This window comes from Devosia alba, from assembly GCF_039938915.1.
GTDB lineage: Bacteria > Pseudomonadota > Alphaproteobacteria > Rhizobiales > Devosiaceae > Devosia > Devosia alba.
Genome location: NZ_JBDUUI010000002.1, coordinates 1 through 57472, shown reverse-complemented (window position 1 = coordinate 57472; position 57472 = coordinate 1). Strand labels below are relative to the sequence as shown.

At 63.9% G+C, this 57472-nt stretch carries 51 protein-coding genes, 2 tRNA genes and 1 pseudogene (1 of these 54 cut by a window edge); 23 read left to right on the top strand and 31 right to left on the bottom strand.

Features of this window, described 5'->3' with window-relative positions; genetic code table 11:
• Positions 1–146: the final stretch of a methyl-accepting chemotaxis protein gene (locus ABFY71_RS02750; RefSeq protein ID WP_347944573.1), read on the top strand. The gene continues 1837 nt to the left of window position 1, outside the view; the window shows 146 of its 1983 coding nt (coding positions 1838–1983); its start codon lies beyond the left edge, outside the window; it ends in the stop codon at positions 144–146.
• 48 nt (positions 147–194) lie between these two features.
• On the opposite strand, the gene ABFY71_RS02745 is transcribed toward ABFY71_RS02750, so the two are convergent.
• From ABFY71_RS02745 to ABFY71_RS02670, 16 genes are all read right to left on the bottom strand, one after another.
• The gene (locus ABFY71_RS02745; RefSeq protein WP_347944572.1) at positions 195–881 is read right to left on the bottom strand and encodes an aspartate/glutamate racemase family protein; all 687 of its coding nucleotides are present in this window, start codon (positions 879–881) and stop codon (positions 195–197) included.
• A gap of 3 nt (positions 882–884) precedes the next feature.
• Positions 885–1424: an RNA pyrophosphohydrolase gene (locus tag ABFY71_RS02740; protein ID WP_347944571.1), complete on the bottom strand. Its 540-nt coding sequence runs from the start codon at positions 1422–1424 to the stop codon at positions 885–887.
• Between the two features lie 8 nt (positions 1425–1432).
• Positions 1433–2557: a divergent polysaccharide deacetylase family protein gene (locus ABFY71_RS02735; RefSeq protein WP_347944570.1), complete on the bottom strand. Its 1125-nt coding sequence runs from the start codon at positions 2555–2557 to the stop codon at positions 1433–1435.
• Positions 2558–2635: 78 nt separating this feature from the next.
• On the bottom strand, positions 2636–4006 hold the full coding sequence (locus ABFY71_RS02730) for a S41 family peptidase (RefSeq protein WP_347944569.1): 1371 nt from the start codon (positions 4004–4006) through the stop codon (positions 2636–2638).
• Positions 4007–4013: 7 nt separating this feature from the next.
• Entirely contained in the window at positions 4014–5411 is a 1398-nt protein-coding gene (locus tag ABFY71_RS02725) for a murein hydrolase activator EnvC family protein (protein ID WP_347944567.1), read from the bottom strand.
• Positions 5412–5518: 107 nt separating this feature from the next.
• Positions 5519–6001, bottom strand: a complete 483-nt coding sequence (rlmH, locus tag ABFY71_RS02720; protein ID WP_305578469.1) for a 23S rRNA (pseudouridine(1915)-N(3))-methyltransferase RlmH — start codon at positions 5999–6001, stop codon at positions 5519–5521.
• 9 nt (positions 6002–6010) lie between these two features.
• Positions 6011–6337, bottom strand: a complete 327-nt coding sequence (rsfS, locus tag ABFY71_RS02715) for a ribosome silencing factor (RefSeq protein ID WP_347944950.1) — start codon at positions 6335–6337, stop codon at positions 6011–6013.
• Positions 6338–6580: 243 nt separating this feature from the next.
• Positions 6581–7222, bottom strand: coding sequence for a nicotinate-nucleotide adenylyltransferase (locus ABFY71_RS02710; RefSeq protein WP_347944565.1), 642 nt, complete (start codon positions 7220–7222; stop codon positions 6581–6583).
• Between the two features lie 82 nt (positions 7223–7304).
• Positions 7305–8585: a glutamate-5-semialdehyde dehydrogenase gene (locus ABFY71_RS02705; RefSeq protein WP_347944564.1), complete on the bottom strand. Its 1281-nt coding sequence runs from the start codon at positions 8583–8585 to the stop codon at positions 7305–7307.
• Entirely contained in the window at positions 8572–9720 is a 1149-nt protein-coding gene (gene proB / locus ABFY71_RS02700; protein ID WP_431021498.1) for a glutamate 5-kinase, read from the bottom strand. The genes ABFY71_RS02705 and proB overlap by 14 nt, the downstream gene beginning before the upstream one ends.
• Positions 9717–10760 (bottom strand): GTPase ObgE, encoded by a 1044-nt coding sequence (gene obgE / locus ABFY71_RS02695; protein WP_347944562.1) that lies wholly within the window; start codon positions 10758–10760, stop codon positions 9717–9719. The genes proB and obgE overlap by 4 nt, the downstream gene beginning before the upstream one ends.
• Positions 10757–11293: a GNAT family N-acetyltransferase gene (locus tag ABFY71_RS02690; protein ID WP_305578479.1), complete on the bottom strand. Its 537-nt coding sequence runs from the start codon at positions 11291–11293 to the stop codon at positions 10757–10759. The genes obgE and ABFY71_RS02690 overlap by 4 nt, the downstream gene beginning before the upstream one ends.
• Positions 11290–12336, bottom strand: coding sequence for a GNAT family N-acetyltransferase (locus tag ABFY71_RS02685; RefSeq protein ID WP_347944561.1), 1047 nt, complete (start codon positions 12334–12336; stop codon positions 11290–11292). The genes ABFY71_RS02690 and ABFY71_RS02685 overlap by 4 nt, the downstream gene beginning before the upstream one ends.
• 125 nt (positions 12337–12461) lie before the next feature.
• The gene (gene rpmA / locus ABFY71_RS02680; protein WP_305578483.1) at positions 12462–12728 is read right to left on the bottom strand and encodes a 50S ribosomal protein L27; all 267 of its coding nucleotides are present in this window, start codon (positions 12726–12728) and stop codon (positions 12462–12464) included.
• Between the two features lie 14 nt (positions 12729–12742).
• Entirely contained in the window at positions 12743–13468 is a 726-nt protein-coding gene (locus ABFY71_RS02675; RefSeq protein WP_431021497.1) for a 50S ribosomal protein L21, read from the bottom strand.
• Between the two features lie 222 nt (positions 13469–13690).
• A complete protein-coding gene (locus tag ABFY71_RS02670) occupies positions 13691–14464 on the bottom strand; it encodes an MBL fold metallo-hydrolase (protein WP_347944559.1) in 774 nt (257 codons plus the stop codon).
• Positions 14465–14685: 221 nt separating this feature from the next.
• On the opposite strand from ABFY71_RS02670, the gene ABFY71_RS02665 reads away from it, so the two are divergent.
• The 9 genes from ABFY71_RS02665 (at position 14686) to ABFY71_RS02625 (ending at position 23508) form a co-directional block, all read left to right on the top strand.
• Positions 14686–14775, top strand: a tRNA-Ser gene (locus tag ABFY71_RS02665).
• Positions 14776–14964: 189 nt separating this feature from the next.
• Positions 14965–15978: a LacI family DNA-binding transcriptional regulator gene (locus tag ABFY71_RS02660; protein ID WP_305578493.1), complete on the top strand. Its 1014-nt coding sequence runs from the start codon at positions 14965–14967 to the stop codon at positions 15976–15978.
• 348 nt (positions 15979–16326) lie between these two features.
• Complete coding sequence (locus ABFY71_RS02655; RefSeq protein WP_347944557.1) at positions 16327–17478, top strand: extracellular solute-binding protein; 1152 nt, start codon at positions 16327–16329, stop codon at positions 17476–17478.
• Between the two features lie 98 nt (positions 17479–17576).
• Complete coding sequence (locus tag ABFY71_RS02650; RefSeq protein ID WP_347944949.1) at positions 17577–18362, top strand: ABC transporter permease; 786 nt, start codon at positions 17577–17579, stop codon at positions 18360–18362.
• Positions 18363–18364: 2 nt separating this feature from the next.
• The gene (locus tag ABFY71_RS02645; RefSeq protein ID WP_305578497.1) at positions 18365–19189 is read left to right on the top strand and encodes an ABC transporter permease; all 825 of its coding nucleotides are present in this window, start codon (positions 18365–18367) and stop codon (positions 19187–19189) included.
• A gap of 11 nt (positions 19190–19200) precedes the next feature.
• On the top strand, positions 19201–20235 hold the full coding sequence (locus ABFY71_RS02640; RefSeq protein WP_347944556.1) for an ABC transporter ATP-binding protein: 1035 nt from the start codon (positions 19201–19203) through the stop codon (positions 20233–20235).
• Between the two features lie 2 nt (positions 20236–20237).
• Positions 20238–21074 (top strand): glycerophosphodiester phosphodiesterase, encoded by an 837-nt coding sequence (locus ABFY71_RS02635; protein ID WP_347944555.1) that lies wholly within the window; start codon positions 20238–20240, stop codon positions 21072–21074.
• Positions 21071–21895, top strand: a complete 825-nt coding sequence (locus ABFY71_RS02630; protein ID WP_305578503.1) for an inositol monophosphatase family protein — start codon at positions 21071–21073, stop codon at positions 21893–21895. Before ABFY71_RS02635 ends, ABFY71_RS02630 begins: the two co-directional genes overlap by 4 nt.
• Before the next feature lie 338 nt (positions 21896–22233).
• A complete protein-coding gene (locus tag ABFY71_RS02625) occupies positions 22234–23508 on the top strand; it encodes an O-acetylhomoserine aminocarboxypropyltransferase/cysteine synthase family protein (RefSeq protein ID WP_347944554.1) in 1275 nt (424 codons plus the stop codon).
• A gap of 73 nt (positions 23509–23581) precedes the next feature.
• On the opposite strand, the gene ABFY71_RS02620 is transcribed toward ABFY71_RS02625, so the two are convergent.
• The 5 genes from ABFY71_RS02620 to ABFY71_RS02600 form a co-directional block, all read right to left on the bottom strand.
• Positions 23582–25321, bottom strand: coding sequence for a methyl-accepting chemotaxis protein (locus tag ABFY71_RS02620; protein ID WP_347944553.1), 1740 nt, complete (start codon positions 25319–25321; stop codon positions 23582–23584).
• On the bottom strand, positions 25318–25626 hold the full coding sequence (locus tag ABFY71_RS02615; protein ID WP_347944552.1) for a hypothetical protein: 309 nt from the start codon (positions 25624–25626) through the stop codon (positions 25318–25320). Before ABFY71_RS02615 ends, ABFY71_RS02620 begins: the two co-directional genes overlap by 4 nt.
• Before the next feature lie 157 nt (positions 25627–25783).
• Entirely contained in the window at positions 25784–27913 is a 2130-nt protein-coding gene (gene pbpC / locus ABFY71_RS02610; protein WP_347944551.1) for a penicillin-binding protein 1C, read from the bottom strand.
• Positions 27910–33405, bottom strand: coding sequence for an alpha-2-macroglobulin family protein (locus ABFY71_RS02605; protein WP_347944550.1), 5496 nt, complete (start codon positions 33403–33405; stop codon positions 27910–27912). The genes pbpC and ABFY71_RS02605 overlap by 4 nt, the downstream gene beginning before the upstream one ends.
• 98 nt (positions 33406–33503) lie before the next feature.
• Complete coding sequence (locus ABFY71_RS02600) at positions 33504–33893, bottom strand: YciI family protein (RefSeq protein WP_347944549.1); 390 nt, start codon at positions 33891–33893, stop codon at positions 33504–33506.
• 166 nt (positions 33894–34059) lie between these two features.
• Here ABFY71_RS02600 and ABFY71_RS02595 point away from each other — a divergent pair, with 166 nt between their 5' ends.
• The 5 genes and pseudogenes from ABFY71_RS02595 (at position 34060) to ABFY71_RS02575 (ending at position 39807) form a co-directional block, all read left to right on the top strand.
• Complete coding sequence (locus ABFY71_RS02595) at positions 34060–35121, top strand: aldo/keto reductase (protein WP_347944548.1); 1062 nt, start codon at positions 34060–34062, stop codon at positions 35119–35121.
• Complete coding sequence (locus tag ABFY71_RS02590; protein WP_371136234.1) at positions 35096–35797, top strand: fumarylacetoacetate hydrolase family protein; 702 nt, start codon at positions 35096–35098, stop codon at positions 35795–35797. Before ABFY71_RS02595 ends, ABFY71_RS02590 begins: the two co-directional genes overlap by 26 nt.
• A complete protein-coding gene (locus ABFY71_RS02585) occupies positions 35797–36885 on the top strand; it encodes an ATP-dependent DNA helicase (protein ID WP_347944547.1) in 1089 nt (362 codons plus the stop codon). Before ABFY71_RS02590 ends, ABFY71_RS02585 begins: the two co-directional genes overlap by 1 nt.
• Positions 36886–36983: 98 nt before the next feature.
• A pseudogene (locus ABFY71_RS02580) lies at positions 36984–38738 on the top strand (cation:proton antiporter domain-containing protein); the annotation flags it as partial.
• A gap of 640 nt (positions 38739–39378) precedes the next feature.
• On the top strand, positions 39379–39807 hold the full coding sequence (locus tag ABFY71_RS02575) for an RrF2 family transcriptional regulator (RefSeq protein ID WP_305579122.1): 429 nt from the start codon (positions 39379–39381) through the stop codon (positions 39805–39807).
• Here the strand turns inward: ABFY71_RS02575 and purU are convergent.
• The 5 genes from purU to ABFY71_RS02550 all read right to left on the bottom strand — a co-directional run bounded on the left by purU (position 39804) and on the right by ABFY71_RS02550 (position 45018).
• Positions 39804–40658, bottom strand: a complete 855-nt coding sequence (purU, locus tag ABFY71_RS02570; protein WP_347944546.1) for a formyltetrahydrofolate deformylase — start codon at positions 40656–40658, stop codon at positions 39804–39806. The two genes, ABFY71_RS02575 and purU, sit on opposite strands and share 4 nt — an antisense overlap.
• Positions 40659–40956: 298 nt before the next feature.
• The gene (locus ABFY71_RS02565; RefSeq protein WP_347944545.1) at positions 40957–41766 is read right to left on the bottom strand and encodes an ABC transporter permease subunit; all 810 of its coding nucleotides are present in this window, start codon (positions 41764–41766) and stop codon (positions 40957–40959) included.
• The gene (locus tag ABFY71_RS02560) at positions 41767–42729 is read right to left on the bottom strand and encodes an ABC transporter permease subunit (protein WP_347944544.1); all 963 of its coding nucleotides are present in this window, start codon (positions 42727–42729) and stop codon (positions 41767–41769) included. It abuts the gene before it with no gap.
• Entirely contained in the window at positions 42726–43874 is a 1149-nt protein-coding gene (locus ABFY71_RS02555) for an ABC transporter ATP-binding protein (protein WP_347944543.1), read from the bottom strand. The genes ABFY71_RS02560 and ABFY71_RS02555 overlap by 4 nt, the downstream gene beginning before the upstream one ends.
• Before the next feature lie 52 nt (positions 43875–43926).
• Positions 43927–45018: a polyamine ABC transporter substrate-binding protein gene (locus ABFY71_RS02550; protein WP_347944542.1), complete on the bottom strand. Its 1092-nt coding sequence runs from the start codon at positions 45016–45018 to the stop codon at positions 43927–43929.
• Between the two features lie 429 nt (positions 45019–45447).
• Between ABFY71_RS02550 and ABFY71_RS02545 the strand changes: the two genes are divergently transcribed.
• Both ABFY71_RS02545 and ABFY71_RS02540 read left to right on the top strand, forming a co-directional pair.
• On the top strand, positions 45448–46371 hold the full coding sequence (locus ABFY71_RS02545; RefSeq protein WP_347944541.1) for a pseudouridine-5'-phosphate glycosidase: 924 nt from the start codon (positions 45448–45450) through the stop codon (positions 46369–46371).
• Positions 46368–47252, top strand: a complete 885-nt coding sequence (locus ABFY71_RS02540; RefSeq protein ID WP_347944540.1) for a carbohydrate kinase family protein — start codon at positions 46368–46370, stop codon at positions 47250–47252. Before ABFY71_RS02545 ends, ABFY71_RS02540 begins: the two co-directional genes overlap by 4 nt.
• 191 nt (positions 47253–47443) lie before the next feature.
• Here the strand turns inward: ABFY71_RS02540 and ABFY71_RS02535 are convergent, their stop codons facing one another.
• On the bottom strand, positions 47444–47869 hold the full coding sequence (locus ABFY71_RS02535) for a hypothetical protein (RefSeq protein ID WP_347944539.1): 426 nt from the start codon (positions 47867–47869) through the stop codon (positions 47444–47446).
• 159 nt (positions 47870–48028) lie between these two features.
• On the opposite strand from ABFY71_RS02535, the gene ABFY71_RS02530 reads away from it, so the two are divergent.
• Positions 48029–48104 (top strand) — tRNA-Ala (locus ABFY71_RS02530).
• A 95-nt stretch (positions 48105–48199) separates the two neighbouring features.
• Here ABFY71_RS02530 and ABFY71_RS02525 read toward each other — a convergent pair.
• Positions 48200–48958, bottom strand: a complete 759-nt coding sequence (locus ABFY71_RS02525) for a FadR/GntR family transcriptional regulator (RefSeq protein ID WP_347944538.1) — start codon at positions 48956–48958, stop codon at positions 48200–48202.
• A 167-nt stretch (positions 48959–49125) separates the two neighbouring features.
• On the opposite strand from ABFY71_RS02525, the gene ABFY71_RS02520 reads away from it, so the two are divergent.
• The gene (locus ABFY71_RS02520) at positions 49126–50526 is read left to right on the top strand and encodes a M20/M25/M40 family metallo-hydrolase (RefSeq protein ID WP_347944537.1); all 1401 of its coding nucleotides are present in this window, start codon (positions 49126–49128) and stop codon (positions 50524–50526) included.
• A gap of 148 nt (positions 50527–50674) precedes the next feature.
• On the opposite strand, the gene ABFY71_RS02515 is transcribed toward ABFY71_RS02520, so the two are convergent.
• The 3 genes from ABFY71_RS02515 to ABFY71_RS02505 all read right to left on the bottom strand — a co-directional run bounded on the left by ABFY71_RS02515 (position 50675) and on the right by ABFY71_RS02505 (position 53391).
• Positions 50675–51031: a DUF1304 domain-containing protein gene (locus ABFY71_RS02515; RefSeq protein ID WP_347944948.1), complete on the bottom strand. Its 357-nt coding sequence runs from the start codon at positions 51029–51031 to the stop codon at positions 50675–50677.
• Positions 51032–51139: 108 nt separating this feature from the next.
• Positions 51140–51946, bottom strand: a complete 807-nt coding sequence (locus ABFY71_RS02510; protein ID WP_347944536.1) for a siderophore-interacting protein — start codon at positions 51944–51946, stop codon at positions 51140–51142.
• 128 nt (positions 51947–52074) lie between these two features.
• Positions 52075–53391, bottom strand: a complete 1317-nt coding sequence (locus ABFY71_RS02505; protein ID WP_347944535.1) for an NAD(P)H-dependent oxidoreductase — start codon at positions 53389–53391, stop codon at positions 52075–52077.
• Positions 53392–53632: 241 nt separating this feature from the next.
• Between ABFY71_RS02505 and ABFY71_RS02500 the strand changes: the two genes are divergently transcribed.
• Genes ABFY71_RS02500 through ABFY71_RS02485 form a run of 4 tightly spaced genes read left to right on the top strand, consistent with a single transcriptional unit; the run spans position 53633 to position 57219 of the window.
• Entirely contained in the window at positions 53633–53923 is a 291-nt protein-coding gene (locus ABFY71_RS02500) for an STAS domain-containing protein (protein ID WP_347944534.1), read from the top strand.
• On the top strand, positions 53920–54288 hold the full coding sequence (locus tag ABFY71_RS02495; RefSeq protein WP_305580782.1) for a response regulator: 369 nt from the start codon (positions 53920–53922) through the stop codon (positions 54286–54288). Before ABFY71_RS02500 ends, ABFY71_RS02495 begins: the two co-directional genes overlap by 4 nt.
• Positions 54289–54320: 32 nt before the next feature.
• A complete protein-coding gene (locus tag ABFY71_RS02490) occupies positions 54321–56675 on the top strand; it encodes a chemotaxis protein CheA (RefSeq protein ID WP_347944533.1) in 2355 nt (784 codons plus the stop codon).
• 55 nt (positions 56676–56730) lie between these two features.
• On the top strand, positions 56731–57219 hold the full coding sequence (locus ABFY71_RS02485; RefSeq protein ID WP_193334385.1) for a chemotaxis protein CheW: 489 nt from the start codon (positions 56731–56733) through the stop codon (positions 57217–57219).
• Positions 57220–57472 lie beyond the last annotated feature (253 nt).

Below are 57472 nucleotides of genomic sequence, written 5' to 3'. Positions count from 1 at the left end.
CCGACATGGGACGGCGTGAGCCACCGGTCGCGGCATCAGCACCGCGCAACGGCATCAAGGGGCTGCAGGATCGGGTCAAGCAGGCGGCCAGGGCCTATGTCAGCCAAGGCAATGCTGCCGTCGCCGAGGACTGGAACGAGTTCTAGGGACAGTGCAGTCAACGGCCACAATAACAAATCTGCTCGCGGCGCGGCCTAGGCCAGAGCCGCCGCGACCAGGGCCTTGGCGTGCAGATCGGTGGTGTCATAGACCGGGATCGGGCTGACATCATCATCGATCAGCATGGTGATTTCGGTACATCCCAGGATGACCGCCTGGGCGCCACGGGCGGCCAGCTGTTCGATGGCCCGCACATAGATGCGGCGCGACTCTTCCCGCACAATGCCGCGGCACAGTTCCTCATAGATGATGCCATTGAGATTGGTGCGGTCGATTTCCGGGATCAGCGAGGCGAGACCCCTGCTGGTCAGGCGATCACGGTAGAAGCTCATCTCCATGGTGAAGCGGGTACCCAAGAGGCCCACGGTGTCGAAGCCATCGGCCAGCAGTGCCTCGCTGGTCGGATCGGCGATATGAACGAAGGGTATGTTGAGCGCCTCGATGATCTGATCGGCAACGATATGCATGGTGTTGGTGGCCAGGCCCATCACCTCGGCCCCGGCCGCCTCCAGACTGCGCGCGATGGCGGCGAGCTGCTGGCCGGCCCCATCCCAGTCACCAGCCGCCTGCAGGGCGGCAATCGGCGCGAAATCCACCGAATGCAGCATCAGTGGCGCCGAATGCAGGCCACCGCGTAGGCGTGCGGTTTCCTGATTGAGCACCCGGTAGTAATGCGCCGTGGACTCCCAGCTCATGCCGCCAATCAGGCCGATCGTCTTCATGGTCTAGGTCTGGCTGAAGCGTTGCGGGATGTCGGCAAAAGCGGCAACAACCTGGTCATAGGCATCCTTCTTGAACGGCACGATCAGCGCCGGGGTGCGGCTGAGCTTCTCCCAGCGCCAGGCGTCGAATTCTGCCGAGAACTTGCCCGCGCCGGGGGTGTGGACGTCGATCTCGCTGTCCTGCCCGGTAAAGGCGAAGGCGAACCAGCGCTGCCGCTGGCCGCGAAACCTGCCCTTGAGCGCAATGCCGAGGGCGGCGTCGGGCAGCTCATAATAGATCCACTCCGGCGCCTCGGCGAGCAGGCTGACCGAGGTGATATTGGTTTCCTCATGCAGTTCGCGCAGCGCCGCCCGCAGCGGGTCTTCACCCTGGTCGATGCCGCCCTGGGGCATCTGCCAGGGTGCCTCTATTTCGGACTGGTCTTCCACGTCGTGATCGCCGATGCGCCGCCCGATCAACACACGGCCTTGCTGGTTGAACACCGTGACCCCGACGCAGTCGCGATATGGCAGGGATTGGCGGTCGGGGCGGGATGCGGTCATGGGTGGCCCTATTTCATCAAAGCGCTGGCCGGGACCAGCAAGATACCCTTGGCTTCAAGGTCGCGCGCCCATTCGGCGATGGAGGTGATCGAGATGGGCAGCGCACTGACAATACCAATTGCCTGGCCATTCTCCACTGCCTTGGCTTCAAGGCTGGCCAGCGCTGCCAGAATGGCTGCCCGGGCGGGATTGTCATCGATCATCAGATCGGCGCGGGAAAACGGCACTTTGTTGCCCTTGGCCAGTTGCGGGGCCAGCGAGCGATTGGACGAGCCGTCATCGAGATAACCCAGGCCACGCGCGCCCAGTTCTTCCATCATCGGCGAAAAATCGGCGGCCGAGGCGGTGAAGCGTGCGCCCATATTGTTGATCAGCCCGACATAGCCGCCAAACCGCGACATCAGCCAGAACAGCTTGTCGAGATTGGCGCGGGTCGGCTCGCCGGTCAGCAGTGTTTGCGGACCGGGGTCGTTCTGGGGATAGTCAAATGGCTCGAGCGGCACTTCGAGCAGGACTTCATGTCCGGCCGATCGTGCTGCGGCCACCGTGGTGGACAACGCCTTGCCATAGGGGGCAAAGGCCAGCGTCATCGCGCTGGGCAGTTTGTCGATGGCATTGAGCGAGCCCTGCTCATTGATCCCCAGCCCGGTCACGACAATGGCGATCATGGGCTGGCCACTGGCCAGCGCGGCTTCGGCAGGGTGGGCATAGGCGACAAAGGGGGTCAGCCCGGTGGCGGAAATGCGCGGGATGGGACCGTCGGTGGTCTCTTCACTCAGATCGGGCAGGGCGCCAAACATGCTGGGCAGCCCCAGCACTGAACTGGGGCCGCCAGAGCCGGTGGTGACGGCCGTCAAGGCACTGCCGGCGGGATATTGCTGGGGATCAGCCTCGATGGTCACCGGTCCGTCCGAGACCGCATTGGCCACCGAATTGGCCTGCAGGGTTGAGGTGATGGCCACTTCCTGGCGGGGGCGCCCGCCATCGGGGTCGTCCACCAGCAGCACGCGGGCCACAAAGCCGATGGCGAGCAGCACCAATAGCCCGAACAGGGTGCGCGCCACGGGCAGGCGCCGGCGCGAATTGGCGCGCCGCTTGCGGCCGGTCAGGGGGGTGGTCAGATCATCGGTCATCGAGCACGGTCCCAAAGAGCAGGGGCGAGGCAGCGAATCAGCCGCCCCGCCCCAGCAATTTCATAACACAAGGAAGGTCTATTCCGCCTTGGGCGGGTAGGCATCATTGGTTTCAAGGCCCTCAATCAGGCGAATGGCATATTGCAGCTGGGTGTCCTCTGCATTGTCGGCGGGCACATAAACCGACGAACCCACGGTGGTTTCGGCCTGGCCTTCAATGGTGATGTGACCCGCCAGACCGGCTTCCCCAATGATCTCGTCGCGGCCCTGGAACTCTTCGGGGACCACCTGCAGAATCTCGATATCGGGGGTGATGCCGAGCGCCTGAATCGAGCGGTTATTGGGGGTGTAGTAGCGCGCCGTGGTCAGGCGCATCGCGCCATCGGGGCCCAGCGAGATGATGGACTGCACGGAGCCCTTGCCGAATGAGCGGGTGCCCACCAGCGTGGCGCGCTTGTGGTCCTGCAGGGCGCCGGCAACGATCTCGGAGGCGGAAGCCGAACCGCCATTGATCAGCACCACCAGGGGCACATCGGCGATCTGGGCGTCCAGCACGTCGGGCTGGGCGTCATAGCGGGCGCTTTCCTCGGGCAGACGGCCCCGGGTCATCACGATGGCGCCCTGCTTGAGAAAGGCGTCGGCGACATAGACCGATTGATCGACCAGGCCACCGGGATTGTTGCGCAGATCGAGAATGATGCCGGTGGGCGCCACGCCGTCACGTTCGGCAAAGATATCCTTGATGGCTTTCTCGATGCCCACGAATGCCTGCTCGGAGAAACGCGACAGCCGCACGACGGCAACGTCACCTTCCATGGAATAACGCACGGCGCGCATGGCAATGATGGCGCGGGTCAGATCGAACTCGAGCGGCTTGTCGACGCCCTCGCGCACCACGGTAACGTGGATGTCGGTGCCGATAGGGCCGCGCATCTTGCCGACGGCCTCATCCAGGGTCAGGCCCTGAACCTGGGCGCCGTCAAGCTCGACAATCAGGTCATTGGCCATGATGCCGGCCTTGGCGGCAGGCGTGTCATCAATGGGCGACACCACCTTGATGATGCCCTCTTCCATGGTCACTTCGATGCCCAGACCACCAAATTCGCCGGAGGTGTCCTGGCGCAGATCGTCGGCGTCGGCGGGCGGCAGATAGCCCGAATGCGGATCAAGCGAGGTCAGCATGCCCTGAATGGCGGCGCGAACCAGCTCCTGCTCATCGGGTGGATCGACATATTCAGCGCGGATGCGATCGAAGATTTCGCCAAACAGGTTGAGATCGGCATAGATCTCGAGCGGGTCGCGCGGCGTCGGGGCGACGGTTTCGGGCTCGAGCTGTTCGGCGTCGGGCATCGGCTCGACCTGGGCTGGCGCGGGCTGGGCACTCAAGGGGCCAACCGAAAGCAGCAGCGCCGCGGCAAGGGCTGAGACGCGAAGGGGCAAAAGGCGCATGAGGGTTCTATCCACTCTGTGTCGGGGTCGCCCACCAGCCGGTGGGATCGACGGGCTCGTTGTTTTCTCGAAGTTCAATATAGAGCGTCGGCTGGGCAGCGCCAGCGCTGGTGGTCACTGTGCTCCCAATTGTGCGTGAACCCATCGTGCCCAAGGGCATGCCCATTTGCACGAATTGACCGATATCGACGGTCACGGTTTCCAGCCCGGCCAGCAGCGCGGTGTAGCTTTGACCGGTATTGAGAATGATGATTTGGCCATAATTGAGGTAAGGTCCCTTGTAGAGCACCCAGCCATCGGCCGGGGCCACCACCTGCGCCTCGGCGCGGGTGACCAGCGAGATGCCGTGGCTGATGCCGCCGAAGCCGTCACTGGCGCCATAATCGAGCACGGTGACGCCATTGGCCGGCACGGTGAGATAGCCCTTGGCCACCCGGAACGGCAGGGCGGGCTCGGTGCGGGCGCTATTGGCCAGTGCCAGTTCGATCTCGGCGGCCGACATCACCGGCAAATCGGGGTCCAGCGCCGCATCGGCGGCTGCGGCGGCGGTGGTCACCGAACTGACCTGCGCCGAGAGGCTATCGACCAGATCCTTGAGCGTGGCGGCGCGGGCGGCCAGCGCCATGGCTTCCTGCTCTTCGGCCTGGAGCTGGGTGGTGCGCACGCCAATGCCCTGCTTGCGCGCGGCAATCAGGGTGGCAATGCGCAATTGTTCTTCCTCAAGCACGGCATGGTTGGCGCGCAGCGTGGCCTCTTCGGCCAGGGCGGCGGCCTTGATATTGGTCAGCTCGGTCAGGTCGGTGGTGACCGAATCGGCCTTGGCGCGCAATTGGGGGACGATGGCAGCGATCAGAATGGCGCTGCGGGCCGAGCCCAGTGCGTCATCGGGGTCGACGATCAGTGCCGGTGGCGGATTGAGTGAAATGCGTTCGAGCGCCGCCAGCACATTGGCGATCTCGGCATTGGAGCCGTCGAGCCGGCCGCGCACTTCAAGTTCGGCAATTATCAGGTCGGAAAGCCGGGTCTCGACATCGGCAACTTCGATTTCGGCGAGTTTGACGCGCTGGGCCGCAGCGATCAGGGCAGCATTCTGCTTGGTGCGATCGCCTTCCATGGCGGCAATTTCGGCCTTGAGCTCGTCAATGCGCTGCTGGCTCAGCGAAATCGAGGCTTCCACCGAGTCTAGGTCCGATTGTGTGGCAGCGGGGTCGACCGGCGGTGGCGCGGCAGGATCGGTTGGCGGCGTTGGCTCAGGGTCACTTGCTGGCGCCACAATGCCTGCCGCGGGCGCTGTCGGGGCAGGAGTTGTGGGATCGGTCTGGGCCAGCGCCGGCAGGGTCGAAAACCCCGCCAGTAGCGTGCCGATGAGCAGCAATCCCCGTGATTTGCCCGGCAGCAATGCCATGACGTCTCCAGCAAAGGCGGTGCGCGCCCGAATCAATGGGCGCAGCATAGCAAGTGCACACAAAACCGCAGGTTAACGCGGCTTAACCATGCCGTGATTGACACGGATTAATCGCCGCGATGATAGGGGTGCCCCGCCAGGATGGTGGTGACGCGATAGAGCTGCTCGGCCAGCATGATGCGCACCAATTGGTGCGGCCAGGTCAGCGGCGAGAAGCTCAGCACCAGATCGGCCCTGGCGGTGAATTGCGGATCAAGGCCATCGGCCCCGCCAATGACAAAGCTGATCGCCGGGCGGCCATCGTCGCGCCAGCGGCCGATTTGCCGGGCCAGCGGCTCGGAGGCCATCAGTTTGCCGCGTTCGTCCAGCGCTACCACGATACCATCGGGCACAGCAGCGTGCAGCGCCTTGGCTTCCTCGGCCTTGCGGCTGGCGGCGGATGAGGAGCGTGCTTCGGTGAGTTCAATCACATCGAACCCGGTCAGGGCCAGCGGCTTGCCGCCGCCAACCGCCCGCTCGAGATAGCGGGCAACCAGTTCCCGCTCCGGCCCGGCCTTCATCCGGCCGACCGCCGCAATGCTCACGCGCATGGAAACGCTCTAGTGCGCGTCAGCCGCGAAATCGGCCTGCCACATCTTTTCGATGTTGTAGAACTCGCGCACTTCGGGGCGGAAGACATGGACGATGACATCGCCCGCATCGACCAGCACCCAATCGCAATGGGGCAAGCCTTCAATGCGAGGCTTGCCGTAGCCGGCGTCGCGCAGGGCGTTGACCAACTGGTCGGCAACAGCACCCACATGGCGCTGCGAGCGGCCCGAGGCGACAACCATGTGGTCGGCCAGCGAGGATTTGCCAGTGATGTCGACAGCGACAATGCTCTCGGCCTTGGCATCGTCAAGGCTGTTCAGGATCACGTCGATCATCGGTCGTTCCGGGGTCGCCAGAGTAGGGGTGGCGGGAGTGGCGGTGTTTTCGGGCAGCGCGGCCATCATCAATGGCCTTCCGCCCATGCGCGTGCATGGGTCATGCGGGGGATCAGCATCCTTGGTGGTTGATCGGAATGTGCAGGCGTCTTTGCAAACGGCAAGCAGTCGTTCCTGTTCCGGTGACGGTTATCACACAAGGTCAATATGCCCTTTTGATGACGACTTCGCAAGATTGCGTCTTCACTTTGGCTTAACGCCATGCCGGCGTGCCCGAATGACCGATGATGAAAGGGGCGATTGGCGCCCGTGCAGATAGACCCAGGCCGGTGCCGGCAGGCTGGCCAGGCGGGTGGCGTCGTCCTCATCGATGCGCCAGCGCGCCAGGGCGCTGGCGGCCATGGAGACGGGCGCGCGGCGGCTCGAGCCGGGCCGTACATAGACGGCGATGGGCACCATGGCGGCGATATCGCGCCAGCGTTCCCAGCGGCTGAAGTCGACAAGATTGTCGGCACCCATGATCCAGACAAAATGCCGGTCCGGCATTACCTGGGTCAGATAGCGGATGGTCTGCCAGGAATAGGTGAAGCCATAGGCGGCCTCAAAGCCGGTGACGCGGACCTTGGGGTGGTCGAGCAGGCGGCGGGCGGCAATGACCCGATCGGCCAGCGGCGCCAGGTCCTGGTGGTTCTTCAGCGGGTTTCCCGGCGTCACCAGAACCCAGAGCGCGTCAAGATCAAGACGGCGCAGGGTTTCCTCAACCACCAGGCGATGGCCCTCATGGATGGGGTTGAAGCTGCCGCCAAACAGACCAATGCGCATGCCGGACCCGGAGGGGGGCAGTTCGGTTATGCCGGGGATGCGGATGGGATGGCGCAGGGTCATGGTGCGGTATCGGGACTCGATGGGTGTCTCGCCCTCTCCCCTTGCGGGAGAAGGTGCCCTGGATCAGTTTCTGCCAGGATCATCACGGTCTCGTCTGACCGGTACCGCGGACGCGGTATTTGAAGCTGGTGAGTTGCTCGACGCCGACCGGGCCGCGGGCATGCATCTTGCCGGTGGCAATGCCGATCTCGCCGCCAAAGCCGAACTCACCACCATCGGCGAACTGGGTCGAGGCATTGTGCAGCAGGATGGCGCTATCGATCTGGTTGAAGAATTTTTCGACAGCCGCCGTATCCTCGGCAATGATCGCCTCGGTGTGGTGGCTGGAGTATTTTTCAATATGGGCGATGGCCTCGTCCAGGCTGTCGACGACTTTGACCGCGATGATGGCGGCTTCGTATTCGGTGCGCCAGTCTGCCTCGGTTGCGGGACTGGCGGATGGAATGGCCGCCATGACGGTGGCGTCGCCGCGGATTTCGCAGCCCTTGGCGATCAGCGCGTCGATGATCGGCTTGAGGTGGCTGCCCACGACATCCTTGTGCACGAGCAGGGTTTCGGCGGCCCCGCAAATACCAGTGCGGCGCATCTTGGCGTTCAGCGTGATGGCGACGGCCTTGTCCAGGTCGGCCGAGGCGTCGACATAGACATGCACCAGCCCTTCGAGATGGGCAAAGACTGGTACGCGCGCCTCATCCTGCACGCGGGCGACCAGGGTCTTGCCGCCGCGCGGCACGATGACGTCGATATTGCCATCCAGCCCCTTGAGCATCTCGCCAACGGCGGCGCGGTCGGTGCTGGGCACCAGCTGCAGGCATTCCTGTGGCAGTCCTGCGGCATGCAGGCCATCGAGCAGGCAGTCGGCAAGCGCCTGGCTGGAGTAAAAACTGTCGCTGCCGCCGCGCAAAATCACCGCATTGCCCGATTTGATGCACAGCGCTCCAGCGTCAGCGGTCACATTGGGGCGCGATTCAAAGATCACGCCGATCACCCCCAGCGGGGTACGGACGCGCTCGATATGCAGCCCGTTGGGGCGGTCCCATTCGGCAATGATGGTGCCGACGGGGTCGGGCAGCTCGGCAATGGTGGTGACGGCGTCGATGATGCCGTCAATGCGCGCATCGGTCAGCTCCAGCCGGTCGAGAAAAGCGGCGGAAATGCCCTTGGCCTGGGCGGTGGCCATGTCCTTTGCATTGGCGGCGAGGATTTTCTTGCGGTGCGCATTGATGGCGCCGGCGGCCGTCAGCAGGGCGGTGCGCTTCTGCTCGGGACTGGCGATGGCCAGCGCCCTGGCGCCGATGCGGGCATTGCGGCCGATCTCGGCCATGATGGCGGTCAGCTCGGTCGTGCTGTCAGCTTGGCTCATGGCTATCCTCCTGGGTGCCTACCAGCACCAGATTGTCACGATGGATCAAGGCGGCGCGATTGCCGGTGCCCAGCAATTCAAGCACGGTATCGCTGTGCTTGCCCATCACCAGCCGGGCCTCTTCGCTATCCAGCGAGGCAAGGCCACGGGCGATTTCGATGCCATCGGGATTGTTGACGCCGATGGCGTCGCCCCGACCGAATTCGCCGCTCACCTTGGTGACGCCCACCGGCAGCAGCGATTTGCCGGTCTGCAGCGCGCGGGCGGCGCCAGCATCAACCTGCACCGTGCCGGCCACCGCCAGCGTACCCATGATCCAGCGCTTGCGCGCCTGCGCCCGGCTATGGGCGGGGTGGAACAGGGTATGGCGACCGCCCTCGGCCAGGGCCCGCAACGGGTGGCTGTCGGTGCCCTTGGCAATGATCATGGCGGTGCCGGCCTGGGTGGCGATCTTGCCGGCTTCGACCTTGGTGGTCATGCCGCCGCGCGACAGATGGCTGGCGGCGCCACCGGCCATGGCTTCAATGGCCGGGGTGATGGCGTGGATTTCGGGCAGATGTCTGGCATCGGAATTGGTGGCGGGTGGCGCGGTATAGAGACCATCAATATCGGAGAGCAGCACCAGGCAATCGGCCTCGATCATGGTGGCGACGCGGGCCGAGAGGCGGTCATTGTCGCCATAGCGGATCTCGGCGGTGGCGACGCTGTCATTCTCGTTGATGATGGGGATCGCGCCCAGGCCCAGCAGGGTGGCAATGGTGGTGCGGGCATTGAGATAATAGCGGCGTTCTTCGGTGATATTGGGGGTAATCAGGATCTGACCGGTGACAATGCCATGATTGCCCAGCGCCTCGGCCCAGGCCTGGCTCAGCGCGATCTGGCCAACGCTGGCGGCCGCCTGGCTCTGCTCCAGGGTCAGGGCAACAGCGGAAAGGTCCAGCAGCCCCCGGCCAAGGGCGATGGCACCCGAGGACACGATCACCACTTCGCAGCCCGCGCGCTTGAGCGCGGTGATATCGGCTGCTAGCTCGCCCAGCCATTGCTTGCGCAACTGGCCCTGCTTGTCGACAAGCAGGGCCGAGCCGATCTTGATGGTCAGGCGCTTATAGGGCGCAAGGGCATTGGCGCGCATCAAGGGGCCCAGTTCGGCTCGATCTTGCGCCGCGCTGCTTCAAGCCTGGCGGCCTTTTCGGCATCAAGGATGTCGATGACGCCATAGAGCACCATTTCGGTGCCCTTGCCGGTGACGGCCGAAACCTGCAGCACGTCCTGCTTGCTCAGCTTTTTGAGAATCTTGACCTTCTCCTTGAGCTCGTCGGGCGGAATGGAATCGATCTTGTTGAGCACCACGATCTCGGGCTTTTCGGCTAGCCTCGGATCATAAGCGGCCAGCTCATAGCGGATCGATTGATAGGCCCGTTTGACGTCATCCTGGGTGCCATCGATCAGATGAATCAGCACGCCGCAGCGCTCGATATGGCCAAGGAAACGATCGCCAATGCCGACCCCTTCGCTGGCGCCTTCGATCAGCCCGGGAATGTCGGCCAAAACGAAATCGCGCTCGCCGATCGACACCACGCCCAGATTGGGGTGCAGGGTGGTGAAAGGATAGGCCGCAATCTTGGGCTTGGCCGCTGACACTGCCGCCAGGAAGGTCGACTTGCCGGCATTGGGCTCGCCGACCAAGCCGGCATCGGCGATCAGCTTGAGGCGCAGCCAGACCCATTTTTCGACGCCCAGCTGACCCGGATTGGCGTGGCGGGGGGCCTGATTGGCGCTGGTCTTGAAATGGGCATTGCCGAAGCCGCCATTGCCGCCGGAGAGCAGCACGACGCGTTGACCCACTTCGGTCATGTCGGCGATCAGGGTTTCGTTATCGTCTTCAAACACCTGGGTGCCGACAGGCACGCGCAGCACCGAGTCGGTGCCATCGGCGCCGGTGCGGTTCTTGCCCATGCCATGGGTGCCGGTACTGGCCTTGAAGTGCTGTTGGTAGCGATAGTCGATCAGGGTATTGAGCCCGTCGACGCATTCGATCACGACGTCACCGCCGCGGCCGCCATTGCCACCATTGGGCCCGCCGAACTCGACGAATTTTTCGCGGAGGAACGACACAGCGCCGCCCCCGCCATCGCCGGATCGGACAAACACTTTGGCTTGATCGAGAAATTTCATGTCGGTCTGGCCTTCCAGACGCTACGCGTCAGTTGGGTGTCGATATGCTCCACCTCGGCGTCACGCGCAAGGCAGAGCAGGGTGGAGCGTCCGGTTTGGGTAAACCCGAGCTTGGTTTGGATGGCCAGGGAGGCCGAATTGAAGACAAAGACACCCGACAGCACGGTCTCATGGCTGGTGGCGGCGAAAAACCAGTCGAGGCTGGCCACCACCGCTTCGCTCATGATGCCGCGGTTCCAGAAGGGCCGCCCCAGCCAATAGCCCAGAATGGGCCCCTTGGGTCCGGCATGAAAGCCGATATGACCGATAAAGCCATGATCGGGCAGTTCGATCGAGAACGTGGTTTCCTGCGCTGGCAGCCCGGCGCGCCGTGTGCGCAGCCATGCTCTGGCATCGGAGATATGGTAAGGAAAAGGCACGCGTGCAAGGTTGCCGGCAACCTCAAAGTCATTGAGGTAACGCGCAATGGCTTCAGCATCGCCCAATTGAGGCTGGCGCAGCAACAGGCGTGGCGTGTGCAGGGTGACATTCATGGCGCGGTCCACTGCATGGCGAGCAGCGGCTTGCCGCGATGGCGGTCGACCACGCTGGTGGTGTGCTCGATGACGATGAAGCCAGCCTTCTCCAGCACGCGGATCGAAGCGGGGTTGCTCTGCAATACGCGGGCATTGATGGTGGCGAAGCCGGGCAGGGTGCACACTGCGTCGAGCAGTCCGCTGAGGGCTTCGGCGGCATAGCCCTTGCCCCAATGCGGTTCGCCCAGCCAATAGCCGATCTCGGGATGTTTGCCGTCCACCAGCTTGAACAGCATGGTGCCCAGGAAGGCGTCATCGGCATCGGCAATTGCCCAGGCACGCTGTCCCGGGCCGCCGGCCTGGGCAATGACATCGCGACCGTCGCTGTCGGCGAAGGGAAAGGGCAGCGTGGCAGTGGTCTCGACCATTTTGGGGTTATTGGCCAGGCGCACAATATCGTCCAGGTCGCGCAGGGTTGGCGCGCGCAGCGTCAGGCGGGCGGTCCGGACAGCGACCGGGAGGGTGTCCGCGACCCCGGATATCAGTTGCAGCTGCATAAAGGTGGTGGGTTTGCCCGCATTGGTGCCGTGCTGTGCAGGGCCTTCATGGGTCTCGATGAATCCGGCCTTGGCCAGGACCTTGCGCGATCCGGCATTGCTGGTCAGTGCCGAGGCGCGAAGGGCGGCAAAGCCGGCCACCCGGGCCGCCGCGACGACCGCCTTGGCGGCCTCCGTGCCAAAGCCCAGACCCCAAGAAGACTCTCCCAGCCAATAGCCGAGCTCGGGGGCCTGGTTGGGCAGCAGGTGCAGGCCGATGACGCCGATGAAATGGCCCTCGTGCAGGATCGACCAGGCAAATTCACTGTCGCCGCGGGCAATGGTCTCGACAAAGAAGCGTCCGTCGCTCTCGGCATAGGGATGGGGCAGGCGCGCCAGCACTTCGTGAATGGCGCGGCTATTGGCCAGCACGGCCATTTCGGGGACATGGTCCAACACCGGCGTGGTCAGCACCAGACGCTCCGTCGCAATCGAGGCGGGCAGGTGTTGTTTGATGCTGTCCATTGTCGTGCTCAAATTCTGCAATGCAAAAAGGGGAACCGGCGAACCGGCTCCCCTTGTCAATTTCGCTTGGTCGCGAACACGAGCCGGGGAACGGGTCACCGGCTGGGTTCGAGAGACCGGCCGGGTTATTCGGCGGCCAGTGCCGGGTCGACAGAAACAAACACCTTCGAGTTCGCGCGGGTGCGGAACGACACATTGCCGTCGACCAGGGCGTAGATGGTGTGGTCCTTGCCCAGACCAACGCCGGTGCCGGGGTGCCACTTGGTGCCGCGCTGACGGATGATGATGTTGCCGGCAACGACAACTTCGCCACCGAACTTCTTGACGCCGAGACGACGGCCAGCCGTATCACGACCGTTGCGGGATGAACCGCCTGCTTTTTTGTGTGCCATGGTGCTCTAGCTCCTTACTTCGTCTTGTCTTCGGCTGCCGCGTCCTGGTCAACCTTGGCGCGCGGCGGCTTGCCAGCGACCAGATCCTTGGCCTGGGCAACCCATTCGTCACGCTCGGCACGGCCACGCAGGTCAAGCTCTTCGTCGAACTTGGCAATGTCGGCCTTCTTCCAGGCAGCGATCTGGACGAGGCTGGTGACGCCGGCGGCGTGCAGCTTCTTTTCCAGCGCCGGACCCACGCCACCGATGAGCTTGATGTCGTCGGTGAAGTCGGCGGCTGGCTTGGCGGCGGCCTTCTTGGCGGCCGGTGCCTTGGTTTCGGTTGCGGCTTCAGCCTTGTCCGCCTTGGGCGCTGCGGCCTTCTTGGCAGGCTTGGCTTCCGTCACCGATTCAGTCTTGGCCACGACGCCAACAGCCTTGATGGTCGGCTTGGCGCCGCCGGTCAGGATTTCGGTGATGCGCACGGTCGACAGCAACTGGCGGTGGCCATTGCGACGACGATAATTGTGGCGACGGTTCTTCTTGAAGATGATGACCGTCTTCTGCTTGCGGGTTTCAAGCAGCTCGGCAGCGACGAGCGCGCCTTCGATCAGCGGGGCGCCGACTTCGCCATCAACCATCAGCACCTGGTCGAAGGTGACGATGGTGCCGGCTTCGGCATCGAGCTTTTCAATCTTGAGAACGTCGTTGGCGGCAACCTTATACTGCTTGCCACCGGTTTTGATCACGGCAAAAGTCATAGTTTAACCGGGAGCGTCAAACGCCCGGTCCCATTGTGTCGCGTCCTGTGGCGCCGCAGGGCAAGCCCTGATCCTGCGGTCTTCGTGAATGCGTGCCGGCGATCAAACCAGCGGGCAACCTCGAACAGCGTTTTCAAACAAAGGCAGCGCGCAAGACCAGCCTGCACGCAATTCCGAGGCGCTTATCAGGGCAAATGCCCCAAGAGTCAAGCGTGGCGCGGCCTAGCCGGCCGCAGAATACCAGTTGCGCAGGCGCAGTTCGGTATCGGGTCCGATGCCGGTTTCCAGTACGCCCAGATCACTTTCGCCATAGTGGTAGGGATAGACGATGGCGGGCTTGAAGCTGTTGATCGCCTCAAGCGCCTGTTCGGGCGTCATGGTATAGGGCAGGTTCATCGGCAGGAAGGCCACGGCAATGCCGCTCAGCGCCAGCATTTCGGGGGTCGGTTCGGTGTCGCCGGCTACATAGACCACCTTGTCGCCCAGGGTCAGCAGATAGCCATTGCCAACGCCCACCGGATGGTAGTTCATGCGGTCGGCAGTGATATTGTGGGCCGGGATGGCGCTGACGGCGATGCCGTTGACCGTGCCATCCTCGCCATTGGCCATGGCAGTTGCCTGGGCCTTGAGCGGCTCGGGCAGTTTGTCGAACACCTCGGCATTGGTGATGATCGGCGCAGCCCCGGCAATGGCTTGCAGGGTCGGCACGTCGAAATGGTCGCCATGGCCGTGGGTGATCAGGATGGCGGTGGGGGCGGGCAGACCGGCATAGCGCGCGGCGCCGCCGACGGGATCGACATAGATCACCTGATCGCCAAAGCCGAGCAGCAGGCTGGCATGGTCGACAGGGTGCACGATGATGTCGCCTTGCGCGGTGGCGATGGCATCGCCATCAAGGGCTGCCTCCTGCGCGGCGGCGCTGGTCAGGGCTGCGCCACTCAGCGACAGCAGTGATAGCGTCGCCATGCCGGCGACCAGTTCACGGCGTCTAACCATTGGTGTTCTCCCATATTCGGCAAAAGTCTGCGCTCCCTGGAACGCTAGCGGGGGCGGCAGGGTTCGTCACCGCACGAAAACGTGACGGCGGGCCGAATGCTCCTCACATTGGCGCGTTCGGGCCATGAAACCGCACAGAAACTATTGCGGCGTGCCTGCTGCTATGCCATAAGCCCGCCCGTGTTGACTGCACGCGCCCCTCGGGGTTGCATCGATCTTGCGGAGAGATGGCAGAGTGGTCGAATGCACCGCACTCGAAATGCGGCATGGGGGTGACTCCATCGGGGGTTCAAATCCCTCTCTCTCCGCCATCGATCCCTTTGCAACAAGTTGATTTTTGAAGCGCTGGTTTGATCGGCCTGGCGGTCGTGTGGCTGAAATTGCCACGGGCTGGTCAATCCGTTTACAAGGTCAGTCTGGCGCATGATGCTGTTGCAGGTGACGGCTTGGTTTGCGCCCCATCTTGCGCGTACGGTGCAGTAAAAGTTCGGACCGGCACAATGAGCGATTTGAGGCCCCGCAGTTTCGTCAGTGCCCAGATGGTGGCCGAAAAGGCCGGTGTGTCGCGCTCGGCTGTGTCACGCACCTTTACTGATGGCGCCAGCGTCTCCGAGCCAACCCGCCGCAAGGTACTCGCGGCTGCCAGTGCGCTGGGCTATCACGTCAATCATCTGGCCCGGGTCTTGCGCGAACGCAGCAGCATTGTCTGCCTGGTCGTTGCCGACATGACGACGCCCATTCGCGCCACCATGGTCGATGTGCTGACGCGCAAACTGCAGGCCGCCGGCAAGATAACCATGGTGATCAACACCGAAACCGACACCGAGAGTGTTTCCTCGGCGCTGCGCCAGACCCTGAATTATCGCGCCGATGCCACCGTGGTGCTGTCGGGAACGCCACCGGCCGCCCTGATTGAAACCTGCCTGGCCAATGGCCAGCGGGTCGTGCTGATCAACCGCGATGATCAACTGGTGGGGAGCCACAATCTGGGTGTGGACAACGCCATGGCCAGCGTCGAGGCGCTGTATCTGCTGCGCCGCGCCGGATGCCAGCGCCTTGGCGTCATTACCTCGACGGCGGGCACCGCCAGTCTGGTGCAGCGCGAACGGGCCTTTGTTGCAGCAGCCGAAGCGGCGGGTCTGCAGGTCACCGTTACCTCGACCGGGCCGACGAGCTACGCCTCGGGCTTTGAAAGCGCGCGCCGCGTCTTTGGTCGCTCGCAGGCACCTGACGGCGTGTTCTGCGTCACTGACCTGTTGGCGCTTGGCTTCATGGACGCCGCCCGTCACGAATTTGGTCGCCGCATCCCCGATGATCTCTGCATTATCGGCTTTGACGATATCGAACAGGCCAGCTGGGAATCCTACAAGCTGACCACCTTTGCCCAACCGCTGACGGCCATGGCGACCCATGTCGTCGACCTGCTGCTCGACCCCGATACTGCCGGGTCCGAGCGGCGGCTGTTCGAGCCGGTTCCGGTGTGGCGAAAATCGGTCAGGCCAAACGCTTCCTGACCGTCCCGCGTATTCTGCACTTTTGTGCAAAGGACTTGCACACGTGATCAGCCTGCTTGCGTCATCAAAATGTTATGCAGCATCGATAGACATCCCGACAGTCGGATTGAACATTGCACTTGTGTGCACTGGTTTTCAATGCTGTCATGGGGTGCGGTCAAGCGCCTGGCAACATCCGACACAAGATTGGGGTTGCCTTGCGCCGGTCGTTGTACCGGGGAGGAGCCCCATGAGGTGGGCGGATACATGCCGTTCTGAATTCGCCCTTCGGCCATAGGCCGATGTGCCACCTCCAGGATCGGTAACAGCGTAGAGGCTCGTCTTGAGTCATCTAGATGGGAGAGCAAGATGAAACGTCGTACTTTTATGATCTCGGCGGCAGGGACTGCCGCCGGCATGGCTCTGATGCCACGCCTGGCCTTCGCCGAAACCGGTCGGATTGACTGGTACACCAGCTCTGACACCAATATTCTCGACTTCTGGACCAATACGGTAGCGCCGGCCTTCGAGGCGGCCAATCCGGGCGTATCGATCAATCTGGTCGACGGGGGTGACAGCAGTGGCATCATCTCGATTGGCGAACGCGCCATGGCCGCCAAGCTGGCCAATGCGGATCCGCAGGCGGACTTCTTTGAATCGGCCAACGCACTGCTGCCATCGGGCGCCATTGATGCGGGCGTCTACACCAATATCAAGGAAGCGGGCCTGTCCAATTATTCCAAGGTCAATCCGCTGGCCATTGAGAGTGACTACAGCCTGCCCTATCGCGGCAGCCAGGTGCTGCTCGCCTATGACACGACAAAACTGGCGCCTGCCGATGCACCCAAATCGTGGGACGATCTGGTGAGCTGGATCAAAGCCAACCCGGGCCAGTTCGTCTACAATCGTCCCGACAAGGGCGGTTCGGGCGGCAACTTCGTTCGCCGTGCCATTCACCAGGCCAACGGGCTCGATCCATCGGCCTTCACCGTCGACAACTACACCGAAGAATTCGGCAATGACGCGCTGGGCAAAGCCTGGGCCTTGCTGCAGGACATCGCGCCCTCGCTCTATGATGGCGGCGCCTATTCGTCGGGCAATACCCAGTCGATCCAGCTATTGGCGCAGGGCGTGGTTACCATGACCCCGGTCTGGTCCGATCAGGTGCTGCAGGCTATCGATCAGGGCGTGCTGCCCGCTGATACGGGTCTGGTACAGTTGCAGGATCTGGCGCTGGCCGGCGGCTTCACGCGCAGCATCGTCATCGAGAACGGCACCAATCGCGATGCTGCGCTCAAGCTGGCCGATTTCATCCTGTCCGAAGAAATCCAGAGCGCCATCCTCACCGAACTGGGTGGCTTTCCGGGCGTTTCCTGGGAATATGTTTCGCCCGAGTTGCGCGAGCGCTTTGCCGACATCGTGCCGACATCCATTCCCACCTTCCCGAGTGGCGACTGGGAGCCCGCCATCAATGACGGCTGGTACCGCAATGTTGCACCCAATGTTGACCGCGCCTCGTGAGCCAGGCGACTGAAGCGGAGCATCGGCCGCTGATCGATGCCACTGGTGACAGCAGGAGGCCAACCGGCCTCCTGCTCGTCGGGATCCCCGTGCTGCTGATGGCCTGGCTGGTCGTCTGGCCCATTATCAATGCGATTGTCCGCACCATCTGGCGCCCCGATCAAACGGGCGACTATGGTCTGGACTTCTCGAGCTATGGTTTCTTTTTTTCCGACGGCTACAGCCTCGCCAATCTGAGCATCACGCTGTGGACCACCGGCGTGTGCGCCCTGTTCCTGCTGGTGATCTGCCTGCCGATTGCGCTCTATTTACGCTTTGCGCAGGGCCCTCTGCCGGGCTTTGTGCAGGCGCTGGCTATTTTTCCGATGTTCGTGCCATCGATCATTCTGGCCTATGCCTTTATTCGCGTGCTCGGCCCCAATGGCATGGTCGACATCATCCTCAATTCGGTCGGCCTGCCCAAGATCCGCACGCCCTATCTGACGCCCTGGGGCCCGGTCATCGGCCTCGTCTGGGACAATATCCCGCTCACCGTGCTGATTCTGCTTTCGGGGCTCGGTAGCGTTGCCAATCAGGCGATCGAGGCGGCCCGCGATGTTGGCGCCAACCGCCTGCAGGTGTTCTGGCACATCATCATGCCGCGCATTTCCAATTCCATTCTGGTGGCACTGTCCTTCTCCATCCTGGGTATTTTTTCGGCCTTCACCTTGCCCTATCTGCTGGGCCGCGCCGCGCCTGAGATGATGGGCCCGTTCATGCAGCGCACGTTCCGCGAGGTGAATGACCCGCTCAACGCCATGACGCAGGCTGTCATTACCTTCGGCTTCTGTATCGCCTTCGGGCTGTTTTATGTGCGCTCCGTCGCGCGCAATCAGAGGAAATAGCCATGGCAGTTACCATCACAGCGCGCCCGCGCATTGACGGGCTCGGCATCACCTTCACGCTGCTGTTGTCGCTCGCCATCATCTTCCCGCTGCTGGTTGTCGGCACCTGGGCCTTCACCGAAATCTGGCGTTATCCCAATGTGGTGCCGCAGCAGTTCGGCCTGCGTTTCTGGGAGCAGACGCTGACCCGTCCCGATGTTTGGGGGGCGCTGACGCTGAGCCTGCAGCTCTCTACCGTGGTCACCCTGCTGTCGGCGGCGATCTGCCTGCCGGCCGCCTATGCCTTTGCCCGCATGAGCTTCCCCGCCAGAACCGTGCTGTTCTTCTCGTTTCTGGCCGGGCATGCCTTTCCCAAATTCGGCCTGCTGATCGCCATTGCGGCGATTTTCCTGCAACTCAATCTGATCGGCACCTTCTGGGGTGTTGTCCTGATCCAGCTGGTGGGCACATTGCTGTTCATGATCTGGATTCCGGTGGCCGCCTTTCAGGCTGTCGACCGGCGCATGGAAGAAGCGGCCCGCGATGTCGGGGCCAGCCCTTTGCGGGTATTCTGGTCCATCACCTTGCCCCAGGCCGGCCCCACCATTGCCGCCGCCGTGCTGCTGACTTTCGTTGGCACTTTCTATGAAACCGAAGGGGCCTGGCTGATTGGGGCGCCCGCAATTCGCACCATGCCGGTGCTGATGATCAGTTTCATCAACAACCAGATGGTCATCCAGTACGGCGCCGTGCTGTCGGTCATGCTCTGGGTTCCCTCATTCGTCGCGCTGATGTTCGCGCGCCGCGTTATTGGCGGCGGTGCCTTTGCCCGCGGCTTTGGCGGCTAGGAAGAAAATAGATGTCCGTTCTCGCTATCTCTGATGTTTCCAAGGTTTTTGCGGGCGGCACTGTCGCCGTCGAACGCTTCTCGCTCAATGTGGCAGATGGGGAGCTTGTCTGCCTGCTCGGTCCCTCGGGCTCGGGCAAATCCACACTGCTGCGGATGGTGGGTGGCTTTGAACAGCCCTCGGCGGGCGTCATCACCATTGATGGTGACGACATCACCCGCCTGTCGCCCGACAAGCGCCCCACCGGCATGGTGTTCCAGAGCCACGCGCTGTGGACCCACATGAACGTCTTCAAGAACCTTGCTTTCGGCCTCAAGCTGCGCAAGCTGCCCACCGCCGAGATCCGCGAGAAGGTCGAGGCCGTGCTCGAACTGGTCGGCCTGGCCGGCTATGGCAACCGCCTGACGCACCAGCTCTCGGGCGGGCAGCAACAACGGGTTGCCCTCGCCCGTTCGCTGGTGCTGGAGCCCAAGATCCTGCTGCTCGACGAGCCGTTTGCCAGCCTCGACCAGCATCTGCGCGAACGCCTGCGTGAGGAAGTGCGCGACATTCAGCAGCGGCTCAAGATCACCACGCTGTTCGTCACCCACGGGCAGGATGAGGCGCTCTCCATGGCCGACCGGATCGTGGTCATGCGCGAGGGCCGCAGCGAGCAGGTGGATCGCCCCGATGTGGTCTATCGCAACCCGCAGACGCCGTTCGTGGCCGGTTTCATCGGTTCGATGAATCTGGTGGATGGTACGGTCAGCAATAGCCAGTTCAGCGGCGCGGGCCTGTCGGTGCCGCTGCCGGTCAGCGACGGGCCGGCGACGCTGGCCGTGCGTCCAGAGGCCCTTGAACTGGTTGTTGCCGATCACGGCGCGGCCAAGATCCATCGCATCACCGACTTTGGCAGCCACGGCCTGGTTGACCTTGATCTTGAGGACGGCACCCGCATCAAAGCCATGGTGGCCCATCCCGATCTGTTCAGCCAGGGCCAGAGCGTTGACGTAAAGCCGACTGCCATCGCGGCGTTTCGCGACAACGCCCAGATCTATCGGGGATGACGATGACAAATCCTCGCTATGTGGAGCGCGACGGCCATCGCACCTGGCTGAAATGGCATCGTGGGCGGCGCCGGGCGTCCGATCCGGCATTTACCGGCAAGCGCCTTATCGAGGCGATGCGCCTGGGCGCCAGTGTCGAGGTCGATTTGGTGGTCCATGCCGACCATGGCTGCGCCATTTTGCACGACCTGCAACTGGACCGCGAGACCACCGGCAGCGGACTGGTCGCCAAGGCCCGGGCCAGCGAACTGCGCCAACTGTATCTGCGCGGCGCAGACGGGCGGCCCATCCCCGACAGGGTCATGCTGCTCGAAGACCTGTGCGCATTGTTGGCCGATGATTTGCCCCATCCCGATAGCTTGCTGCAGCTCGACTTCAAACAGGATGCCGCCGCGCTGGACCCGCAAACCATTGCCGGTTTCGCCGCCAGCATAGGCCCCCTGGCGCCGCATATGATCGTCTCGGGCGGCGATGCCGAGGCGGTCGAGCTCCTGGCTGCGGCCACGCCCGGCCTGCGCCGTGGCTACGATCCCTGCTATGGCGCGTCACTGGCGAAATTGCGGAGCAGTGGCGATTTCGGTCGTTTTACGGCCGATGCGCTGGCAACGGCACCCCGGGCTGATTTCATCTATCTGAGCTACGAGATCGTGCTCGAGGCTGATCAGGCTGGTTTCGACATGATTGCCGCCTGCCAGGCCGAAGGCCATCGCGTGGATGCCTGGACGATCAGTGCCGTTAACCCCACCACCCTGTCGCAGGTCAACCGCCTGCTGGCACTCAAAGTCGATCAAATCACTACCGATGACCCGGAGGGTCTTGCCATGGCGCTGACCATATGACCGTCTCTTACGCTGACACTCTCGACCAGATGGTTGCCATCGCACGCAGTGCCGGTGCCTTGACCCAGCGCCACTTCAAGCGCTTCGCCGAACTTGAAATCGGCGTCAAGGGCCCCGGCGATTTCGTCTCCGATGCCGACAAGGAATGCGAGCAACTGATCCGGGACGGCCTGTTCGCGCTGCAGCCCGACTGGAGCCTGACCGGCGAGGAATTCGCCCCGGTGGAAGGTGGCGACGCCGACCATCGCTGGCTCGTTGACCCCATCGACGGCACCACCAATTTCCTCAATGGCTGGCACTACACCATCACCATTGCCCTGCGACGTGGCAATCAGACCATGTGCGGCCTGATCTACAATCCGGTGGCCGACGAGATGTTCACCGCGCTCAAGGGCGCTGGCGCCTTTCTCAACGGCGAGCGTCTGCACGTCAGTGCCAGCACCGATGTGGCGATGATGTGCGTTGGTACGGGTCTGCCCACCCCGAACCTGCAGCTCTATCCGGGCGCCTATGACCGGCTCGACACCATCCGCGCCCCGATTGGCGCCGTCCGTGTGGTCGGTAGTGCGGCCAATTCCTGCGCCTATGTCGCCTGCGGGCGATTGACCGGCTACTACGAAGAAACCGGCTTTATTGACACCGCTGCCGGCATATTGCTGGTCGAGGAGGCTGGCGGCATTGTTACGGACTGGTGGGGGCGCGGACCGGACGTTTTTGAACGCACCGGGGTATTGATTGTGGCCAATCGGGCCACCCACGCCTATCTGCTCGACAAGCTGCGAGCGGTGCCGCGCAAAGACCCGGTCGCCGAGCGCGATTGATCGCTCATGGTCGCTTTTGCGAACGACACGGGGCGTGGCCACGGGTCGTCCGCAACCGGGTGCGGCGTGGGCGGACTGGCGCCTTCCCGCAGCGGTGACTGCGCGCTGACAGGCACGCCTGCAATCAGGGGCTCTGGGCATTTCGGCGCCTCGCAGCCGCCCAATTGCCGCCGAGGTCAGCCACTCGACGTCCTGTCGACCCAAACTTGCTTGCAACCATGGTCTTTGTTATTTGGGCGACGACGTCGCCGAAACGTGCGATCAGCGGCGCAAAATGCTGGCCAGCGATGGTATCGCTTAGATCGAACAATGAAATCCAACGGACGAGAGGGTAATCCATGAAGCTGGAATCAATTGCGCTGCACCACGGCTACACATCGGAGCCAACCACCAAGGCGGCGGCGGTGCCGATCTACCAGACCACCTCCTATACCTTTGACGACACCAAACATGGCGCCGACCTGTTCAATCTGGCGGTGCCGGGCAATATCTATACCCGCATCATGAACCCCACGACGGCCGTGCTGGAGCAGCGCGTGGCGGAAATGGAAGGCGGCATTGCCGGGCTGTGCGTGGCCTCGGGCATGTCGGCCATCACCTATGCGATCCAGGCGATTGCCGGGATGGGCGACAATATCGTTTCGGTGAGCCAGCTCTATGGTGGCACCTATAACCTGTTCATGCACTCGTTTCCGCGCCAGGGCATTGACGTGCGGCTGGCCGATCAGGGCGATTTTGACGGCATCGACGCGCTGATTGACGAGAACACCAAGGCGGTCTTCTGCGAGTCGATCGGCAATCCGGCCGGCAATGTTGTGGACATTCAGCGGCTGGCCGAGATCGCGCACAAGCATGGCGTGCCGCTGATTGTCGACAATACGGTGGCGACGCCCTATCTGTGCAGGCCGTTCGAATTCGGCGCCGATATCGTGGTGCACGCGCTGACCAAATATATCGGCGGGCACGGCAATTCCATCGGCGGCATCATTGTCGATAGCGGCAAGTTCGACTGGGTCAAGAACAAGGACCGCTTCAAGATCCTCAACGAGCCCGACCCCTCCTATCACGGCGTGGTCTATACCGAGGCGCTTGGCGCTGCCGCCTATATCGGGCGTTGCCGCGTGGTGCCATTGCGCAATACCGGCGCGGCCCTGTCGCCGCACAGCGCCTTCCTGTTCCTGATGGGGCTGGAAACACTGGGCCTGCGCATGGAACGGCATTGCGAGAATTCGCTGGCCCTGGCCAACTACCTGCAGGCACATCCCAAGGTGAGCTGGGTGAATTATGCGGCGCTGCCGACCAGCAAGTATCATGCGACTGCCAACAAGATCACCAAGGGCAAGGCCTCGGGCATTGTCAGCTTTGGCATCAAGGGCGGCGCGGTGGCGGGTGGTCAGTTCATTGACGCCCTCAACATGATCCTGCGACTGGTCAATATCGGCGACGCCAAATCACTGGCCTGCCACCCGGCCTCGACCACCCATCGCCAGCTCTCGACGGAGGAACTGGCCACGGCCGGTGTGTCGGAAGATCTGGTGCGCATCTCGGTGGGCATTGAGCATATTGACGACATCATTGCCGATGTTGAACAGGCGCTGGCCAAGGTCGGTTAGCGTTCAGGCCGATTGGCAAGTGCCACGTGCACGGGACGGCATTTCTGCCGTCCCTTTTTTGTCAGGGGCGTGGCTAACGACGAAAGCCGCTTGCCGCCCGGCGCAGCTGCTGCACGTCCGAGGCGGGCATAGCGGACCGGGTCTTGGGGCGGTCATCGGTCTTGAACACTTCGACGAGCCGGTCGATCTCAGTCGCCTGGTTCTCAGTCTGCATGATGGCGGCATTGGTTTGCTCGACCAGGGCTGCATTGTGCTGGGTCATCTGGTCGATCTGGCGCACCGCGCCGGACACCTCGTCAATGGCCGAAGACTGTTCGCGGCTATTGCGGGCAATGCCTTCCATCAGTTTATTGTTGGCCCGGGCCGCGTCCACCATCGTCGCCAGTTTGCTGGCCGCTTCGGCCACCAGCCTGGTGCCGGTGCCGACTTCGCCAGCCGAGGCGTCAACCAGGATTTTGACATCGGAGGATGCCTGCGCCGCCGACTGCGCCAGGCGCCGCACTTCGACGGCCACCACGGCAAAGCCCTGCCCGGCATCGCCAGCGCGGGCTGCTTCCACCGAGGCATTGAGCGCCAGCAGATTGGTCTGGAAGGCGATGTCGTCGATCAGGCCGATAATGTTGGAGATCTTGGCGGACGATTCGGTGATGCGGGACATGGCAGCATTGGCCTGCCCCATGACGAGACCGCCCTCCTCACCCACCTGATTGACCTTTTGTGCATTGATATTGGCATCGCGGGCCCGATCGGCATTTTCGAGCACCGTCGCTGCCAACTGCTCAATGGCGGCCGAGGTTTCTTCAATGGTTGCGGCTTGCTTGGTCGTGCGCTCGCTGAGATCATTGGTGCCGATGACGATTTCACCGGTGGCCTCCCGCATGTTGGAAATGGCGGTGCGAAGCGCCGTCATGATAGTCGTCAGCGTCTCGGCGAGGGCATTGGTGTCGGTCTGTAGCTGGGCGAAGGCACCCTGATATTTCCCGGTCATGCGGGCGCGCAGATCGGTATTGGCCAGGCTGGACAATACCCGCGCGGTCTCGCCCAGACTTTCGCCCACGGTTTCGATCAGCCCATTGATGGACGAAGCCAGCGTTGCCAGTTCAGGGTCGCTATAGCTGGTCTCAATGCGGGCCGAGAAATCGCCCTGGCTTGCGGCCGTGACCACACGGTTGAAGTCGGTGGAGAGCTGCTCCATCGTGGCCTGGCGCGCCTGGCGCCCGGCGGCAGTGGTCCGCTCGACCTCATCGGCAAGCGATTCCGCCTTTTCGGCGCTGGTCTGCGCCTGTTCGGAGCGGTCGTCGGCGATCTGCAGCAGATGCTGGGTGTTGGTGGTCATCCAGATCAGGCCGAGGGCTTCGATCACCAGAATTACGGCGTGCAGCATGACCCGGCCAAGGCCGCCGCCACCGTAAAAGATCAAATCGTCCAGGGTCATGCCCAGCACCAGATGGTGTACCGCGACCAGGGCTGCACCCAGGATAATGGCCTTGGCGTCATAGAGCAGTGCACAAACGGCCAGACCGGCGAAGAACGCCATGTGAATGTCGGTCTGCAGCGGCTGCCCGCGGGCGGAGATCAGCATGGCCATCACTTCGGCCATCATTACCGCCACTGCCATATAGCGGAAGGCGGCAGACTGGCGGCTGGCGAGGAAGGTAACAAGCAGCCCGGCAATGCCGAGGCCACCCAGCAGACTGCCCAGGCCCAGTTCACCCTGTAGCAGAAATTCGACAAGCACCGCGATGGCGGCCATTGCGGCCGCCAGGCCAGCAACGAAGACCGAGGCTCGGCTTCTTATGGAATCAAGTGTCATGTTGTTTCGCGTTCAAGTTGGGGTGCACACAGCCCGGAAGCTTTGAGAAAAAACAGCGCACCCAGGCTTCTGGCACGCTGCTGGAAATCGGCGTTGTCGGCATAGACCACGACAATATTGGGCAGTTTGGTTGGCCCCACGGCGTATCCGCCAGCGGCACGCACGATGGCCCAGGCGGTTTGCTCGCTGGTGAAGGGGGCAAAGGCCACGGCCATTTCACCCTTGGCCTTTGGGGCCAGCATGAAGGCGACGACCAGCACTACCGATAGTGTTGAGAACATCAGGGCAGGAGCAAACTGGCGCATATCGCGTTACTTGTCCGTACTCGCCGGCAACAGCGTATTGCCGACAAGAACTAGGCCAAAATGGTTACCAATTCGATTAAATTCCAAGGGGGTTCAATTGGGGGGGCGAGCCCAAGCGCCGGCCGAAGATTCGTGCCGACGTCAAATCGCACCAGGCCTAGTTCAGGAACACCCTGACACTGTCGCCCCGCCCTTCGGCGTCGACCACCGACAGCGTGACATAGCCGGGGCCGTCGGGGTGCCAATTGTCCTGACGGGCAAAACCGGGCCGCCCGAACGGGGCGCCATTGGCAAAGAAGGTGAAGGGGGGCACTCCGTTGCGCACCTTGACCATGAGCGGGGCGGATTGGCCGAGGCCCAGACCCAGATCGACGGCCACGCCATCGCCGGGAAAGGCGATCTCGGGGGCGGCGTCGCGGGCGACCAGGTCGGTGTCGGGATGGCGGAAGCGCCGCAGCGGGGCGGGCAGCTCGGTGGTCGAGGCAAACAGGGTCCCCCTGGGGGCGCGCGGCAGCGGCGCGCGCCGACTGCCCAGCCGGTCAAAGGCCTCAAACAGGATTGGCGCGGCGCCGGTAATGCCGGCGAGGCCCGGGACGGGGGCGCCATCGGGGCGGCCGGCCCAGACGCCGATCACGGTCTTGCCGTCAAAGCCGATGGCCCAGGCATCGCGATAGCCATAGGAGGTGCCGGTTTTGTAGGCGATACGGCCGGGCGAGCCGTTCAGCGGTGGGGCGACGTCAGCCAGGATATCGGCGACATACCAGGCGCTGATCGGGTCGAGCACGGGCGCGGCTATGGATGGGGGCAGTGGCGGGGTGGTGCCGTCATGCACAATCACCGGCGTGCCGCCATGGGCAATGGCGGCATAGACCGAAACCAGATCGCGCAGGGTAATGCCGACGCCACCCAGGCCGACGGCAAGGCTCGGCGCGGTATCGGTGGGCAGGCGCGGATCGGCGTGGGCCCGGCGCAGGCGCGACACCAGCCGCGCCGGCCCCACGGCATCAAGCACCACCACGGCGGGGATGTTGAGCGACTGCGTCAGGGCGTCGTGAATGGTCACCGTGCCGCGACTGAAGCCATCAAAATTGATCGGGACATAGCTGCCAAAGGCGGTGGGGCGATCCTCGATCAGGCTTTGTGGATGGGCCAGTCCCAGCTCGAACGCCAGCCCATAGATCAGCGGCTTGAGGGTGGAGCCGGGCGAGCGTACGGCCCCGGTCATATCGACATAGCCGTCGCTCTGGGTGGCAAACAGGCCGGCCGAACCGATTGAGGCGAGGATCTCGCCGCTGTCGATATCGGCGGCGACAATGGCGACCGAGACCCTGGGGTCAATCAAGCGGGCCCGCGCGGCAGCGAGCTGCTCGAGGGCGTCCTGCAGGCGCCGCTCGATGGTCAGACTGATCGTGCGAGCATCTGGCTGGGCGCGCACCGCCTGTTCGGCCAGATGGGCGGCCAGCATGGGAAAGGCCCGGCGGGCCGTCGGCACCGGCTCGTGCTTGGCGGCAATGGCCTCTTCAACTGGCAGGGCCTCCAGGGCCACGAGACGATCAAGCACCTTGTCGCGGCCGGCACGGGCGGCCTCGGGATTGCGGTCGGGGCGGCGAAGTTCAGGCGATTGTGGCAAGGCCACCAGCAGCGCCGCCTGCGCTGTGGTCAGCCGGTTCGGCTCCTTGCCGAAATAGGCCAGGCTCGCGGCGCGGATCCCCTCGATATTGCCGCCATAGGGCGCCAGCGTCAGGTAGAGGTCGACAATGTCGTCCTTGCCGAGATCGGCTTCGAGCTGGCGGGCATGCACCATCTGGCGCAATTTGCCCCAGGCGTCGCGCGTGGGCTCCCCTTCGAGCAGTCGGGCCACCTGCATGGTCAGCGTTGAGCCGCCGGACACGACCCGGCCGCCCGCCATGACGAATTGCCCGGCAGCGCGCAGCATGGATGACCAGGCGATGCCGTCATGGCTGGCAAAGCTGCGGTCTTCATAGGCGATCAGCATGGCAAGGAAGCGCGGATCGACCGCGTCGCGCTTGACGGGAAGGCGCCAGCGGCCCTGGGCGGTGGCGAAGGGTCGCAGCAACAGCCCGTCCCGATCGGTCACGGCGGTGGAGACGGGCAGCGTGGCCGCATGCGGCGTGGGGGGCAGTGCCTGCGCAATGCGGGCAATGCTGGCGCTGAGCTGAATCGTGCCGGCAAAGGCCAGCACGAACAGGGCAAAGCCGAGCAGCGTCAGCCACCGCGCCCAGGGGCGCGGTGAGGATAAGGGTGGTGTCGCCTCGGGCGTGCTCACGGGCCTGTCGCGGTCACCTCGACCATGCCAGCGGCGGTATTGGCCCGCAGCTCTGGCCGATACATGTCCTCGACAGTGGCGCCGGGCAGGGTGAACAGACCCGGGCTGACGGCCCGCACCAGATAGGCCGTGGTGAAGCTGCCCGGCTCGGAGAAGAAGCGGAAGGCGGCGACATACTGGTCGGTGCGCGATTCCACATGGCTGGCCGTGTCGAGCTGCAGCCAGTTGAAATCGGCCACGCCATCGCCTGACGACAGGTCCGGGTTTTCGATTTCAAAGCCGGCGGGCAGCGGGTCGGCCAGCAGGTATTGTCCTGATCCCAGGGTCTCCGGATAGACGGTCAGCACCACCACCAGCCGCTCATTCTGGGCGATGGCGTCGATGTCGATGTCAATGGGGGTGCCATCGGGCAGGAAATACTCGCGGAACAGGGTAAAGCCGGCACTGGATGGGTCGGGCTGCACGCTGGGATAGCCGGTGACGGTCACCTTGGCCTGGGTGGCGGCATCGCCATTATTGGTGATGTCGATGGCGCTGAACCCGGCCTGCTCGAAGCGGCGATAGACCGGCGCGGCGAGGGCCTCTCCGTTCAGGCTGATGGTCCCGTCGGTGGTGCTGCTGCCCAGAGCGGCCGCCGCCAGCAGGGTCCAGCCATCTTCCTGGGTCGAGCTATAGCGGGCGGCGTTGCGCAGTTTGGCGAGCTGGTCGGCCAGCGCCGTCAGATCGACGCCGGCCGGCTTGAATTCGGCCGCCAGTGCCAATACGCCCGCTGTGTCGCGCAGCAGGCTGCCATAGTCGGCACGGTAGCGCTGCCGGTTGGGCGCATCGGCCAGACTGCTGACGGCCGCATCGAAGGCCGTGGCGGCGCGGGTGGTGTCGCCATAGAGCGCCAGGGCGGCGCCGAGCTGGGCCTTGGCCAGGGGCGAACCGAAGGCGTCGAGGCGTGCTTCGAGATAGTAGCGCAGATCGCCCATGCTGACGCGTCCGGCGCGCGCCAGATCGTAGAGTGCATAGGCTATGTCTTCGCCGCCATTGTCGAAGTCGCTGGCATAGGAGAGCTGGTTGCCCAGATTGTCGAGCGCCCGGCTCATGGCCTGCTCGGGCACCGCATAGCCGGCTGCCCGGGCGCGCAGCAGGAAGTCGGTGACATAGCCATCAAGCCAGCCATCGCCACCATCGAATGGCCCCCAGAGGCCAAAGCCGCCGCCCGAATTCTGCTTGGACAGCAGATTGGCAATGGCGTTGTTGACGGTCTGGCTGAGCGCTTCATCACCCGCCACGCCGATCAGCTTGGCGACGTCGTTGAGGTAGAGCAGCGGCAGGGCGCGGCTGGAAATCTGCTCGGCACAGCCATAGGGATAGCGGTCGAGCGAGAGCAGCAGGCCGGGGACATCGAGCCGGGCGAGAGGGCCGACCGCCAGGGTCATGGCGCCGGTATTGGCCATGTAGCTGGCAAAAAAGTCCTCATCAATGCTGGTGGTCTTGCCGGGGTCGATGGCAATCAGCGTGCTGGTGGTGACCGGGGCGCTGATGGGGCGGACGCCCAGGGTCAGCGCCTTGGTCTGGGTGCTGCCATCGGGTGCGGTGATGGTCAGCTCGATGGGCCAGTCGCCGATCGCCAGACCCTGCAGCTTGAGGTTGAGCGCCGTGCGTTCACCCTGGGCCAGCTCGACCTGCGTGTCGGTCGCGTCAGTGCCAAGGCCGGTGCCGGTCGACAGGGCGACACCATAAGTGCCCGATGCACCACCCACATTGTTGATTTCGACGAGCAGGCGCGAGGTGTCGTCGACGCGCAGGAAGCGCGGCGGGCTGAGGGTGACGACCACCGGATCGCGCACGATCACATCGGTCGAGGCGTGGCCGACCGCAGTGTCGGTCCAGGCCATGGCCATGACCCGTACCGTGCCCGAGAAATCGGGCATGTCGAAGGTGATGCTGGCCTTGCCGTCGGCGTCGATGTCGACAATGCCGGAATGCAGCGCGACCAGCACCGAGGTGGGTGGCGGCGTGCCCAGCCGCGCCGCGCCGCCATCGCCGCCCGAGCGCATGGCGCCGGCCATGCCCTGGGTCGGATCGATCAGCGAGCCATAAAGATCGCGAATGTCCATGCCGAGCTGGCGCTGGCCGAAATACCAGTCATCGGGGCTGGGCACCTTGAAGTTGGTCAAGTTGAGAATGCCCAGGTCAACGGCGGCGACGGCGACATAGGCCCGCTGGCCGGCGGCCAGATTGCCCAGCGCGATTTCGGCGGTGAAGCTCTGGCGCGGCAGTGCGATGTCGGGCGTGGCAAGGCTGACATCGAGCTTGCGGTCACCCGGTTCGACATCGGCAAAGGCCAGGCCCAGGGCGCGCGATGGCATGCGCTTTTCGCCCGCATCGGCGGGACGATAGAGGATGGCCGTCACATAGGCGCCGGGGCCCCATTCATCGGTAACCTCAAGGCCAATGGTGGTGCCCTCGGCAGGGACGTCCACCGCCTGCATGGCGATGACGCGGTTGTCGACCACCATTACCAGCGCGGTGCCGGCAAATTGCGGGTCGAGCTTGAGCCGGGCCGTTTCGCCAACGCGATAGGCCGGCTTGTCGAGGGCCACCTGCAAGGTGTCGGGCGTGTCCGAACCGGCATCGGCATAGTAATAGCCGGCATAGAAATCATAGCTCGAGGCGGTCGCGTCGGGGCCGGTGCTGTCGACCTCGATCTGGTAGCGGCCCCAATCGACATTGGCGCCCACGGTGACCGGGCCGCCCGCCGGCGTGTCAACGCTGCCGCTGGCCACTTCGCGGGTGGTGGTGATGGCTTCCCACTGCCAGGCGCTGCCATTGCGATACCACTGATAGGTGGTTTCGACGCGCGACAGGATCCAGTTCAGGCCGGTCTTGGCGACAGCTTCGCCCTCGGGCGAGACGGCAATGATGTTGAACTGCGCCGCACTGCCCGAGGGCAGGCCAGTGGGGTCGGCAAACACCGGCTTGATGCCGATGCGGTCGCCGTCGGCCTGCACAGGGCGGGCGATACTGCGCTCAATGGTGCGGCCATTGGTGTCGACCAGTCGCAGCAGGATCTGCGCCTGCAGTGGCCGCGTGGTGGTCTGTACCGGCGGCAGGGTGATCTCTGCCACGGCATTGCCGGCCTCGTCGGTGGTGCCGACAACGCCAAGCGGCTCGCGCGTGGTTTCCATGCTGTCGTCGAGCCGGCCGAAGGTATAGCCGGGGAAGGCCTTGAGCGTCTTGACCGGGCTGATGATGGCGTCGGCTTCAATGGCCAGGCCCGGCGCGGTGGCGCCATAGAGATATTTGGCGGCGACGTCGATCTCGGTTACCGCCTCGAGCACGAAGGGCGCGTCGTCGGCGGTGCTCAGCTCAAAGGCCAGCCGTTCGGGCTCGAAATCCTCGACGAGGAAACTGGTGGAAGACAGCGCGTCGGCATTGGGATCGGAATAGAGCCGCAGCGTCCAGGAACCGCGCATGGCTTCTTCGACCATGGGCAGGCTGGTGAAGTAACCACCGGCGCCCTCGTCGCTGAGCAATTGCGTGCTGGCGATGACGCCGTCGGGCCGCTGGACTTCCAGGGTCAGCGGCAGGCCGGTGACGGCCTGGGCGCGGTCATCGCGCAGCAGGGCGGTGAGGAACACGGTTTCGCCGGGGCGATAGACGCCGCGCTCGGTTGTGGCAAACAGGTCGAGCGGGCCGGGCGAGGGCCGCCCTTCGACGCCGCGATCGGTCAGGTCGAAGGCCGGCTTGCTCAGATCGAGAAAGGCGTAGTCACCGTCAGCGGTTTCGGCCACCAGCAATTGCGGTGCCGCGCCGCCCGTGCCGCGGGCCAGGCCGGGGGCAAACAGGGCGCGGCCATCGGCGTCGGTTGTGGTCTCGCCCAGCACGTCATTGTTGACGGCAATCAGGCGGACGCTGGCATTGGCCACCGGCTGGGCGTCGGTCAGGCCCCGCACAAAGGCGTGCACACCGTCATCGCCGGCAATGGTGGTCAGGCCCAGATCGGTGATGATGAACCACTGGGTTGCTTTTTCTTCCCAATAGCGATCCTCGACGGCACCCTTGATGCGGGCCGTCACCACATAGGCACCCGCCCGCATGTCGCCGATGGCATCGGCGATGGGAATGGCGGTGGTGGTCAGCGCATTGGGCTCGCCACGCGCCAGGTCGACCTCGCCGCTCCAGAGCTGCTGGCCAACCCGGTCGGCAATGTCCTCAGCCGCGTAATCGGTCAGATTGCCCTGGAAAATGCCGTCGCGCACGGCGCTGGCAATGGCCCGATCGCCAATGCGGTAGATCTTGAGCTCGGCGGTGTCGGCATTGACCGAGGTGATCGGCAAGCCGCCACCCAGCCCAGCCGGCATGACATAGGCATTGTTGGCAAAGCCGACAAAGGGCGCGCGATCAGGCACATAGACATTGAGCTCGACATCGTCGCTCAGGGTTTCGCCATCGGCCGAGGGCAGGCCGGCCCGCAGCTTGATGGCGTAGCGGCTGCCATGGCTGACGCCGTCGACGCAGATCAGGTCGGCCTCGGTTTCCACCGAAGTCTGGGGCGCATCGGCTACCACGACATAGGCGGAGAGGTCGGTGCTGCCGAGCGGATCGGAGAACACGGCGCAAATGCGCGGGGCGGCTGCCTCGGCATCAACCACATGATTGACCACGCGGAAGCCGTGCTGGGCGACAATTTCGTCGAGATGGGCGGCGACGTCGGCGTCGGGGACCAGGGCGAGGCTGAGCCGATAGGTGGCGATCGCCTCGCGCCACATGCTGGCATATTCCAGGCCATTGGCCAGTGCCCGCAAGCCATAGGCCCGGTCATCGACACTGGTGGCGCGCAGAAAAGCGTTGAGGGCGGCCGACACAGCAGTGCGGCCAAGCTCGGCGCTGTTGTCGCCTTCGCTGGCGCCCGCCACAGCTTCGGCGCGGGTCAGCGCGGCAATGGCCAGCGCCTGCCACAAGGCGGGATCATTGGGGTTGATGGCCAGCGCCTGGCGATAGGCGATCATCGCGCCGGCCGGATTTTCGGCGGCGCTGGCGGCGTCGCCATCGGCTACCAGATCGGCATAGCTGGCCTTGGGTGGTGGCGCGTCGGTCAGCGGCAGCTCATTGGCAAAGCGCCGCGCCGTATCAATCAGGTCCTGGGCCGGAAAGGGCAGTTCGGCCTGACGCACCACCGCGGTGGTGGCCATTGTCGCTGCACGGTCGAGCGTGCCCGAGACGGCACTCTTGAACTGGGTGGCCTCGCCGATATCGCCCTTGAGGAAACACCAGTTTGATTTCTGGTTGAAGGTGAAGGCCAGGCAGAGCTGGTCCTCGGCACAGGCGGCGCTGCAGGCATCAAGACTGCTATCCTTGACGATGGCATAGTCAAAGCCCGGCAGGTCGGTGTCGGGCAGCAGGGTGATGTTGGGTTCGGCTGCCGGCGCACTGGCCATGCCCAGCGCCAGAATCAGTGCCGCTCCAACCCAGCGGATAACGCCAACACCGTGCCGCATGCTGCTCTCCCAAGCTTCAAGCCTCTGCTGCATATGGACAATAGGCACGGGCAGAATGCAAGGGAAAGACGGGGCAGGACCGGGCTGATTGGTGTCGCCTAGCCTTTTGGCGGCGTCACATCGCCCGGCCGGTAAATTGCCAGCGGGCGAATTTCATAGGCGCCCGTGCCACTGCCGGGATTGGCCTTGGCCAGTTCCTCGGCGAAGGCGATGGCCTCATCGATTGAGTCGCAATCGGCAACGTAAAAGCCCAGGAACTGCTCCTTGGTCTCGGCAAACGGGCCGTCAAGCACCACTGTGGTGCCCGAGTTCTTGCGCAAGGTGGTGGCGGCGCTGGTGTTTTGCAGCCGCACCACCGGGCCCAGCCGGCCCTTGGCGCGCATGGCGTCCTGCACGACGTCGAGCCGGGCCATGCAGGCATCGTCTTCCTCCTGGGTCCAGGCGCTGACGGCCTTTTCGTCCTCATAGCAAAGCACGGCATAAAGCATGGTGCGAATCCCTGTGTTGAACCGGGGGATTATGCCGGGACTTTCTGGTCTGGAGAAGGCATGGGGGACACAAATCGGCGCCCGGTCCCTTCGCGTGCACGGCGCGGTGGTTTATGCAATGTTCTCGTCTTGCAGTTGATTCAGTTCCCGTTGGGGGAGAACACCCATGGAATACCGCTATCTGGGGCGCTCGGGCCTGAAAGTGTCGACCCTGACCATGGGCACCATGACTTTTGGGGGCAGCGAGAAGATCGGCAATACCAGCCGGGCCGACGCCGCGCGGCAGGTCGATATGTGCCTTGATGCCGGGATCAATCTTTACGACACTGCCAATGTCTACAATGCCGGCGTGTCGGAGGAGATTCTTGGCGATATCCTGGCCGAGAACGGGCGGCGGCAAAAGGCGCTGATCGCCACCAAGGTGCGCTTCAAGATGGGGGATGGCCCCAACGAGATCGGGCTGAGCCGTCACCATATCATCGCGCAGTGCAAGGCCAGTCTGCAGCGCCTCAAGACCGACGTCATCGACCTGTACCAGGTGCATGAATGGGACGGGCAGACGCCGATCGAGGAGACCATGGAGGCGCTCGACACGCTCGTGCGCCATGGCCATGTCCGCTATATCGGCTGTTCCAACTATTCGGGCTGGCACATTTCCAAGGCGCTGGCGGCCGCCAAGGAGCGGGCCGGCGAGCGCTTTGTCAGCCAGCAGATCCATTACACGCTGCATTCGCGCGAAGCCGAATATGAGCTGGTGCCGATCAGCCAGGACCAGGGGCTGGGCATTCTGGTCTGGTCGCCGCTGGCCGGCGGGCTGCTGTCGGGCAAATATCGCCGCGACGGGGGGCCCGACAGTGGCCGTCATGTCGGCGGCTTTCGCGAACCGCCGGTCTATGACTGGGACAGGCTCTACGACATTGTCGATGTCATCGTGGCCATTGCCGGGGAGCGGGGCGTGTCGGGGGCCCAGGTGGCGCTGGCCTGGACGCTGGGCCGAGCGGGGGTGAGCTCGGTGATTATTGGCGGGCGCAGCCAGGCCCAGTTCCAGGACAATCTGGCCGCAGCCGATCTCGCGCTGAGCGTCGATGAACGGGCGCGGCTCGACGCGGTCAGCCAGCCGCCGCTGCTTTATCCCTATTGGCATCAATCCTTCACCGCGCAGGACCGGCTGGGCCAGATCGATCTGGACCTGATTGGCCCCTATGCCGAGGATTTCAAGCGTGGGTGATTTTCTGTTTGCGCCCCATGCTCCCGTCACGATCCCCATTGCCCGGGGCGGCTTGTTTGCCGTGCGCCGGCTCTATTGCGTCGGCCGCAACTATGCCGAGCACATCGTGGAAATGGGCAATGACACGCGCGACCCGCCGTTCTTTTTCGCCAAGCCCGCCGATGCCGTGCTGGTGGGGGGCGCGGCCATGCCCTATCCGCCGCAGACGGCGGACCTGCAGCACGAGATCGAGCTGGTGGTGGCCATCGGCAAGGACGGGGCCGATATCGCGGTGGGCGATGCACTGAACCATGTCTATGGCTATGCGGCCGGGCTGGATATGACCCGGCGTGATCTGCAGGCACTGGCCAAAAAGGCCGGGCGCCCCTGGGAGATGGCCAAGGCATTTGACTGTTCGGCGCCCATTGGCACCATCGAACCTGCCGAGGCCATCGGCCATCCCGACAGCGGCGCCATCACGCTGTCGGTCAATGGCGTGGAACGCCAGCGCGGCGATCTGGCTGACCAGATCTGGAGCGTGGGCGAAGCCATCGCCTATCTCAGCCAGTTCGTGACGCTGAAGGCCGGCGATCTGATCATGACCGGTACACCGGCCGGGGTCGGCGCGGTGGGACGCGGCGATGTGATCGAGGGCAGCATTGCGCGCGTCGGCACGGTGCGGACAGTGATCAGCTGATGACAGTCTGGTCCCCCCAGCAGGACGCGGCGCTGGTCGCGGTATCGGATTGGCTCAAGGATCGCGACGGCCCGCAGGTGTTTCGCCTGTTCGGCTGGGCAGGCACCGGCAAGTCGACGCTGGCGGTGCATCTGGCCCAGGATGTGCGCAAGGTCCGCTTTGCCGCCTTTACCGGCAAGGCGGCGCTGGTGATGCGCAAGCGGGGCTGCAAGGGCGCCCAGACCATTCACAGCCTGATCTATACCCTGGTCAGCGAGAAGGAAGGCGAGCCGCGCTTCGTGCTCGATAGCGAAAGCCCGGCGGCCGATGCCGATCTGATCGTCATTGATGAAGTCTCGATGGTCGATGAGCAACTGGGCCGCGACCTGCTCAGCTTCGGGGTCAAGGTGCTGGTGCTGGGCGATCCGTTCCAGCTGCCACCGGTGCAGGGGGCGGGCTTCTTCATCGCCGACGAGCCCGACATCATGCTGACCGAAATCCATCGGCAGGCGGCGGACAACCCGATCATTCACCTGTCGATGCAGGTGCGCGAGGGCGGCTTTCTCGAACGCGGCAGCTATGGCGAGTCCATTGTGGTGGGTCGCGAAAATGTCGATCGCAATGCCGTCATGGAAGCCGATCAGGTGCTGGTGGGCCGCAACAAGACGCGGCTGCAATATAATGACCGGCTGCGCGAGCTGAAGGGCCTGCCCTTCCATGAGCCGGTGCTGGGCGACCGCATGGTCTGCCTGCGCAACAATCCGCGCAAGAAGCTGCTCAACGGGCAGATCTGGATCGTCACCGAGGCGACGCGGCGGACCAATGGCAAATGGAGCCTGCTGCTGGGCGCCGATGAAGGCAGAGGCGAGGCCAAGGTGCTGACGCACAAGGCGTTCTTTGCGGGCGAAGAGGATGCCATGAGCTGGCCCGAGCGGCGGCAGTTTGACGAGTTCACCTTTGGCTATTGCCTGACCGTGCACAAGGCGCAGGGTAGCCAGTGGGACAATGTCTATCTGTTCGATGAAAGCTTTGTGTTCCGCGAAGAGCGGGCGCGCTGGCTCTATACCGGGATTACCCGCGCCGCTGAGAAGATCACCGTGGTGTCGTGAGCGGCGCCCCGGCCCGGCGGTAACGCTTGCGCCGGGGGGGCGGATACTCCATTTTGGCACTAGAGAATTCGTCGTCCCCTACCCAGCCCGGAGCCAGCATGCCGCACGACACCCCCCTGATCACGATGATCGTTGCGGGTCTGGTGCTGGCCTATATCTTCGGCATGATCGCGCAGCGGCTGAAACTGCCGCCCCTGGTGGGCTATCTGTTCGCCGGCATTGCGGTCGGTCCCTATACGCCGGGCTTTGTCGCCGACCAGGCGCTGGGGGCCGAGCTGGCCGAGTTGGGCGTCATCCTGCTGATGTTCGGGGTGGGGCTGCATTTCTCGCTCAAGGATCTGATGAGCGTGCGCGCCCTGGCGATCCCGGGGGCGCTGGTGCAGATCGGCTTTGCCACGCTGCTGGGCCTGGGGCTGGCGAGCCTGCTGGGCTGGGGGCTGGGCGCCGGCCTGCTGTTTGGTCTGGCGCTGTCGGTGGCCTCCACCGTGGTGCTGCTCAAGGCGCTGGAAGAGCGGCGGCTGGTCGACACCGAGCGTGGCCGGATCGCGGTGGGCTGGTTGATCGTGGAAGATCTGGCCATGGTGCTGGCGCTGGTGCTGGTGCCGGTGATTGCCGGCCTGGGCACTGGCGACACCGGGGTGCATGATCCGTTCCGCTCGTTTGTCGAGCGGCTGATCGGCAATGAGGTCGGGATCTGGGGCGTGCTGGGCCTGACCCTGATCAAGATTGCCGCCTTTATCGGCTTCATGCTGGTGGTCGGCCGGCGGATCATCCCGTGGATGCTGCATGGCACCGCCCATACCGGCAGCCGCGAACTGTTCCGGCTGGCGGTGCTGGCCATGGCGCTGGGCGTGGCGCTGGGCTCGGCCATGCTGTTTGGCGTGTCGCTGGCGCTGGGGGCGTTCTTTGCCGGCATGATCCTGTCGGAAAGCGAGCTGTCGCAGCGCGCGGCACAGGAAACCCTGCCACTGCGCGACGCCTTTGCGGTGCTGTTCTTTGTCTCGATCGGCATGCTGTTTGACCCGATGATCATCGTCACCAGTCCGCTGCCCGTGCTGGCGACGGTGGCGATCATCGTGCTGGGCAAGTCGGCGGCCTCGTTCTTGATCATCCTGCTGTTCCGGCGGCCGCTGGCCACGGCGCTGACAATTTCGGCGTCGCTGGCGCAGATCGGGGAATTCTCGTTCATCGTCGCCAGCATGGGCGTGGCGCTGGCGATTCTGCCGCGGGAAGGCCAGGACCTGATCCTGGCGGGCGCGCTGATTTCCATCATGCTCAACCCGCTGGCGTTTTGGGTGGTGGACCGGATCAGGCCGCGGCTGGAGGCCAGATCGGCGGCGCGCAAGACAGACCGGGGCGCCGGCGATGGCGAGCGGATCGAGCCCGCTACCGGAGCGGCCAGTGTGCAGGCCACGGACCAGGCCACTGGCGACGCGCTCGAAGCGGACGGGGTCGCGCCGAGCCAGCAGACCGGCCACACCGTGCTGGTGGGCTTTGGCAGGGTCGGCAGGGTGGTGGGGGAAAGCCTGCACGTTGCCGGCGCGCCACTGGTGCTGATCGAGGACAATGAACACCATGTTGCCCTGGCGCGAGCGCTGGGCATCGAGACCGTGCTGGGCCATGCGGCCCGGTCGGAGGTGCTGGCCCTGGCCAATCTGGCGGCGGCGGACTGTCTGCTGATCGCCATTCCCGATGGCTTTGAGGCGGGCAGCGTGTGTGAAGAGGGGCGGCGGTCCAATCCCGCCATCCGCATCATTGCGCGGGCGCATTCCGAAGCCGAAGAAGAGCATCTGCGCGGACTTGGCGCCGATGTGGTGATCAGCGGCGAGCACGAAATCGGCCTGGGCATGCTGGCCTGGCTGCGCGGCGAACGTCAGGCCGAACCGGTCGGTGACGCCGTCGCGGTCGGGCCCAAACTCCCGCCGGTCGACAATCTGCTCGAACAGGTGGCCGCGCGCTCGGCCATGGCCGCAGCAACAGCAACAGCAGCGGCCAGCACGGAAACGCCGGACAGCCCGGTTGAGCCAGAAGCGCCAGCTGCCAAGGACGACAGCCCTGAGCCGGCAGAGATTGCGGTGGTCGAGGCCAAACCGGTGGCTGACGTCATCATCTTGCCAGCGCCGACCACTGCGATTGAGGTGCCGCCTGCCACGCTGCAGCCGATCTTGCCGGCGCCGAGCGGGGATGACAGCCCGGGCGAGGACAGTGCTGCCGATGCAGCAGCAGCCGAGGGTGTTCTAGCCGACGATGGTGCGACCGACGCTGCGGCGGCGGCGGAGATTGACGTTGCGGCCGAGGCTGAGCTCGCCCCGGCGACCACTGCTGACGCCGCGCCGGCCGAACCCGTAGCGGCCGTGGCCGACGCGGAACTGGCGCAACAAAAGGCCGATGAAGTCAGTGAAGGCGGACCGGCGCCGGCGCCGACCGACGAGGACAGGCCGGCTGAAAGCGTGGCGCCTGAAGTGCTGCCTGAGCCCAAGGGTTAGCGGTTCGATGATTTCGCAAAAGGCCAAATATGCGTTGCGCGCGCTGGTGTCGCTGGCCCGGGTTGAGCCCGGCACCAGCGTGATGATCGGCGAGATTTCCCGGGCGCAGTCGATCCCCAAGAAATTCCTCGAACAGATCCTGCTTGAGCTCAAGCGGGCCGGTTTTGTGGCCAGCCGGCGCGGTCGGTCGGGCGGTTATGTGCTGCTCAAGGCGCCTGAAGACATCATGTTCGGCGAGGTGCTGCGGCTGATCGACGGGCCGATCGCGCCGCTGCCCTGCCTGTCCAAGATCGCCTACAGGAAATGCGCCGACTGCCAGGACGAAGCGTCCTGCGAAATCCGCCACGTGTTCGAGCGGGTCACACTGGCCACCCGCGCCGTGCTCGACAGCACCACGCTGGCCGATTCACTGCGGCTGCAGGATCTGCCGGTCTAGCCGAACACCACGGTCTTCTTGCCGTTCAGCATGACCCGGTTTTCCAGGTGCAGCTTGACGGCACGGGCCAGCACGCGGCTTTCGATGTCGCGGCCGGCGGCGACCAGGTCCTCAGCGCTCATGGCGTGGGTGACGCGGGCGGTTTCCTGCTCGATGATCGGGCCTTCATCAAGATCGGGGGTGACGTAATGGGCGGTGGCGCCGATGAGCTTGACGCCGCGCTCATGGGCTTGGTGATAGGGCTTGGCCCCCTTGAAGCTGGGCAGGAAGGAGTGGTGGATGTTGATCACCCGACCGAACAGTCGGGTCGACAGCGTGTCCGAGAGCACCTGCATATAACGCGCCAGCACCACCAGATCGGCGCCGCTCTGGTGCACGATTTCCAGGATTCTGGCTTCCTGCGCCGGCTTGGTGTCTTTGGTCACCGGCAGCAGATGGAACGGGATGGCGGCGTCTTCGGCAATCTTGCGCACGTCGGGGTGGTTGGAAATGATGGCGGCGACATCGGCATCGAGCCAGCCGACGCGGATCTGGTAGAGCAGGTGCAGCAGGGTATGGTCGAATTTGGAGACCAGGATGACGATGCGCTTGCGCTGGCTGAGCTCCGTCAGGCTGGTCTGCATCGAGAAGCGTTCGATGGGTGATTTCAGCGCCCGATCCAGCGCCTCGCGGCCCACCGTGGCGGGCGCGGTGAAGGCCAGGCGCATGAAGAAGCGACCGGTTTCGCGATCCCAGAACTGATTGGATTCGGCGATATTGGCGCCCAGGGCGGCCAGTTCGGTGGTGACGGCGGCGACGATGCCGGGGCGGTCGGCGCAGGACAGGGTCAGCACGAAATTGGCAGCGGACATGGCAGGGTCTCCAGTGATCTTGGCAGCGGTATCAATGGCTTGGGCGCGCGCGTCAAGGGTGGGGCGGCGCTGGCCAGCAGATCGGCAGGGCGCGTGAAAAAGGGCCGCCCTGACGGACGGCCCTTTCCGAGTCTATCGGCCTCGAGTGCCGTGGAGGTGGGTGCTTATGTGGGATCACTCCCTGTCATCACCGTAAATCCAAGACCTGCTTCGAGAACCAAAACCTCATAAACCACTGGATCACCTCCTTTACGTTGGTTGAACATAAGGGGAGCCTGCGCTGATTTGGTAGGTCTGTCTAGGGCAGCGGATGTTTCGGCCGGGAGCGCCGTTGCAGCAGCGTGGCGGCGACTACCCCCAGGGTAACGAAGCCGATGATGATGGTGGCCAGCGCATTGACGTCAGGGGAGACGCCGAGCCGGACCTTGGAGAAGATCACCATGGGCAGGGTGGAGGAGCCAGGACCCGAGACGAAGCTGGCGATCACCAGATCGTCGAGCGAAAGGGTAAAGGCCAGCAGCCAGCCCGAAATCAGCGCCGGGGCGATGATGGGCAAGGTGATGTCGAAGAACACCCGTACCGGGGTGGCACCCAGATCCATCGCCGCTTCTTCGAGGCTGAGATCAAGATCGGTCAGGCGCGACTGCACCACCACCACTACATAGGCCATGCAGAAGGTGGCGTGGGCAATGATGATGGTCATCAGGCCACGCCCAGCCGGCCAGCCAAGAATGCCTTCCATGGCGACAAACAGCAGCAGCAGCGACAGGCCGGTAATCACATCGGGCATGACCAGCGGCGCGGCAACGGTGGCCGCCAGCATGGTGCGGCCGCGGAAGCGGCGAAACCGCACCAGCGCCACCGCGCACAGCGTGCCCAGCACCACGGCGATGGTTGCGGCCACAAAGGCGACCTGCAGGCTCAGCCAGGCCGCGCCCAGGATCTGCGGATCGGCCAGCAGGGCGCCGTACCATTTGGTGGAAAAGCCCGACCACACCGTGACCAGGCTGCTCTCATTGAACGAGAACACCACCAGCGAAATGATGGGGGCGTACAGAAAGGCGAAGCCCAGCGTCGCCGCGATGGTGAGGAACCAGCTGCGCCGCATCTAACTGGCCTGCTCTTTGTCGCGCATCGCATCCTGGGCGCGTTGCAGCAACATGACGGGTATGACGACCACCACCAGCATGGCGATGGCGACGGCGGCGGCGCGCGGCCAGTTGGTATTGGCAAAGAACTCGTCCCAGAGCACGCGGCCGATCATCAGCGTGCCCGGGCCGCCGAGCAGCGCGGGAATGACGAACTCGCCGATCGCCGGGATGAACACCAGCATGGAGCCGGCCAGAATGCCGGGCATGGACAGGGGCAGGGTGATGGACAGGAAGGTGCGGACCGGGCGGGCGCCCAGATCTGCCGAGGCCTCCAGCAGGGTGCCGTCGAGCTTCACCAGATTGGTGTAGAGCGGCAGGATCATGAAGGGCAGGTAGGTATAGACAATGCCGACATAGACGGCGAAATCGGTTTGCATCATCACCAGCGGCTCGATGCCGAACAGGGCAAGGAACTGGTTGATGACGCCATTGCCGCGCATGAAGCCGCTCAGTGCGTAGACGCGCAGCAGGAACGAGGTCCAGAACGGCAGGATGACCAGCATCAGCAGGATATTGCGCCACTGGTCGGGCGCCCGTCCGATCACATAGGCCATGGGGTAGCCGATGAGCAGGGTGATGACAGTTGAGATAAAGGCAATCTTGGCCGAGTTCAGATAGGCCGCGACATAGAGCTGGTCGGTGAACAGGCGCAGATAATTGTTGAGGTGCAGGGTGAGTTGCACCGTGCCCTCTTCATTGGTCAGCAGCGGCGTATAGGGCGGGCGGCCGAACTGCTTGATGGTCAGCGAAATCCCGAACACCACGGCCAGCGGCACGAGGAAAAACACCGTCAGCCAGATGGCCGGGGCGGTAATCACCAAAGCCTTGCCGGAAATGCCGACCGCGGCCAGCGCGCGCTCGACGCCGGACCAGACCCGGGGACGCGGCGGCGGGGCATGATGGGTGTCGTGACTGCTCATACGGTCAGCACCGAGCCGGCGCTGTCGCCCCAGGTCAGATAGACCGCTTCGTCCCAGGTGATGGCATCGGGATTGCCGCGCATGGTGTTGGTCTGGGTCACGCGCAGGCGTTTGCCGCTGGCCAGCAGCACCTGATAGACGCTGACATCGCCCAGATAGCTGATCTCCTCGACAGTGCCCTGGGTCACATTGGCGTCGAACAGGCCGGCTGGGCGCTCGCGGCTGAGCGCCAGCTTTTCCGGGCGGATTGCCCAGCTCAGGCGCTGATCAGGCGCGCAGTCGACGCCATGACCGACATAGATATCGCAGCCGAGCTCCTCGGAGCGGATGCGGATATGGCCCGGCTCATCCTCGGTGACCACGCCCTCGACCATATTGACCGAGCCGATGAAGCCGGCGACGAATTTGGAATTGGGGAATTCATAGATGTCGGTAGGCTCGCCGATCATGGCGATCTCGCCCTGATCCATCACCCCGATCCTGGTGGCCAGACTCATGGCCTCTTCCTGGTCATGGGTGACCACGATGAAGGTGACGCCCAGCGTCTCCTGGATCTTGACCAGTTCGAACTGGGTTTCCTCGCGCAGCTTCTTGTCGAGCGCGCCCAGCGGTTCGTCGAGCAGCAGCAGCTTGGGTCGCTTGGCCAGCGCCCGCGCCAGGGCGACGCGCTGGCGCTGCCCGCCCGAGAGCTGATGCGGCTTGCGCGCGCCATAGCCCTGCAGCTTGACCAGGGTCAGCAATTCGGCAACGCGCTCGGCAATCTCGGCGCGCGGCAGGCCGTCACGCTTGAGGCCATAGGCGATGTTCTGCTCGACATTCATATGCGGGAACAGCGCATAGGACTGGAACATCATGTTGACCGGCCGGTTATAGGGCGGGACATGGGTCATGTCCTGGCCGTCGATCTCGATGGTGCCGGCCGTGGGCTGTTCAAAGCCGGCCAGCATGCGCAACAGCGTCGACTTGCCCGAGCCCGAGCCGCCCAGCAGGCAGAACAGCTCGGACTTGTAGATGTCGAGCGACACATCGGAGACGGCGAAGATATCGCCGAACTTCTTGGTGACGTTGCGGAGGCGCACAAACGGGGTTGCGGTCGGGTCGCGCCAGGGGCGCGTGTCGATGGCGAGCTGCGGATTTTTGACCATGTCGAACCCTGAGTGAGGCGGAGGGGGCGGCCTGGGCCGCCCCCGGATAAACCTAGTAGCCGGTCTTGATCCGGGTCCAGGTGCGGGTCAGCGTCTCTTCAAAGTCCGGGTTGTGGGCGCCCATGACGAAGGCCTTGGCGATGGTTTCGGCCGGCGGGTAGATGCCCGGATTGTTCTTGACCTCATCGGCCACAAACTCGGTCGCTGCCAGATTGGGGTTGGCGTAGAATACGTAATTGGTGATGTCGGCCACGACCTCGGGCTCAAGGATGTAGTTGATGAACTTGTGGGCGTTGTCGGGATGGGGCGCATCGGCGGGAATGGCCAGGAAGTCGAACAGCGTCGCGGCGCCTTCCTTGGGGATCACATACTGCACCTCGACGCCGGCATCGGCGGCGGCAGCGGCGTCAGCGGCGATGAAGATGTCGCCCGAATAGCCGAGCGCCACGCAGATCTCGCCATTGCCCAGATCATCAATGTACTGGCTGGAGTTGAAGTAGCGGATATGCGGCTTGATCGCGGTCAGCAGTTCCTCGGCCTTGGCCAGGTCGTCGGCGTTTTCCGAATTGGGGTCGAGCCCCAGATAGTGCAGCGCAATGCCGGTGACTTCGGAGGGGCTGTCGAGCAGGCTGATGCCGCAGGCGGACAGCTTCTCGGCAAATTCGGGCTTGAAGATCAAGTCCCAGCTGTCGGTGGGGGCGCTGTCACCGAGGATTTCGGCAACCTTGGCGACATTGTAGCCATAGCCGATGGTGTTGATCATATAGGGCACGGCATGGGCGTTGTCGGGGTCCTGACCGGTGGCAGTCGCCATCACGGCGGGGTCGAGATTGCCCAGATTGGTCAGCTTGGATTTGTCGAGCGGGGCGATCAGGCCGAATTTGATCTGGCGTTCGACGAAATTGCCCGACGGCACGACAATGTCATAGCCCGAATTGCCGGCCAGCAGCTTGGCATCGACAATCTCATTGCTGTCATAGACGTCGTAATTGACCTTGATGCCGGTCTCTGCCTCGAAATTGGCAATGGTGTCCTCGGCAATATAGTCGGACCAGTTATAGACGTTGAGCACGGCTTCTTCCTGGGCCAGCGCAGGGCTGGCGATCAGCAGGGCGCCGAGGGCGAGTGCAAGCGGTTTGTTCATCGGGACGGAAGCTCCTGTTGGCATCGTTGGTATGTCTTTTTGGGCATATGGGCGCCGCAGCGCGCTTGGAAGATCCGGCCACAGCTGCCGGATCGGGCAGGGCCGGCGGTTATCTTTCCACGTCCGGTTGATGCAGGGCCGGCCCCTGGCGCGGCGTGGCCACTGGGCGCGCAAAAGCGCTGGACAAGATGACTGAACGGGGCGCGCCAGGCGGCGCGTATCGATCGGCGGCGCGATCAATGCTGGTCTGGTTCAGTGCACTGCCCTTTCTGGCTGGGTGGAAGGGCAAAGGTAGAGCGAAACCGGGCGGTGGACAAGGTATTTGGAGGCATGCTGTGGTAGGGGTTGACGGGTGACGACAACCGGGCGCAAAAGCCCCGCCGGCCGGGCCGTCCGGCCACGCCCGCGCTTTGCCCCAGAGGACCAGACATGACCGCCAGCTCCTATCTCTTCATCAGTGCCGAAGTGCAGCAGGCGCTTGATGCCGGCAAGCCGGTGGTGGCGCTGGAATCCACCATCATCACCCATGGCATGCCCTATCCGCAGAACCTGGAAATGGCGCAGAATGTCGAGGCGGTGATCCGCCAGCATGGCGCGGTGCCGGCCACCATTGCCATCATGGATTCCAGATTCTGCGTCGGCGTCTCGGGCGCCGATCTCGAGCGGCTGGCGCTGGCCGGTGGCCGTGCCGCCAAGGCCAGCCGGCGCGATGTGAGCGCGCTGCTGGTCAAGGGCGAGATTGCCGGCACCACCGTGGCCACCACCATGCAGATCGCGGCGCTGGCCGGCATTGCCGTGTTCGCCACGGGCGGCATTGGCGGGGTGCATCGGGGAGCCGAGGAGACCTTTGATATTTCCGCTGACCTGCAGGAGCTCAGCCGTACCCCGGTGGCGGTGGTCTGCGCCGGGGCCAAATCGATCCTCGACATCGCCAAGACACTCGAGGTGCTCGAGAGCAATGGCGTGCCGGTGCTGGGCTATGGCACCGATGACTTCCCCGCCTTCTGGGCGCGCCAGAGCGGCTATCCGGTCGATCACCGCTTTGACGATGTCGCCGATATCGCCAAGGTCATCGCCCACCAGACGGCCCTGGGCATGGGCGGCGTGCTGATCGCCAATCCGATCCCGGCCGCCGATGCGCTGGAGCCGGCCGCCATCGAGGCGCGGATTGCCGAAGCGATTGCCGGGGCCGAGGCCGAAGGCGTGTCGCGCAAGGCATTGACGCCGTTTCTGCTCAAGCGGATCTTCGAGCTGACCGATGGCAAGTCGCTGGTCGCCAATATCGCGCTGGTGGAAAACAATGCCAAAGTCGCCGCCCGGATCGCCGTGGCGCTGGCGGCCCATGGGGCATGAGCGGCCGCATTCTGGTGGTGGGCGACGTGATGACCGATGTCATCGTGGTGCCCGAAGGGCCCATCGTCAAAGGCAGTGACCGCCGCGCCACCGTGCGCAGCCATCCCGGCGGTTCGGGCGCCAATCAGGCGGTGTGGCTGGGCGCCATGGCGGCCGATGTGGTGTTTGCCGCGCGGGTCGGGCAGGCGGACCTGGCCCTGTATGCCGGCTATTTTCGCGGTCTGAACGTGGTGCCGGTGCTGGCCGGCGACACCGAACTGCCCTCGGGCGTGCTGGTGACGATTGTCGATGGCGATGGCGAGCGCAGTTTCCTCACCGATCGTGGCGCCAATCTCAATCTCGGCGTCGCCGATCTGCCGGCCAGCCTGCTCGACGATGTCAGCATGGTGATGGTCTCGGGCTACAGCTTTTTCGCGCCGGGCCCGCGGGCGGCGGTGCGGGCGCTGCTTGCCCAGGCCCAGGCGCGCGGCATTGCCCTTGCCGTCGACCCCGCCTCGGTGGGCTTTCTGGCCGAAACGGGCGCCGCCGAATTTCTCGCCTGGACAGCGGGCGCCGACTGGCTGTTTGCCAATGCCGACGAGGCCGAACTGCTGACCGGGCTGACCGACTATCGCCAGCAGATCGTGGCGCTGGGCGCCCATTACCGCAATGTCGTGGTCAAGCGCGGCGGGCTTGGCGCGGCGCTGGGCGGGCAGGCTGGCGTGCGGCATCAATTGCCGGCGCCCGCCGTCACGGTGGTCGATTCGACCGGCGCAGGCGATGCCTTTGCCGCCGGGTTCCTCGCGGCCCTGCTTGAAGGCCAGGACGAGGCCGCCGCCATGGCGGCGGGCATTGCCGCCGGGGCAAGGGCGGTGCAGACCATTGGCGGCCAGCCGCGCTAGCGCGGGGTCGTCCAATTGCCGGTCCCGAGATCGACGCCTTCATTACCAGTGAGACAAGCGGTGGCCGGGCGACCGTCTGGCGGCGCAGCTAGGCGGGGTGGGCGGCATTGTGCCGTCACACCCCAAACCGCGAGCGGGTGCGCTGGATTTGCGCGGCACCCCGGCGCCCTGGATCAGGGCCGTCTCCGGCCCTAGCTGGGGGCGAAGGTGATGCCACAATTCTTGATGCGGTTGACCTGTTCGATCGCCACCATTTCACCCTTGAGGCGGCCAACCTCGGCGGCCGCCGCGCCGTCGCCCTTCATGAAAAAGGCGGCTGGCCAGAACAGCACCAGCGACACCGTGGTCATGGCGACGTCACTGCCGCGGTTCTTCTCCTGCAGCCCATTTGCTGCCGCTGCGCGGGCCGAAACGGATTCGGCTTCGGCACGGAGTTGCTTGCAACTGAGGTTTTCGTAGAGCCCGGTCGACACATAGGTCGGCGCGATATCCTTTGGTGGTGTGGCGCAGCCAACAAGCAAGACCGCGACGACCGTCGCGGCGACAATAGATTTTTTCAAAAACGTAATCCCCCAAAATATGGCAAAGACTAAGCAGGCCCAGACGCAGATGTCCACTCGCTTTGCTTTGTTCTCCCGGGGATCAGTTGTCGCTTGTCGGGTCCACAACGACCGGGAGGGGGCGCCCATACCCTGGTAGCGCTATCTTCACCTGCCAACGGCGCGCCAAGCCTCTTGCCGCGCGCCGGATTCTGGCTCTATCATCGCGCCCGGTGTGGGGCTGTAGCTCAGTTGGGAGAGCGCGTCGTTCGCAATGACGAGGTCAGCGGTTCGATCCCGCTCAGCTCCACCATTCCCATACAGATCAAGAACCTGGCATAGGGTTCCGTGGTTGTCTGGAAGTGGAACCGCTTCCACCCCCGCTTTGGCATCGACGACTTTATCCCCTCATCCCCGCGCCTTCATCTGCCGTTCCAGTCCATTGGTAATCACCGCGCGCATGGCCACGCGTGCTTGGGCTGCGTCGCCGGCCTTGATCGCTTCGGCGATGCGGGTGTGGGCGGCGGCGGAGGCGGCCAGCGCGGCGGGGTCGTTGACCGGGGAGCTGATGGTGAAGGCAGCGGTCAGGGCCAGTTCCACCAGCGTGCTGATCGAGGCCATGAAGGGATTGCCCGAGGCCTCGGCCACGGTGCGGTGAAACAGCAGGTCGGTGCGGGCGAAATCCTCGGCGCTGGTGGTCTGGCCCATGGCCTGGGCGCAGTCGAGCAGCGCCTGGGCCTGGTCATCGCTGCGGCGGCTGGCAGCCAGCGCGGCTGACTCCAGCTCAACCCCGATGCGGATTTCGGCCAGGCTGCGCAAGAACGCTTCGTCAGGGCCGGTCTGGAAGTGCCAGGACAGCACATCGGCATCAAACAGGCTCCAGCGGGCGCGCGGCAGCACGCGGGTGCCGATGCGGGCGCGCGCCTCGATCATGCCCTTGGCGGCGAGGGTTTTCAGCGCCTCGCGCAGCACGGTGCGCGACACGCCAAAGCGCTGCAGCAGTTCGGCGTCGGCGGGCAGAATGCTGCCCTCGGCAAATTCGCCGCCGACAATGGCCAGGCCCAATTGCCCGAGCACCAGCGAATGCAGGTTGCGCGGCAGCGTGCGGCCGGCAATGGCGGCGATCAGATCGCCCGCGCTGCGCTGTGGGTCCGCCCCTGTGCTCATGCCGGCTCTCCTGGCGCAAAACTGCGTGGTTTGACCTTAAGCATGGGGGCAATAGTGTGACAATATAAATTGCCCTGCGCAAACCCGCATGCCCCTTGCGGCGCCACGCCGCGCTGGACAGCGCGGCGCGGCTTGGTCAAGGGTAGCGGCAACAAGGAGTCGCCCCCATGAGCAAACCAATCGACGCGGTATTGGACCAGGTTCTGGCCCATGTCGATACCGGGCTCGAGCAGAGTCTCGAGCGCCTCTATGCGCTGTTGCGCATCAAATCGATTTCCACCGATCCGGCCTACAAGGCCGAGTGCCAGCGTGCCGCCGACTGGATTGTCGGCGAACTCAAGGGCATCGGCTTTGATGCGGCGGCGCATGCCACGCCGGGCCATCCGGTGGTGTGGGCCAAGGGGGCTGAACAGAGCGGGCCGCATGTGCTGTTTTACGCCCATTATGACGTGCAGCCGGTCGATCCGGTCGCGCTCTGGCACAGCGATCCGTTCGAGCCGGTGCTGAGCACCGATGCCAAGGGGCGCAAGGTGATCGTGGCGCGCGGCGCCTCCGATGACAAGGGCCAGATGCTGACCTTCATCGAAGCCTGCCGCGCCTGGCAGGCGGTGGCGGGCGCCCTGCCGGTCACCGTGTCGCTGATGCTGGAGGGCGAGGAGGAAAGCGGCGGCAAGAACCTGCCGCCCTTCATGGAGGCCCACAAGGAGGCGCTGGGCGCCGCCGATATCGCCCTGGTCTGCGATACCGATATGTGGGACCGCCAGACCCCGTCCATCACCACCATGCTGCGCGGCATGGTGGGTGAGGAAATAGAGATCACCTGCGCCAACAAGGATCTGCATTCGGGCATGTTCGGCAATGCGGCGCGCAACCCCAATCAGCTGCTGGCCGAGATCATTGCCAGCCTGCGGGCGCCCGATGGCAGCGTGACGCTGGAAGGGTTTTACGACGACGTCGCCGAAATCAGCCCCGAGCTCAAGGCGCAATGGGCCGGGCTGGGGTTTGACGAGGCGGCCTATCTGGACGAAGCCGGGCTATCGATTCCGGCGGGCGAGGCGGGCCGCAGCGTGCTCGAAATGCTGTGGGCGCGGCCCACCTGCGAAATCAATGGCATGATCGGCGGCTATACCGGGGACGGCTTCAAGACAGTCATTCCGGCCAAGGCCAGCGCCAAGATAAGCTTCCGGCTGGTCTCGGGCATGGTGCCCGACAAGATCCGCGCCGCCTTCCGCAAGCATGTGCAGGCCATGATCCCGGCCGATTGCTCGGTAAAGTTCACCGCCCATGGCGGCGCCCCGGCGATTACCGTGCCCAGTGACGGCACGCATTTGCGCCAGGCGCTGGCCGGGCTGTCGGCGGAATGGGGCAAGCCGGCGGTGATGACCGGTTCGGGCGGCTCGATTCCGGTCGCCGGCGATTTCAAGCGCATTCTGGGGCTCGATACGCTGCTGATCGGCTTTGCCCATGTCGACGACCAGATCCATTCGCCCAACGAGAAATACGATCTGGCCAGCTACCACCGCGGCATCCGCAGCTGGGTCCGGGTGCTGGCGGCGCTGGCGGGCTAGAAGGCGATCACGTCACCATCACCGGTGGGCACCTCCCCCTTTACGGGGGAGGTTGGGAGGGGGTGCGAGAGCCCTCATATTGGGGTGAGCCGCCCCCCTCCCTGACCCTCCCCGCAGGGGGGAGGGTGACGACTGAAGCTTCAGTGGTTCACACAAACATCAGCGCCAGCATGGCCAGCACGGCCGGCACGGTCTGGATGAACACTATCTTGCGGCTGGCGGTCACCGCGCCGAAAATCCCGGCCACCGCGACGCAGGTCAGGAAGAACATGGCGAGCTGCCAGGCAAAGCCGGGCAGGGGATAGAGCAGGCTCCAGATCAGCCCGGCAGCGAGAAAGCCGTTATAGAGCCCCTGATTGGCGGCCAGCGCCTTGGTCTGGGCGGCCAGTTCCGGGGTCAGGCCAAACGCCTTGCGGGCGCGCGGGGTGGTCCACAGGAACATTTCGAGCACCATGATATAAAGGTGCAGCAGGGCAATCAGGGCAACGAGGATGGTGGCGATCACGCTCATGGGGTGTGGCCTTGTTGAGTGGGGCGCCGGTCCAATCCGGCCAGCGCCCGGGCTGGATCATGCCAATTCATCTCACGCGCCATGACCTGCCGGCAAGTGCCGCTAATGGTCCTCTTGCGCATCGGGCGTGCCGAGCCGCCAGTAGCCGGCGGCCTTGACATAGTCCGGGGCAAAGCCGCGCTCGCCGGTCAGATGGGCGCGCACCGCCTTGCTCATGCTGGCTTCGCCCGCGACATAGGCATAGCCGGTGCCCTCGGGGAAGCTGGTCACCCGGAGCCGGTCGAGTATCAGGCTGGTGCTGCCGGCCGGCGCGCCATTGCGATAGACATGGATGAGCCGCACATCGGCACTGCCGGGCAGGGGCTGGTGTTCGGCCGGGTTGTCCACCTCGATCACCGCGATCACCGGGGCGCCTTCGGGCAGTTCGGCGATGCGGCGGGCCAAGGCGGGGATGGCGGTTTCGTCGCCCGCCAGCAGATACCAGTCAAACGCCGCCGGCACGATCAGCGAGCCGCGCGGGCCGCCGATCACCAGGGTCTGGCCGATGCTGGCCTGGGCCGCCCAGCTTGAGGCGGGGCCGTCGCCATGCAGCACGAAATCGAGATCCAGCGTGCCGGCATCGAGGTCATATTGCCGCGGGGTGTAGTCGCGCATTTCCGGCCGTTCGCCCTCGGCGAATTCGGCGCCGCGCGGCCCGATCGGTACCAGTTTCGGTTCAACGCCGGGGGGGAAGAAGAAGGCCTTGATATGGTCGGCATGGCCGGGGGCGGCAAAGCCGGTCAGATCGCCCGCAAGGGTGATGCGGCGCATGCTGGGGGTGAGATCGGCAATGGCGATCACCTTGAGCAGGCGCATGCGGGTTTCGTGGCGGAGGCGCTGCGGTGCGCGGGGGTCGACGATCACGTCCATGGTCGCTTTCCTGATTTGGTTAGTCAGGAATTAGCCGCTCGGCATCGGAGAATCAAGTTACCGGCCAGCCAAGGTGACAGTCCGGGCGCCCAATGGGCAAAGAGTGCTAAAATAGTGCTACAATAATGCTACAGGATTGCTAACATTCGGTCCTGTGCCTGGCGCAGGGCAAATAGCCGGGTAGAGGTGTCCGGCTGGCTGTTGGCCTGGGTCAAAAGCTCGCCCTTTTTGACCGCTGCGGTGACCTTGCCGCCCTCCAGCAGACCCACCGGAATTGCCCTGGCAGCGCGGCTGTCACCGATGGTCATGGTGAAGCTGCGATAGCAGGTTTCTCCAATGGCATCAAAGGCTTCGCCCGGCTTGAGATCGCGCTTGGCGACGGCGCAGACCTCGGCCACCGGGTTGGGCAGCGGCACCATATCGGGCTTGCCATGCAGCATGATGCGGGCGCAGGTCAGCGGGACTTCCAGGCTCGTCAGATGGTAGGGGCGGAAGAAAGCGTAATACGGTCCATGCCCGATATGGAGGTCATCCATCCGCTCGATAATGCGGGGATGCTCGGCTTTGACGATGACGAAAACGCCCGGCGCCACACCCTTGCCGACGGTGAAATCGACCACGCCGCTCTTGTGCAGAATTCCGCCATCGGCCTGTGGAATCAATACCTTGGCCATGTTGTCGCGGTCGGTATTGGGGCCGTGCATGCCCGGCACATCGGGCACCAGGCCGGTCGCATTGGCGATGGCGGCCATCTCGACCATGGTCTTGGACCCATCGACAAATTCGACCAGCATGCGCGGGTTCATGTTCCGGCGCAGCGCTTCTTCGCGATAGTCATCAGGCACCGCATCATGCTTGAGCGGGTTGTTCTTGCCCTTGCCGGCAGCAACGATGGGCAGGCCCAAGGCTGTAGCAAATTCAATCAGTTCCATGCAGGAGCTGGGCTCATCGCCGGCACCGACGGAATAGATCACGCCCAGCCGGTCGGCCTGGGCCTTGAGATAGGGGCCGATGGTGACATCGGCTTCCACATTCATCATCACCAGATGCTTGCCATGTTCCATGGCCAGCAGGTCATAATCGGCGGCCACGCCCGGCTTGCCAGTGGCGTCGATGACGACATCGATATTGGGGGTGGTGACCAGGGTTTCCGCCGAGGTAATGGCAATCTTGCCCGCCTCGATGGCGGCGGTGGCCTGGGCGGGCGTGTCGGCCACGCGCCCCCGGCGGTCATCGCCATAGGCAATGGTCATGGCGTCCAGCGCCGTGTGCGGGCGGCGGGTGGCGATGGCCGCCATTTCAATGCCGGTCATCAGGCTCATCTGGGTCACCAGATCGGTCCCCATCTCCCCCGAGCCGATAACGCCCACGCGAATCGGCTTGCCGGTTTCGGCGCGGGCGGCAAGGTCGCGCGCCAGGCCAGTGAGGGCGATGGAATTGGTCATACTGGGTCCGATCTCGACTGATATGCCTGCGTTACCCCTCCGCCAGCAGGCAAGGCAAGCAAAACTGCAGCGGGGAAGTGACGCGCCGCAGTGGTTTGGAGGCAGGGGCTGATGGCCCTTGGAGCGCAGGACGCCGAAATAGCGTCCATGTGGTGACCAGAGTATGGCCGAACTTAGCACTTCTTAAACCGTTCCCGTGGAATGTGGATGCTTGAGGAATCTCCTGGGGCAGGCAGCACACATGAGTAACAAGGCCGAAAGAACAGTCGCTTTACCCGCGATCATCGACCTTGATTCGCTTGATGGCATCAGGGATGCGCTGCTGGACGCGATCGACGAAGGTCCGGTGGCGGTTGATGCAGGCGGGGTCGAGCGGGTCAGTACCAACGCATTGTTCATGCTGATCAGTGCAGCTGAGACTGCTCGAAGAAACCATCTCGAATTCGCTATCTTGCAGCCAAGTGCGGCTATGAGCACTGCCGTTGAGCGTCTGGGCCTTGGGACGCAGTTTTCAGGAATGATAAGAGGATGACGGCTTTGCGGGTTCTAACCGTGGACGATTCGAGGACAATCCTGGCCATGCTGCACCACACGCTGAGCAATGCCGGATTTGAGGTTTTGCAGGCTGAGGACGGGCAGCAAGGTCTTGATGTGCTCAAGACCGAGGCCGTGGACGTGATCATTACCGATATCAACATGCCGATAATGGATGGCATCGAGTTTATCCGCAATGTCCGGGCCACCGGTAATCACCAGAGCCTGCCGATCCTGATTCTGACTACCGAGACATCGCAGGATAAGCGTGATCAGGGCAAAGCGGCTGGGGGCACCGGCTGGATTGTCAAACCATTCGATCCTGAAAAACTGATCTCCGTCATCCATCGCGTGGTGCATTAACACCAAGAGCCCAGAAGGGTTGGACTTCCCGCATGAGTGATCTTGACGACTTCAAAGCCACCTATTTTGACGAGTGTTCCGAACTCCTGAACGAGTTGGAGGAGCAGTTCGCCGCAATTGAAGCGGGCGAACGCGATGCTGACCGGTTAAACGCGGTGTTCCGCGCCATACACTCGATCAAGGGCGGCGCCGGGGCCTTCGGGTTCTCGGCCATGGTGGGCTTTGCCCACGCTTATGAAACCTTGCTCGACTATGTCCGCGACGGCCGGGTTGAACTGACCGATGACGTCGTTGTGCTGTGCATTCGCGCCAATGACATTATTGCCGATCATGTCAATGCCGCCCAGACCGGCGAGGCGTTGGCGGCCGATTACGGCATGGAAGAAAAGAACCGGTTCGATGCGCTGGCGCGCGGGGACAAGGGCGAGGACGATGATGTCGGCGGTGAACATGTCGAAGAGTTCGACATTGAGTTCGTGCCGGTAATGGTGCAGCTGGGCAGCGACGCGCTGGACGCTGACGAGGCGGCAATGGCGCTGGATGCCGGCGACGACAGTCCGGTTGAGGACGCTTTTGAAGCCGCACCGATGCAGATCGAATCCGGCCATTGGGAAATCAAATTCACCCCGCATCGAGCCCTCTATGCGCGGGCCAATGATCCTCTGCTGCTCTTCCGCGAGCTGGCCGCTCTGGGTGAGATGCATGTGCGGGCAGTGATTGGCGAGGTTCCGGCACTGGCCGATTTCGAGCCGTTTGCAGTGTATTGCAGCTGGGAGATCACCCTGGTTTCGGCGACGCTGAACGAGGCGATGATCCGCGAAGTCTTCGAGTTCGTTGACGGTGACTGCGACATTGTCGTGGCCCAGCTGGGTGCCAGCGCCACGCTCGATGATGGCGAGGACGCCGTCATTGCCGTCGCCGATGCCGTCGCCGATGCCGTCGCACCGGTGGCCGCCAATGGCGTTGATGACCTGCTGGCACTGGCCGACGAAGAAATTGCCGACCTGCTCGATTTCGACAAGGAAGAAGCGCCCCAGCCCAGCCTGGCGGCGACGGCTCAGGACAGCTTTGAGGAACCACCGGCGCTGAGCTTTGCCGAGCTGGCCGAATCGATGGCCCCGCCACCAGTTGTCAAAACACCTCCCAAACCCGTCGTGCTGGCTGCCGCCACGCCATCGGATAGTGAGGAAAGCAGCGGCCGCGCTGTTGGGGTGCAGTCGATCCGGGTTGATCTCGACAAGGTCGATCGTGTGGTCAACATGGTGGGCGAACTCGTGATCACCCAGTCAATGCTGACCCAGCAGATGGATGAGACCCTGCGGGTGCGGTATACCGAACTGGTGCGTGGCCTTGAAGTGTTGGCGCAGACCACCCGTGGTCTGCAGGATTCGGTGATGGCCATTCGCGCGCAACCGGTCAAATCGGTGTTCTCGCGCATGCCGCGCCTGGTGCGCGAGCTGGCGACCAAGACCGACAAGAAGATCAAGCTCGAGACGATCGGCGAAAACACCGAAATCGACAAGACGGTGATCGAGCAGTTGTCCGATCCCCTGACGCATATGATCCGCAACTCAGCCGATCACGGTATCGAAACACCAGACGTCCGCACCGCGCGCGGCAAGAACGAGACCGGCACGATTCGCCTGTCGGCCGAGCAGGCGGGTGGCAATATCCTGATCATCGTCGAAGATGATGGCGGCGGGATCAATCGCGAGCGTGTGCTGCAGGTGGCGCGCGACAAGGGCGTTGTCGCCCCTGATGCCAATCCGACCGAGGAGCAGATCGACCAGTTGATCTTTGCGCCCGGATTTTCGACCGCCAGTGAGGTCAGCGATCTGTCGGGTCGCGGGGTTGGCATGGATGTGGTGCTGAGCAATATCAAGAAGATTGGTGGCTCGGTGCATGTGCGCAGCTGGACCGGCAAGGGCACGCGGATGACGCTGCGCCTGCCGCTTACCCTGGCGGTGCTCGACGTCATGCTGGTCCGGGTGGGGGGCAGCCCCTATGTGGTGCCGCTGAGCTCGATTGTTGAGACCATTCAGTGTTCACGTGCCAGCTTCGAGCGGGTGCCCAGCGGTGGCCAGGTGCTGCAGGTTCGCGGCGAGTATGTTCAGGTCATCGATCTGGTCGAGCGTTTCGATCTGGTTGCCGACACTGCCCAGGAAAACCGGTTCGTGGTGCTGTGTGAGGCGGAGGGAAGCCACAAGGTGGCACTCGTCGTCGACGACATTATCGGCCAGCAGCAGGTGGTGATCAAATCTCTGGAAGAGAACTTCCAGAGTGTGGAAGGCGTCGCTGGCGGCACGATCCTGGGTGACGGCAATGTGGCGCTGATCGTTGATGTGCAGGGCCTCAAGACCTCGATAATTCAGAAGAGTGCGGCCTAAGGGCTGTTTGTAAAAGTGTAGTTCGTCCAGAACAGGCGAAAGAAAGGCAATAACTATGGAAGCGCTCGGTATGCGCGACGAGATGGGCGACAAGTCCGCCATCGCCGCCCAGAATTCCCTGCAATTGATCGCTTTTTCGATCGGTGAGCAGACTTATGGCGTGGAGATTACCACGGTGCGGGAAATCCGGGCCTGGAACGGCGCGACGCCGCTGCCCAATACCCGTGAGTTCGTGCGTGGTGTGATCAATCTGCGCGGCACGATTGTGCCGATCTTTGATCTGCGGGCCCGTTTTGGCGACGGCCCGACCTCGCCCACCAAGAACCATGTGGTGGTGGTGATGAGCGTTGGCGACAAATGGGTTGGCATTCTGGTCGATGCGGTCAGTGACATTCTGACGGTCTCGCGCGACGATATCCACAATGTACCGGAAGGCAATTCGGTCGATACTGAACTGCTCAATGGTATTGTTACCCATGACAGCCGCATGGTCGGATTGATCGACCTGCACGCGGTGGTCAGTGGCGCCAAGCTGGACGGCTAGTTCACCAGTCCATTGCCAAGCATGAAGGGCGCCACGAGCGCCCTTTTTTCTGGGTCAAGCGCCGGGGTCGTGGCGGCGTTGTGTGCGCGACAAGATAATGCCGCGGCGCGTTCGCATCAGATTTCAATGTATGGAACGGGGGCGAGGCCGTGTGAGAACTCGGCGAAGCTGATCGCTTAGGTTGTTTTGCATTGGCGGGCGTCAGCTCCGTTCAGCCGGTTATCGCCTTGAGGGTTGAGGCAACGCCGGCGAC

Bases quoted from the DNA above. Each gene is read 5' to 3' on its own strand.
- ABFY71_RS02555 (WP_347944543.1), bottom strand. From the start codon at position 43,874: ATGGTCAAAAATCCGCAGCTCGCCATCGACACGCGCCCCTGGCGCGAC.
- ABFY71_RS02585 (WP_347944547.1), top strand. From the start codon at position 35,797: ATGACAGTCTGGTCCCCCCAGCAGGACGCGGCGCTGGTCGCGGTATCG.
- ABFY71_RS02640 (WP_347944556.1), top strand. From the start codon at position 19,201: ATGTCCGTTCTCGCTATCTCTGATGTTTCCAAGGTTTTTGCGGGCGGC.
- ABFY71_RS02595 (WP_347944548.1), top strand. From the start codon at position 34,060: ATGGAATACCGCTATCTGGGGCGCTCGGGCCTGAAAGTGTCGACCCTG.
- ABFY71_RS02690 (WP_305578479.1), bottom strand. From the start codon at position 11,293: ATGAATGTCACCCTGCACACGCCACGCCTGTTGCTGCGCCAGCCTCAA.
- ABFY71_RS02745 (WP_347944572.1), bottom strand. From the start codon at position 881: ATGAAGACGATCGGCCTGATTGGCGGCATGAGCTGGGAGTCCACGGCG.
- ABFY71_RS02625 (WP_347944554.1), top strand. From the start codon at position 22,234: ATGAAGCTGGAATCAATTGCGCTGCACCACGGCTACACATCGGAGCCA.
- ABFY71_RS02490 (WP_347944533.1), top strand. From the start codon at position 54,321: ATGAGTGATCTTGACGACTTCAAAGCCACCTATTTTGACGAGTGTTCC.
- ABFY71_RS02525 (WP_347944538.1), bottom strand. From the start codon at position 48,958: ATGAGCACAGGGGCGGACCCACAGCGCAGCGCGGGCGATCTGATCGCC.
- rpmA (WP_305578483.1), bottom strand. From the start codon at position 12,728: ATGGCACACAAAAAAGCAGGCGGTTCATCCCGCAACGGTCGTGATACG.
- ABFY71_RS02605 (WP_347944550.1), bottom strand. From the start codon at position 33,405: ATGCGGCACGGTGTTGGCGTTATCCGCTGGGTTGGAGCGGCACTGATT.
- ABFY71_RS02550 (WP_347944542.1), bottom strand. From the start codon at position 45,018: ATGAACAAACCGCTTGCACTCGCCCTCGGCGCCCTGCTGATCGCCAGC.
- ABFY71_RS02540 (WP_347944540.1), top strand. From the start codon at position 46,368: ATGAGCGGCCGCATTCTGGTGGTGGGCGACGTGATGACCGATGTCATC.
- rlmH (WP_305578469.1), bottom strand. From the start codon at position 6,001: ATGCGCGTGAGCATTGCGGCGGTCGGCCGGATGAAGGCCGGGCCGGAG.
- ABFY71_RS02545 (WP_347944541.1), top strand. From the start codon at position 45,448: ATGACCGCCAGCTCCTATCTCTTCATCAGTGCCGAAGTGCAGCAGGCG.
- ABFY71_RS02520 (WP_347944537.1), top strand. From the start codon at position 49,126: ATGAGCAAACCAATCGACGCGGTATTGGACCAGGTTCTGGCCCATGTC.
- ABFY71_RS02485 (WP_193334385.1), top strand. From the start codon at position 56,731: ATGGAAGCGCTCGGTATGCGCGACGAGATGGGCGACAAGTCCGCCATC.
- ABFY71_RS02740 (WP_347944571.1), bottom strand. From the start codon at position 1,424: ATGACCGCATCCCGCCCCGACCGCCAATCCCTGCCATATCGCGACTGC.
- ABFY71_RS02645 (WP_305578497.1), top strand. From the start codon at position 18,365: ATGGCAGTTACCATCACAGCGCGCCCGCGCATTGACGGGCTCGGCATC.
- ABFY71_RS02510 (WP_347944536.1), bottom strand. From the start codon at position 51,946: ATGGACGTGATCGTCGACCCCCGCGCACCGCAGCGCCTCCGCCACGAA.
- ABFY71_RS02505 (WP_347944535.1), bottom strand. From the start codon at position 53,391: ATGACCAATTCCATCGCCCTCACTGGCCTGGCGCGCGACCTTGCCGCC.
- rsfS (WP_347944950.1), bottom strand. From the start codon at position 6,337: ATGATCGACGTGATCCTGAACAGCCTTGACGATGCCAAGGCCGAGAGC.
- ABFY71_RS02735 (WP_347944570.1), bottom strand. From the start codon at position 2,557: ATGACCGATGATCTGACCACCCCCCTGACCGGCCGCAAGCGGCGCGCC.
- ABFY71_RS02705 (WP_347944564.1), bottom strand. From the start codon at position 8,585: ATGAGCCAAGCTGACAGCACGACCGAGCTGACCGCCATCATGGCCGAG.
- ABFY71_RS02730 (WP_347944569.1), bottom strand. From the start codon at position 4,006: ATGCGCCTTTTGCCCCTTCGCGTCTCAGCCCTTGCCGCGGCGCTGCTG.
- ABFY71_RS02670 (WP_347944559.1), bottom strand. From the start codon at position 14,464: ATGGTTAGACGCCGTGAACTGGTCGCCGGCATGGCGACGCTATCACTG.
- ABFY71_RS02650 (WP_347944949.1), top strand. From the start codon at position 17,577: ATGGCCTGGCTGGTCGTCTGGCCCATTATCAATGCGATTGTCCGCACC.
- ABFY71_RS02725 (WP_347944567.1), bottom strand. From the start codon at position 5,411: ATGGCATTGCTGCCGGGCAAATCACGGGGATTGCTGCTCATCGGCACG.
- purU (WP_347944546.1), bottom strand. From the start codon at position 40,658: ATGTCCGCTGCCAATTTCGTGCTGACCCTGTCCTGCGCCGACCGCCCC.
- ABFY71_RS02495 (WP_305580782.1), top strand. From the start codon at position 53,920: ATGACGGCTTTGCGGGTTCTAACCGTGGACGATTCGAGGACAATCCTG.
- ABFY71_RS02655 (WP_347944557.1), top strand. From the start codon at position 16,327: ATGAAACGTCGTACTTTTATGATCTCGGCGGCAGGGACTGCCGCCGGC.
- ABFY71_RS02635 (WP_347944555.1), top strand. From the start codon at position 20,238: ATGACAAATCCTCGCTATGTGGAGCGCGACGGCCATCGCACCTGGCTG.
- ABFY71_RS02675 (WP_431021497.1), bottom strand. From the start codon at position 13,468: ATGACTTTTGCCGTGATCAAAACCGGTGGCAAGCAGTATAAGGTTGCC.
- ABFY71_RS02710 (WP_347944565.1), bottom strand. From the start codon at position 7,222: ATGACCCTGCGCCATCCCATCCGCATCCCCGGCATAACCGAACTGCCC.
- ABFY71_RS02565 (WP_347944545.1), bottom strand. From the start codon at position 41,766: ATGCGGCGCAGCTGGTTCCTCACCATCGCGGCGACGCTGGGCTTCGCC.
- ABFY71_RS02590 (WP_371136234.1), top strand. From the start codon at position 35,096: ATGCCGAGGATTTCAAGCGTGGGTGATTTTCTGTTTGCGCCCCATGCT.
- ABFY71_RS02660 (WP_305578493.1), top strand. From the start codon at position 14,965: ATGAGCGATTTGAGGCCCCGCAGTTTCGTCAGTGCCCAGATGGTGGCC.
- ABFY71_RS02560 (WP_347944544.1), bottom strand. From the start codon at position 42,729: ATGAGCAGTCACGACACCCATCATGCCCCGCCGCCGCGTCCCCGGGTC.
- ABFY71_RS02620 (WP_347944553.1), bottom strand. From the start codon at position 25,321: ATGACACTTGATTCCATAAGAAGCCGAGCCTCGGTCTTCGTTGCTGGC.
- ABFY71_RS02630 (WP_305578503.1), top strand. From the start codon at position 21,071: ATGACCGTCTCTTACGCTGACACTCTCGACCAGATGGTTGCCATCGCA.
- ABFY71_RS02575 (WP_305579122.1), top strand. From the start codon at position 39,379: ATGATTTCGCAAAAGGCCAAATATGCGTTGCGCGCGCTGGTGTCGCTG.
- ABFY71_RS02685 (WP_347944561.1), bottom strand. From the start codon at position 12,336: ATGGACAGCATCAAACAACACCTGCCCGCCTCGATTGCGACGGAGCGT.
- obgE (WP_347944562.1), bottom strand. From the start codon at position 10,760: ATGAAATTTCTCGATCAAGCCAAAGTGTTTGTCCGATCCGGCGATGGC.
- ABFY71_RS02615 (WP_347944552.1), bottom strand. From the start codon at position 25,626: ATGCGCCAGTTTGCTCCTGCCCTGATGTTCTCAACACTATCGGTAGTG.
- ABFY71_RS02500 (WP_347944534.1), top strand. From the start codon at position 53,633: ATGAGTAACAAGGCCGAAAGAACAGTCGCTTTACCCGCGATCATCGAC.
- ABFY71_RS02600 (WP_347944549.1), bottom strand. From the start codon at position 33,893: ATGCTTTATGCCGTGCTTTGCTATGAGGACGAAAAGGCCGTCAGCGCC.